We start from the raw sequence: 57671 nt of genomic DNA on the forward strand, positions 1-57671 counted from the left end.
GCACTGGTGGGCACCAGTGGTGGCCGCGGTACCCCGTCGCTCTATTTTGAAATCCGACGTCAGGGACAGGCCGTCAATCCACTCCCGTGGTTAGGAAAATAAGTTTTGCTGCAACGTCGAAAAATCTCCGTTCTGTTGAGCGCCTTACTGTTCAGCTATGCTGCACAGGCGGGCAAACTGGCCATTGTCATCGATGATGTCGGCTATCGCCCTGCCGAAGAGAACAAAGTCCTGCAGATGCCGCAGGCCATTTCAGTGGCGGTCTTGCCCAACGCACCCCATGCGCATGAGATGGCGACTAAAGCACATCAGAGTGGTCATGAAGTCCTGATCCATCTGCCGATGGCGCCGCTCAGCAAACAGCCGCTGGAAAAAGATACCTTAACGCCGGAGATGAGCAGTGAAGAGGTTACCCGCATCATGCGTAATGCGGTTAACAACGTGCCTTATGCCGTCGGTCTGAACAACCATATGGGCAGCAGGATGACCTCAAGCCTGCCCGGCATGCAGAAAGTGATGCAGGCGCTGAACCACTACAATCTCTACTTCCTGGATAGCATGACCATCGCTAACAGTCAGGCGATACTTGCCGCGCAGGGTACCCAGGTCAAGGTGTTAAAACGCCGGGTATTCCTTGATGACAGCCAGGATATTAACGCCATTCGCCAGCAGTTCAGCCGGGCGGTGAAGCTGGCGCAGCGCGACGGTTATGCGATTGCCATTGGCCATCCCCATCCGACTACCGTTCGGGTGCTGCAGCAGATGTTACCCACGCTGCCAGCCGACATTACGCTGGTTCGCCCCAGCCAGCTGCTGAACGAATCACTGCGAAGCGGCTCACCGACGCCTGCCGCTCCGGCAAAACCGGTGCCACCACGCTTCCAACCTGCCGGCCTGTGTAAAGCGAAACAGCCACTGGCACCGGTTCCGGCGACCCGAGCCTTAGCGGTAATCGCTGAAAGTGTGAATCACAGCCCACTGTTTACCACGCTAAAAAATCTCTTCTGATTTGCTATGAATGCTAAGTCTCAGGCTTAGCGTTCATTTATACGCAGAAATTACTATAATCCAGGGTCGGACAATAACGGGCTGTGCGGAAACAGTGATAGGGATGGCGATAAATAAACAAAAAATCCTGCTGCTGGATAACGGCAGAGAGTGGGGCGGCGGCACCAACAGTATGCTGGAGCTGCTGAAACGTATCGATCGTCAAAAATTTGATATCACCTGCTGCTTCTACCACAACTACAGCCGTGGTAACGACGAAACGATTGAGGCCACGCTGAATGCGCTGGCCATTCCGGTCTTTTTTATTCCGCAAATCAAACAGCCACGCTGGGCAAAACTTGTTAAAGAAGCCGTGCGGGCGCTGCTGTTTTTCAACAAAAAGCTTAAGAAGCGTGTTATCGACGAGATTGATACGCGCTGGCGAATTATGCCTAATGCCAGCAAAATTAATTCCCTGCTGCAGTTGGGTAACTTCGACACGCTCTATATGAATAACCAGCCCAGTACTAATATGGAAGGTTATCTGGCCGCGCGCAGCCTTGACGTTGCGGTGGTTCAACACTGCCGTATCGATCCGGTTCTGGAACCGCGGCTGGTCAGCATGGTGAATCAGGATTGCCAGGCTGTGATTGCCGTATCTCAGGGCGTCAATAACACCCTGCGTCGCCATGGTATCGATGCGGAACGCTGTTTTACCGTCAGTAATGCCATCGACGTTCACCAGACTCTGCCCGACCGCCTTGAAGTCCGCCAGCGTTTCAAACTCTCCCCTTCGACCTTCGTATTTGGCACTATTGGCTCTCTGATATTGCGCAAATCTAATCACCATATCCTGCAGGCGCTGGGCCGTTTTAAACGCGCCAATCCCGATGCAGACTGGCGGATGGTGATTGTCGGCGCAGGTCCGGAACTTCAGCATCTGCTGCAACTTGCGACTGCAGAGAACATCCAGCATCACGTGGTTTTTACGGGCTTTCAGAACAATGCTCTCGATTACCTCACGGCTTTTGATGCGTTTATTCTGGCCTCACGCAGTGAAGGCTTACCCCGGGTTGTGCTGGAGGCGATGCTGGTAAATACCGCCGTTGTGGGCTCCCGTGTGGTCGGCACTGCCGAATTGATCAGTCATGACGAAACCGGGCTGCTGTTTGATTATGGCAACGTGGTACAACTGACCCAGCACCTGACCGCACTATGGCAGGATGCGGATTTGCGTCAACGCCTGATCAATGCGGCAGCGAAACGCGTACGTGAACAGTACGCCATTGAAACCTATATCAGCGGCGTCGAGAATATTCTGCAAAGCGTCGCCAAAAAGAAACCTCATGCTTAATTTTTTAAATCCCCGTTACCGCCATATCAGAGCGCGCCATAACCTGCCTTATTCGCAAAAAGAGGTTCAGGGCACTTTGCCGGTCACGTCTGTCGTGATCCCCTGCACCGGCGCGGACTATATTGAAGAGGCTTTGCTAAGTGCCGATTTTGCGGCACGTTTCGCGACGGAGGCAAAAGAGGTCGTGATTGTCAGCGATCAGCCAGCGCACGCCTTTGGTAACCTGCCCGCTAAAACCCGCGTGGCGACGCTGGATGTGCCGCACCGGGAAGAGAGTTATCGCTATAAGCAGATCTATCGCAGTCGTTTGATCAAATTGCAGGCGCCCTTGCAGGCAGAAGGCGACGGTATTCTGATGATCGATTCCGACCTCAATCTGCTTAAGATGCCGCAGATCATGATGAAGCCGGACCATCTCTATTCCAGCTTCCGTCAGGGGAAAATGATTGCCAAGCTGGACGGTGCGCCGCAAGAGGCGATTCCCGCCTACTATCCGCACAGTATCCGGCCTTATCTGGTGGACCACGTGAATGGCGCTTACCTGGCTGCCACCCGTGAAGTCTGGCAGCGTATTTCGCCACTGTGGCTGACGCTGTTTAATGACACCTGGAATTTAATGAACGACAGCCAGCCGCCGACCGATCAGCTGCCGCTCGCGGTGTTGCTGGATATGCTGGATATTAAAACCGTCAATCTGGGCGAATGGGCTAACTGGCCGGTCTCCAAGAAAATCGGTGGTCAGTCAGCAGTCATCCCGCCGGAAGTGGTTGGCGCGCATGGCGGCTTTCCGCTGTCGGAATGGCAAAAATACCTTGCTGACCCGCAGCAGCCGCTGAACTTCAAAGGCCAGGACTACACGCGTAAAGTGCGCTACCTGACCGACGAAGAGAAGAAGCAAAGCTAATCCTGCGGCCGCCGTGCCAGCGGCCGTTGTTTTAATCCCAGCTTAGTATCACTTTCCCCGAGCGTCCTGAACGCATCTCATCAAAGCCCTGCTGGAAATCGTCGATACCGTAGCGATGCGTAATGACCGGCGTTAAATCGAGACCGGACTGAATCAGCGCCGCCATTTTGTACCAGGTTTCAAACATCTCACGGCCATAAATGCCTTTGATAAAAAGCCCCTTGAAGATCACCTGATTCCAGTCGATCGCCATTTCACCCGGCGGAATACCCAGCAGTGCGATCCGCCCACCGTGATTCATCACCTCCAGCAGTGAACGGAAGGCAGGAGGCGCGCCCGACATCTCCAGTCCGACATCAAATCCTTCCGTCATCCCCAGCGAGTGCATCACGTCCCGCAGATCTTCATTCGCCACATTGACCGCACGTGTGACGCCCATTTTCCGCGCCAGTGCCAGGCGATACTCATTGATGTCCGTGATCACCACATTGCGTGCGCCGACGTGGCGACAGACTGCAGCGGCCATGATGCCGATTGGACCTGCACCCGAGATCAGGACATCCTCGCCGACCAGGTCGAACGAGAGAGCGGTATGCACTGCGTTGCCGAACGGATCAAAGATTGCCGCCAGTTCATCGGAAATATTGTCGGGAATTTTAAATGCATTAAAGGCGGGGATGACCAGATACTCCGCAAAGCAGCCCTGACGGTTAACGCCCACACCCATCGTGTTACGGCATAAATGAGTGCGTCCGGCGCGGCAGTTGCGACAGTGTCCACAGGTAATGTGCCCCTCGCCCGAAACCCGATCTCCAATCGTAAAGCCTTTCACTTCCTGTCCAATCGCGACCACTTCACCTACATACTCATGCCCGACAATCATCGGCACCGGAATGGTTTTGCGCGACCAGTCATCCCAGTTGTAGATATGAACATCGGTGCCGCAGATGGCGGTTTTACGGATCTTAATCAGCAGATCGTTATGCCCTGGCTCAGGAACCGGGGCATCGGTCACCATCCAGATGCCCGCTTCCTTCTTCAGTTTGGCGAGTGCTTTCATGACGGACTCCTCAGGCGATAACGCCCAGTTGTTTGCCGATGCGGGTAAAGGCCGCCACCGCACGCTCCAGCTGTTGCTGGGTGTGCGCCGCAGAGATCTGGGTGCGAATGCGTGCCTGACCTTTTGGCACCACCGGATAGAAGAAACCGGTCACGTAGATGCCTTCCTGTTGCAGCAGGCGGGCAAACTCCTGGGCAACACTGGCTTCACGCAGCATCACCGGGATAATGGCGTGATCGGCCCCCGCCAGCGTAAAGCCTGCCGCCGTCATCTGCTCTCGAAAGTAACGGGCGTTGTCCCACAGACGCTGACGCAGTCCGTCACCTTCACTGAGCAGATCCAGCACCCGCAGCGAGGCGGCCACAATGGCCGGCGCCAGCGAGTTAGAGAACAGATAGGGACGGGAACGCTGACGCAGCCACTCCACCACTTCGGCCTTTGCTGCGGTGTAGCCACCGGACGCGCCGCCCAGCGCTTTCCCGAACGTGCCGGTAATGATGTCGACCCGGCCCATGACGTCGCAATATTCATGGGTGCCGCGTCCGGCGTTCCCGACAAAACCCACCGCATGGGAATCATCTACCATCACCAGCGCGGAGAATTCATCGGCCAGATCGCAGATGGCGGGCAGATTTGCAATCACCCCATCCATTGAGAAGACGCCATCGGTGGCGATCAGGATATGACGGGCACCTTTATCGCGTGCTTCCTGCAGACAGATCCGCAGCTCTGCCATGTCATTATTGGCATAGCGATAACGCTGCGCTTTGCACAGCCGGACGCCGTCGATAATTGAGGCATGATTCAGCGCATCCGAGATCACCGCATCCTGCGCATCAAGCAGGGTTTCGAACAGACCGCCGTTGGCGTCGAAACAGGAGGAGTAGAGAATGGCATCCTCCATCCCGAGAAACGCTGCCAGCCGCTTTTCCAGCTGCTTATGGCTGTCCTGCGTGCCGCAGATAAAGCGCACCGACGCCATGCCGAAACCATGCGAATCCATCCCCTCTTTCGCCGCCTGAATCAGCGCCGGATGGTTCGCCAGGCCTAAATAGTTATTAGCGCAGAAGTTAATCACTGCCGGATCGCTGCCAACCGCGATCTCCGTCTGCTGAGCAGAGGTGATGATCCGCTCCTGTTTAAACAGTCCTTCCTGACGTGCATCATCAAGTTGCTGACGAAGTTGTTGATAAAATTGCGCAGGCATCATTGCTCTCCTCAGATGGCAAAAATCTGGCATATCTTACTGAACAGGCCGCTTCTTCACGATAAATCGCCCAACAGAATGTCATTTTTGCAGCATAGTTCACGCCACGACGATGTACGCATAACGCGTTACAGAGTCATCTGGCTGTCTGCACCCTGATGAAATGTTATGATGTGAGGTATTCGTGTGTGAAACCTCCTGTTTCACCCCACAACGTTGAAGGTAACAACATGATTATCGTAACTGGCGGCGCAGGAATGATTGGCAGCAACATCGTCAAAGCGCTGAACGATCGCGGTCACACCGACATTCTGGTGGTGGATAATCTGAAGGATGGCACCAAGTTTGCCAATTTAGTCGACCTGGATATTGTCGATTACATGGACAAAGAAGAGTTCCTGATGAGCGTGATCGCGGGCGATGATTTAGGCCCGATCGAAGCGGTCTTCCATCAGGGTGCCTGCTCCTCCACCACTGAGTGGGATGGCAAGTACATGATGGAGAACAACTATCAGTACTCCAAAGAGCTGCTGCACTTCTGCCTTGAGCGCGAGATCCCGTTCCTTTACGCCTCTTCCGCAGCCACTTACGGTGGACGCAACGAGAATTTCATCGAAGAGCGGCAGTATGAGCAGCCGCTGAATGTCTATGGCTACTCCAAGATGCTGTTCGACCACTACGTCCGTCAGATGCTGCCGGAAGCGAACTCGCCGGTGTGCGGCTTCCGCTATTTCAACGTCTACGGCCCGCGCGAAGGCCACAAAGGCAGCATGGCCAGCGTTGCCTTCCATCTGAACACGCAGATCAGCAACGATGAAAATCCAAAACTGTTTGAAGGCAGCGATGGCTTTAAGCGTGATTTCATCCACGTTGATGATGTGGCAGAAGTGAATCTGTGGTGCTGGGAAAATGGCGTCTCCGGAATTTATAACTGTGGTACAGGCCGCGCCGAATCCTTCCAGGAAGTGGCTGATGCGGTACTGAAGTTCCACCAGAAAGGTCAGATCGAGTACATCCCGTTCCCGGAAAAACTCAAAGGACGCTATCAGGCTTATACCCAGGCCGATCTCACTAAATTGCGTGCTGCCGGTTACGACAAGCCCTTTAAAACGGTGGCGCAGGGCGTCGCTGAATATATGGTCTGGCTGAACCGCAACGCATAAAGGAAGCTGCTCCGGCGATGAAAATTCTGGTAATCGGCCCGTCGTGGGTCGGCGATATGATGATGTCGCAAAGTCTCTATCGCACACTCAAGGCCGAACATCCGGATGCAGTGATTGATGTGATGGCACCGGCATGGTGCCGTCCGTTGCTGTCACGCATGCCGGAGGTGAATCAGGCACTGGCGATGCCGCTCGGGCATGGCGCACTGGAGATTGGTGAGCGTCGCCGGCTGGGGAAAGTGCTGCGCGCCAGTCACTACGACCGTGCTTATGTGCTGCCTAACTCCTTTAAGTCGGCGCTGGTCCCCTTCTTTGCCGGAATAAAACGCCGCGTCGGCTGGCGCGGTGAAATGCGCTATGGCCTGCTGAACGATTTGCGGGTGCTGGATAAAACCGCGTTTCCACTCATGGTTGAGCGCTACATTGCGCTGGGCTACGACACACCGGTTGCCTCGGCGGCGCAGCTGCCACAGCCGCTGTTGTGGCCAAAGCTGCACGTTGAAGAGCAGGAAAAGATTGAAACCGCCGCACAGTTTCAGCTGGCGGCAACCCGTCCGATCATCGGTTTTTGTCCGGGTGCCGAATTTGGTCCGGCCAAACGCTGGCCGCACTATCACTACGCCACGCTGGCCCGTCAGTTGATTGCTGAAGGCTTCCAGATTGTGCTGTTTGGCTCCGCCAAAGATCGCCCGACCGGCGACGAGATTATCGCTGCGCTGCCAGAAGATGCACGCGGCCACTGCCGTAATCTGGCCGGTGAAACCCAGCTGGAGCAGGCAGTGATTCTGCTGGCGCAATGCCGGGCCGTGGTCAGTAACGATTCCGGCCTGATGCATATTGCTGCGGCGCTGGACCGTCCGCTGGTGGCGCTCTATGGGCCGAGCAGCCCTGACTTTACGCCGCCGCTTGCAAAACAGGCGCGTATTATTCGCCTGATTACCGGCTATCACAAAGTGCGTAAAGGCGATGCCGACCAGGGCTATCACCAGAGCCTGATCGATATTCAGCCTGAGCGCGTACATCAGACGCTGAGCGAACTGCTCGCACCACAGGAGGTGCCATGCACGTCCTGATTGTTAAAACCTCTTCAATGGGCGATGTACTGCATTCACTGCCGGCACTGACCGATGCGATGCATGCTATCCCCGGCATCCGTTTCGACTGGGTGGTGGAAGAGAACTTCGCGCAGATCCCTGGCTGGCATCCTGCGGTCGATAAGGTGTTACCGGTCGCAATCCGCCGCTGGCGCAAACACTGGTTTGGCAGTCAGCAGCGTGAAGAGCGTGTGCTGTTTAAGCGCGCGTTACAGTCGCGTGAGTACGATGTCGTCATTGATGCGCAGGGGCTAATCAAAAGTGCCGCGCTGGTTACCCGCTTATCGAAAGGGGTAAAGCACGGGCAGGACAGCCGTAGCGCGCGTGAGCCGTTTGCCAGCTGGTGGTATGACGTCCGCCATGAAGTCAGTAAGCGACAACACGCGGTTGAGCGAACGCGTGAACTGTTCGCCAAAAGCCTGGGCTATGAAAAGCCGCAAAGTCAGGGTGACTACGCGATTGCCGGACACTTTCTGCATCATCTGTCCGCTGACGCACATCATTATCTGGTCTTTCTGCATGCCACGACACGTGACAACAAGCACTGGCCGGAATCCCACTGGCGTCAGCTGATTGAGCTGGTGCAGCCCAGCGGGCTGCGGGTGAAATTGCCCTGGGGTGCAGAACATGAGCATCAACGCGCCTTGCGTCTTGCTGAAGGCTTTGAGCATGTTGAGGTGCTGCCTAAGCTGACGCTGGAAGCGATAGCCCAACAGCTGGCGGGCGCACGGGCGGTGGTCTCGGTCGATACCGGATTAAGTCACCTGACGGCGGCACTGGATCGTCCCAACCTCACGCTGTATGGCCCGACCGATCCTGGTTTGATTGGTGGTTATGGGCAGAACCAACAGGCACTGAGCGCCCCGAATCATAATCTGGCGGAGCTGACTGCTGACGCGGTGGCAGAAAAACTTCAGGCCGTTATCAGGGAAAATACGCCATGAACTATGTGCTGATCTATCTGCTGCTGGTGCCTTTGCGGACGGTAATGCGGCTGTTTTACCGTCCAACCGGACGCAGCTTAATCATTCAGACGGCAAAGATTGGTGATTTCATCAATATCACCCCGATGCTGCGCGCCCTGGGCCAGTCTGAACTGCTGATCAGCAAGGCGGTCGAGCCGCTGGTGCGTTACGATGACACGGTCAGCCGTTACTTTCTGATTGAAGATGCTAAACGCAGCTTTTTTGCCAAACTGAAGCTCGCGTTCACGCTGATGAACCGTTATGACAACGTTTATCTGGTGCAGCCCAACAGCGTGAATCTGTTTTTCGCCGCGTTGTGTAACGCACCGAACAAGCAGTTTCTGCGCACCTATGTGCGTAAGTCCTATCATGCAACTTTCTATCGCAGCGCCAGCGGCATTGTCGACCATAGCAAAACGGATTTAACGCTCGACAGTTATCTGAAGCTGATTAACCGGGACTACCGCTATACTGATTTTCCCAAACATGCGACCTCGCCGCTCTTGCAGCCGGCTGAGCCGCCCGCCGCGCTGCGTAATCCGCGCAGCGGCATTAAAATAGGTATCAGTATTTCTGCCGGTAATCGGGCCAAAACCATTCCTGCCAGCATCTGGCAGCAGCTGATGGCGGCGCTGGCTGAGTTGCCCTGTACCTTTTATGTCTTTGGCCCACCGGCTGAGCAGCCGTGGCTGGATGAGTTACTGAGCCTGACCGGTCCCAAAGAGAATATCGTCAGCCTGATTGGTGAGCTGAAACTGGAAGAGGTTCCCTGGGCCATTGCGCAGATGGATTTCTATATCGCCTCTGATTCTGGCAATGCGTATATTGCTGATGCCCAGCAGATTCCGGTGATCATGCTTTACGGGCCGTGTGAAGTCAGGGAGCAGCGTCCGGTCAATAACGTGTTGTTTATCGGACCGGATAATATTGCGGCCTCGACGTTCGTTTTTGCTACCCGTTTTAAGTTTGATCAGCCCGCTGAAAAATTATTCGGGCTGGATCATGATAAACTGACTAGAATACAAACGTTTATTACTCATAATCTGGAATAGTGAAGCGTAATGGCAATTACCCCTCTTGCTGATGCCGTTCAGCAAAGTCAGCTGCTGGTCAACACGCTTGCTGACACGGATGATAATCCGGTTCACGTTGCGTTTGGCATCAACCACGCCTACGCGCGTGGCCTGGGCATTACGCTGTTTTCACTTCTCCATCATCATCCTGATACCGCGTTCCACGCCCATGTTTTCTCCGATTCCCTGCGTGATGGAGATGTGGAAAAACTGCGCTTGCTGGCCACAGGCCACCGTCTGGCGATTACGTTGCATATTTTTAACAGTGCCTGGGTTGATCAGTTGCCTGCTGTGGGTCGCTATCCTAAAAGCATCCACTACCGCTTCCTGATCCCTGAAACTGTGGCGAGCTACAGCGATCGGGTGATCTATATTGATGCTGATACGCTTGTAGTGGGCGACTACTCTCCTCTGTTTACTCTGGACATCACGGATTACACGCTGGCGGCCTGTAACGACACACCACGTGCGCGGCAGAACCAGTGCGCAAGGCTGGGGCTGAAGCATCATCACTATTTCAACTCCGGTTTTATGCTGATCAATATTCCGCGCTGGCTCGAAAGGCAGACTACGGCGCGCATTACTGACGTGCTGGTGACGCAGGGCGCAGAGTTTGGTTTTCCCGATCAGGATGCGCTGAATATCGTGCTGGAGAATGAGATTCTGATCCTGCCGGACCGCTATAACCAGATTTACGACATCATCGCCAATAAAGTCTGGGATCATACTGCCGTTTCAGCGGACACCGTGATGATTCACTACACCGGTAAATGCAAACCCTGGCATGCCTGGGCCGGCAGCGATCTTGCCCAGCTATATTATAGCTATTACCAGCGCTCGCCCTGGGCTTCACAACCACTTGATACGCCCAGACATTATAAAGAGATGAAGCGCTTCGCCCGCATTAAGTGGCATCAGAAACAGTATGCTGAAAGCATGAGCTGGATGATGAAGTATGTCAGTCTCAAGTTTTTTAAGCAGAGCGAGCAGTAGTGCTCTCAGGTTTATCAGATTGATGCAGGCGCGGTTATTTCAGCGCCTGACTTTCCCGTCATTTATCCCGCCTGCTGTTTACCACCATCTCTTATAAAAAAGACGCTGAATGAACACCGGCATAATAATCTGTTTACCTGTAAAGCGACTTTGCGTAAAAAAAGCGCATATAGCGCATTATTATTGTCGGGCGTGGTTTTTAGTAAAGCAGGAAAGCCACACCGTCTTATAATCGTGAACTTCCTGATTCCATTCTGCTGATTTGGAAATGATTTATGACGAGGCAATGCCCTTTCGCAGTGAATTCAACGCGGGTGAAGATAGTGTGATGAGTACTTCTCCTTTGCTGAGTATCATTACGCCGATGTTCAATGCGGGCAGCATGTTTGATGAGTTCATGGAGTCTCTGCTGGCGCAGACGCTGGTCTCGCTGGAGATCATCATTGTCGACGACGGTTCCACCGACGGCTCAGATGAGCGCGCTGACCTGTATGCACAGCAGCACGCTCATATTCGTGTGATTCATCAGGAAAATGGCGGCGTGTCGCGGGCCCGTAACGCCGGTCTGGCGATAGCCCGCGGGAAATATGTCACCTTCCCGGATGCAGATGACACCATGCAGCCCGATATGTATCAGACGCTGGTGACGATGGCAGAAGCGGACAATCTGGATGCGGCACAGTGCAACGCCGAGTGGTTTTTCAAACACAGCCAGCGGGTAAAACCGCTGATTCCGCTGGACCGTTTGCGCAGCACGCCGGTGCTGAGCGGTGCCGACTGGCTCAATACCGCGCTGAAAACGCATCGTTATATGCATGTGGTCTGGCTGGGGATCTATCGTCGGGAACTGATTGAGCAGCATCAGTTGCAGTTTGAACCGGGCCTGCATCATCAGGATATTCCCTGGACCACCGAGTTTATGCTGCTGGCGAAACGCGTGCGGTATACCGACGCCGTGCTCTATCGCTACTATATGCACGACGCCTCCATCAGCAACCGCAAACGGACCGGCGAGCGCAACGTGGAATATCAGCGTCACTACCTGAAGATTGCGCGGCTGCTGGAAGAGCTAAACACCCGTTATCGTGACCGCGTGAAGATCTACCCGTCGTTTCACTATCAGGTAACGCATGAAGCGCTCAGCGTTTGCCACAGTGTGAGACGTGAGCCTGATGCCCGCGCACGCCAGGCAATCATTGCCGATCTGTTCACGACCGGTACACACCTGCGCATGTTACGTAATGCCCGGGGAATTAAGCAGTGGTATCAGTTGCTGTTGTGGCTTGCCCGGCTCTATCGCTGGCGTGATAAATAACCTTTGAGGCTGGCTTTATCCTAAAAAGGGTTTGCCCTACAATCGGTTCACTGAATTCTGAGAACTCTTGTTTATGGCCAGCCTGATTCCAGCAAACTTCTCTCCAAAAAATATATTACTGATTAAGCTGCGCCATCATGGTGACATGCTGCTCACAACGCCCGCCATCAATGCGCTTCATGAGCGTTATCCGCAGGCCAGCATCGACGTGTTGCTCTATAAGGAGACGCGTCCGATGCTGGAGGCGCATCCGGCCATCCGCCATTTGCACGTCATCGATCGCAAATGGAAGCAGGAAGGCACCTGGCGCAAGCTGGGCCATGAGCGTGCATTAATTCGCGCCGTGCGCGACGCCCAGTATGATCTGGTGATCAATCTGGCCGATCAGTGGCGCGCTGCTCAGATTACCCGTCTCTCTGCGGCACCCGTTCGCATCGGTTTTGCCTATAAAAAACGCGATAACGTGCTGTGGCGATGGTGTCACAACTGCCTGGTCCCCACACACAATCACAGCAAACTGCATACCGTTGAGCAGAATATGTCGGCGCTGGCGCCCCTCGGCATCAGTAGCGAAGGCGCTCGCGTATCAATGCACTACAGCGATGCTGACCAGCAAATTGTGCTGGCCCGACTGGCGGAACATCATGTCACTGCGCCCTATATTGTGGTGCAGCCGACCTCACGCTGGGGCTTCAAATGCTGGGAAGAGGAGAGCGTTGCGGCCACACTTGATCAGCTGGCGCAACCGGGCCGCAAAGTGGTGCTGACCGCCGGGCCGGACAAGCAGGAGCTGGCGATGATTAACCGCATTCGCGCGCGCTGTGTATCAAAGGATGTGGTTTCGCTGGCGGGTCAGTTCACGCTGCCGCAGCTGGCGGCATTGATCGATCATGCCCGTCTGTTTATTGGCGTCGACTCTGCGCCGATGCATATGGCTGCTGCGCTTGAAACGCCCTGCATTGCACTGTTTGGCCCGACCAAGTTGCAGCACTGGCGGCCCTGGGGTGACAACAATCATGTTATCTGGGCGGGCGATTATGGCCCGCTGCCCTCACCCGATTCCATCGACACCAAAACTGACCAGCGTTATCTCTCGGCCATTCCGGTAAAGGATGTGGTCGCGGCAGCGAGGAGCTACCTGAATGAGTAAGTTAAGGCTGGCGATTGTCCGGCAGAAATATCGTCCGGATGGCGGTGCTGAACGTTTTATCACACGCGCGCTGGAGGCGCTAGGCAGCGAAAAGCTCGATCTCAATATCATTACCCGCAGCTGGCAGGGCACGCCTAATCCTGACTGGCATCTGCATATCTGTAATCCGGCAAAGCTGGGTCGGGTCTCACGTGAGTGCGGTTTTGCCCGCGCAGCCCGCGCCTGCTGGGAGCGCGAAAAGTTCGATATTGTACAAAGCCATGAGCGCATCGCGGGCTGTGACATTTTCCGTGCGGGTGATGGCGTGCATCGCGTGTGGCTGGAACAGCGCGCCCGCATCGTCTCATCCTGGCAACGGCTGAGTGCTGCACTCAGTCCTTATCACCGCTATGTTCTGCAGGCGGAAGCGGAGATGTTCAACTCTCCGACGCTGAAAGCGGTGATCTGTAATTCAGAGATGGTAAAGCGCGATATCCTGCGTTGCTTTTCGCTCGACGCCGGAAAAATCCATGTCATTCATAACGCTATCGATGCCAGCCGTTTCCAGCCCGCCACGGAAGCAACCCGTCGCGCCACCCGACAGCAGCTGTCACTGCCCGATGCCGCGACCGTACTGATTTATGTCGGCTCCGGCTTTGAGCGCAAAGGACTGAAAGCGGCGATACAGGCGCTGGCTGCCAGCGATCGTTATCTGATTGTGGTGGGCCAGGATAAACAATTACAACGTTATCAGCAGCTGGCAAACCAGCTTCACTGCCTGGACCGCCTGCGCTTTGTCGGCGTACAGCAGAATGTGCAGCCGTTCTATCACGCGGCGGATGGCCTGTTGCTGCCCACGCTCTATGATCCCTTTCCGAATGTGGTGCTGGAGGCGATGGCCTGCGGCTTACCGGTAATTACCAGCACCGGTTGCGGTGGCGCGGAGTTTATTACCGCTGGTCAGGAAGGCTTCGTCTGTGATGCCCTGGATATCAATGGGTTAAATCAGGCGGTTAATGCCATACCGGCACTTTCCGTCGATTCACGAATGGGTGACGCAGCGCGACGTAAAATTGAGCCTTATGGTCCACAACGGCTGGCGCAGGCGCTGACTTCGCTTTATCAGCAGGTAGTGAGTAGCAACTGACAATGTGGGATGAGTGCATGCAGGGTTTCTGATACCATGCCGCCATCTCATTTTAATCTGTTTTAGACGCGAACCTGCTGTAACGGTAACTATGACGACCATTTACACCGCATTGCTCTACTTCATTCAGCCACTGATCTGGCTGCGCCTGTGGCTGCGCGGTCGTAAAGCGCCTGCCTATCGCAAACGCTGGGCAGAACGCTATGGCTATTGTGTCGGCAAAGTGAAGCCTGACGGCATTGTGCTGCACTCGGTCTCTGTGGGTGAAACGCTGGCCGCGATTCCGCTGGTGCGCGCACTGCGTCATCGTTACCCGACCCTGCCGATTACCGTCACCACCATGACGCCAACTGGTTCTGAGCGGGCGCAATCTGCTTTTGGCAAAGATGTGCATCACGTCTATCTGCCTTATGATCTGCCAGGTTCGATTAATCGTTTTCTGGATACGGTTAATCCACGGCTGGTGATCATCATGGAAACGGAGCTGTGGCCGAACATTATCCGCATTCTGCACCAGCGTAACATTCCGCTGGTGATCGCCAATGCCCGCCTCTCGGCCCGCTCCGCCAAAGGCTATCGCAAGCTGGGTAAATTTATGCGCCAGCTGTTGCAGAGCATCACGCTGATTGCGGCACAGAATACGGAAGATGGCGACCGCTTCCTGAGTCTGGGCCTGAAACGTTCACAGCTGGCGATTACCGGCAGCCTGAAGTTTGATATTTCCGTGACGCCAGAACTGGCCGCCAGAGCGGTAACACTGCGTCGCCAGTGGGCGCCGCGTCGCCCGGTGTGGATTGCCACCAGCACGCACGAAGGCGAAGAGGCTGTCGTGCTGGATGCCCATCGTCGCCTGCTGCAGACGTTTCCGGATCTGCTGCTGATTCTGGTTCCCCGCCATCCTGAACGCTTTAACGATGCGCGCGAACTGACGCAGGAACGCGGCTTCAGCTTTATCCTGCGCAGCAGCGGTGAGATCCCTTCGGGTTCCACGCAGGTGGTCATCGGCGACTCAATGGGTGAACTGATGCTGCTTTACGGCATCGCCGATCTGGCGTTTGTCGGCGGCAGCCTGGTTGAGCGGGGCGGACACAACCCGCTGGAACCCGCGGCCCATGCCCTTCCGGTGCTGATGGGGCCTCACATCTGGAACTTCAAAGATATCTGCAGCAAGTTGCAGGAAGGCCAGGGTCTGATCACCGTCACCGACGTGATTTCACTGGAAAAAGAGGTCACCAACCTGTTACAGGATGATGATTATCGCCGTTATTACGGACGCCATGCGGTAGACGTACTGCACCAGAACCAGGGTGCGCTTCAGCGTCTGCTACAGTTACTCGAACCGCATCTGCCACCACGGGCTCACTAATGTCAGCACGCCAGCGTCTTTCTGTGGTGATGATCGCCAAAAATGAAGCGGAGCTGCTGCCGGATTGTCTGGCCTCAGTCAGCTGGGCCGACGAAATTATTGTGCTGGATTCTGGAAGCAGTGACGACAGTGTTGAGATCGCCACGCAGGCTGGGGCGCAGGTCTATAAAAGTGATGACTGGCAGGGCTATGGCATTCAGCGCCAGCGCGCACAGGGCTATGCCACCGGCGACATGATTCTGATGATCGATGCAGATGAGCGTGTTTCACCCGAACTGCGTGCCGCCATTGAGCAGGTGCTGGTCGCCCCACCCAGCCGCACGGTTTACAGCCTGGGCCGCAGTAATCTGTTCCTCGGCCGCTTTATGCGCCACAGTGGCTGGTATCCCGACCGCGTGATGCGCCTCTATCCACGCACCTTCCGCTACAATGACAATCTGGTGCATGAATCACTGCAGAGTGACGGCGCACCGGTGGTGGCGTTGCCTGGCGATCTGGAACATCTGACCTGCCGCGATTTAATCGCCTTTCAGCGCAAACAACTAGCCTATGCCGAAGCCTGGGCCAAAGAACGTCACCAGCGCGGTAAGCGTTGTGGTCTCTTTTCTGTATTCAGCCATACGCTTGGCGCGTTTGTTAAAACGTTGCTGCTGCGTGCCGGTTTTCTCGACGGTAAGCAGGGCTGGATTCTGGCGGTGGTCAACGCGCAATATACCTTCAATAAATATTCAGCCCTCTGGGCGCTGAATCACGCTTCGGCAAAAGGGCGAGTATGACCACTAAAGCCATCTATCCCGGTACGTTTGATCCTGTAACGCTCGGTCATCTCGACATCGTGACGCGGGCAGCGCAGATGTTTGATCAGGTGATTCTGGCCATTGCTGCCAGCCCCAGTAAAAAACCGATGTTCAGCCTGGATGAGCGCGTGGCGCTGGCCGGTCAGGTGGTGGCCCATCTGCCGAACGTTGAGGTGATCGGCTTCAGCGACCTGATGGCTAATTTCGCCCGTGACCAGCAGGCGAATGTGCTGGTCCGTGGCTTGCGTGCGGTGTCAGATTTTGAATATGAAATGCAGCTGGCGCAGATGAATCGTCACCTGCTGCCAACGCTGGAGAGTGTGTTCCTGATGCCGTCTGAAGGCTTCTCGTTTATCTCCTCTTCGCTGGTCAAAGAGGTGGCGCGTCACAGCGGCGATGTTTCCGCCTTTCTGCCCGCGCCCGTGCATCAGGCACTGCTGGCTAAACTGGCTTAATGCTGGCAGTTGGGGCACCAGTAGGTGCTGCGCTGCCCGTGCCTGCCGCTGATAATCGGCGTACCGCATGCCCGGCAGGGTTCACCGGCCCGGCCATAAACCTGCAACTGCTGGGCAAAATAGCCAGGTTTGCCGTCGGTCTGTAAAAAGTCACGCAGCGTAGTACCGCCCTGTTCAATTGAACGTAACAGCACCGCTTTAATGGTGTTGACCAGCAGCTCCGCTTCAGCCTGCGACAGACTTCCTGCGGCACGATCGGGAAGGATCCCGGCGGTAAACAGTGACTCACTGGCGTAAATGTTGCCCACGCCCACCACCACTTTGTTATCCATCAGCCACTGCTTGATGAGCGTCCGTTTGCCACGTGACTTATCAAACAGGTAAGTACCGTCAAACTGGTCGCTAAGCGGCTCAGGCCCAAGATGTGCAAGCACGCTGCTGCCCGTCAGATCGCTGCTCCAGAGCCAGGCACCAAAGCGGCGCGGGTCGGTGTAACGCAGTACTTTGCCGTTGCTCATCACCAAATCAACATGGTCATGCTTCGCTGCTGGCAGCTCTTCGGAAAGCACCCGCAGGCTGCCCGACATGCCCAGGTGGATAATAATCCAGCCATGCGGCAGTTCCAGCAGCAGATATTTCGCCCGACGCTGCACGCTGAGCACCGGCTGATCGCTTAGCGCCAGGATCTCCTGCGAAACAGGCCAGCGCAGACGTGAATTACGCACCACGGCGTGAAGAATGGTTTCACCGACCAAATGCGGCTCGATACCGCGGCGGCTGGTCTCAACCTCTGGCAACTCTGGCATACCTTCTCCTCAGCGTTTTACACAAACAAAAAACCCGGCCGGAGCCGGGTTTTTAGCAGAACACTATAATTACTTAATTTTAGCTTCTTTGTAGATCACATGCTGACGTACAACCGGATCGAACTTTTTCAGTTCCAGCTTCTCTGGTTTAGTACGTTTGTTCTTCGTGGTGGTATAGAAGTGACCTGTACCAGCAGAGGAAACCAGCTTGATCTTCTCACGAATACCTTTAGCCATGATTCAGTTCCTTAGTACCTTAGTACTTCTCACCACGGGCACGCATGTCGGATAAAACCGTATCAATGCCCTTTTTATCAATAATGCGCATACCTTTAACAGATACACGCAGAGTAACGAAGCGCTTCTCGCTCTCAACCCAAAAACGGTGTGAGTGCAGGTTCGGAAGGAAACGGCGTTTCGTCGCGTTCATTGCGTGGGAACGGTTGTTACCCGTTACCGGACGCTTTCCAGTTACCTGGCAGACTCGTGACATGTCTATATCTCCAAAAATCAAATCAGCTCGAGCTTTAAAAATTAGGTTTTGGCCGCCTCGTCAGGCTTGCAGCCCGCCAGGCGAGTTCCATGGAACCCGCTAAGCTGGCCTAACCGCCAAACCCGAGATTCTCAAAGGTGGCGTAGTATACGCCGCTCAGCCCAAGTGCTCAAGTCCCGAACAGATAAAGATCCCGAATGATCGGGCAAAAAGCCGCCACCTGGCGCGAATTTTCCCTGAATCAGAGCCATCCCCGCTCAGCAAAGGAGACATATTCGCCATGGCCAATCACCAGATGATCGAGCAGACGGATGTCGAACAGCTGACAGGCTTCGCTGACTTTATGGGTCACTTCACGGTCAGCACGGCTCGGTTCCGCCATCCCCGACGGATGATTGTGCGCCAGTATCAAGGCGGCTGCGTTGAGCTTCAGCGCTTCCCGGACGATCTCGCGGGGGTGAACTTCCACACTATTAATGGAGCCAGAGAACATATTCTGTGCCCGCAGCACCCGATGCTGATTATCCAGAAACAGGGCCATAAAGATCTCCCGTTCCTGGTGGGCTAACAGACTTTGCAGATACTGGCGTGTAATCTGTGGATTTTCCATCACGCTTTCGCGCGCCAGCTTACTGGCGAAAAAGCGCTTCGCCAGTTCGGCAATCGCGTGCAGTTGCGCCAGCTTGGCATCACCGACACCTTTAATTTTGCAAATTGCCGCTTTGTCTGACGTCATGAGCTGATAAAGCGAGCCAAATCCCTCCAGCATCTGCCCGGCCAGCTCAAGGACGTTCTGCCCCGGCGAGCCGGTGCGGAGAAAGATGGCCAGCAGTTCGGTATCGCTGAGCGAATGCGCGCCCAGTTTTTGCAGTTTTTCCCGTGGTCCCTTGATTTTCATCTTTGCTCTCCCTGAGATGCGCCTAAGAGTGGCCCATCCTGAAGCGTACCGCTATCAGTGGCGCATCAATCTTCGAGGCAGCTCGCAAACGCAGTTGGTGAAAAGGCGCGTACACGCTTTTGTGATAAAGTCCGTGCATTCGCCGCCGCGGGCGGCAGAGAGCTTAGTGAGGCCAACATCATGATGGGATTAGCCGGCAAAAAAATTCTTCTTGGCGTGAGTGGCGGTATCGCTGCTTATAAAGCACCTGAGCTGGTGCGTCGCCTGCGCGACCGCGGCGCTGATGTCCGCGTAATGATGACGGAGGGGGCAAAGGCCTTTATTACTCCGCTCAGCCTGCAGGCCGTTTCAGGCTATCCGGTGTTTGACGATCTGCTTGATCCGGCAGCGGAAGCAGCGATGGGTCATATTGAACTGGCAAAATGGGCCGACCTGATTGTGCTGGCACCGGCCACTGCCGACCTGATTGCCCGTATCACTGCCGGTATGGCAAACGATCTGGTGACCACCGCCGTCTTAGCGACGGCCTCACCCGTAGCGGTAGTGCCCGCCATGAATCAGCAGATGTATCGTGCGGCGGTGACCCAGTACAACCTGCAGACGCTGCATGAGCGTGGCGTGCTGATCTGGGGGCCGGACAGCGGCAGCCAGGCCTGCGGTGATGTCGGGCCGGGCCGGATGCTTGACCCGCTGGTGATTGTTGACCATGCGGTGCAGTGGGCGGCGCCCGTCAACGATCTGCAACATCTCAACATTATGATAACCGCCGGTCCAACCCGTGAGGCCCTGGACCCGGTGCGCTACATCTCGAATCACAGCTCCGGCAAAATGGGCTTTGCGATTGCCGCCGCTGCTGCCAGGCGTGGCGCACAGGTAACGCTGGTCAGTGGTCCGGTCAGCCTGGCGGCACCAGCGGGTGTGCGGCGCATTGATGTTACCAGCGCCCTGGAGATGCAGGCCGCCGTCATGAGCGAGATAGATAAACAACATATTTTCATTGCAAGCGCAGCCGTGGCAGACTACCGGGCAGCCGATATTGCGGCCGATAAAATCAAGAAACAGGGCGGCGATGATAACGTCACGCTGAACCTGGTAAAGAATCCCGATATTGTTGCCGGGGTCGCCGCACTTCAGGAAAACCGGCCATTTGTGGTTGGATTTGCTGCTGAAACACAGAATGTGGAAGAATACGCCCGGCAAAAACAGGTGCGCAAGAATCTGGACCTGATCTGCGCTAATGATGTCGCTAAAGCCGGACAGGGATTTAATAGCGACACCAATGCTCTTCACCTTTTTTGGCAGGATGGAGAAAAACGCTTACCGCTCAGCGATAAGTCTCTCCTTGGCCAACAATTAATAGACGAGATTGTCAGCCGTTATGATGAAAAAAATAGACGTTAAAATTCTGGATGCGCGTGTCGGCAAAGAGTTTCCACTGCCGACCTACGCCACGTCAGGTTCCGCTGGGTTAGATTTACGCGCCTGTACTGATGAGGTGCTCGACATCGCACCAGGCACAACCACGCTGGTCCCGACCGGTCTGGCGATTCATATCGCCGACCCCGATCTGGCCGCTGTGATCCTGCCGCGCTCCGGCCTTGGCCATAAACACGGCATCGTGCTGGGCAACCTGGTCGGGTTGATTGACTCCGACTATCAGGGACAGCTGATGGTGTCGGTCTGGAATCGCGGCCAGGAAAGTTTCTCTCTGCAACCCGGCGATCGCATGGCACAACTGGTCTTTGTACCGGTGGTACAGGCGGAATTTAACCTGGTCGACGATTTCGACGCCAGCCTGCGCGGCGAAGGCGGCTTCGGCCACTCAGGTCGCCAGTAACCCGCATTACCGACTTTCACTTACGCCCGTTATTTTTCCTCATCGCCATGGGACGCGTTCCTGTGGCAGATGCGTAGGTGTTGCCTGTTTTTAGGTGAATTTCAGGGGTTTTTAAGGTCATGGCAGAAAAAAAAGTCGCGAAGCGGAACCGTCGCGAAGAGATTTTGCAGGCGCTGGCACAGATGCTGGAGTCAGGTGATGGCAGTCAGCGCATTACCACCGCCAAGCTGGCAGCCACGGTAGGCGTTTCCGAAGCGGCGCTGTATCGTCACTTCCCCAGTAAGACACGCATGTTCGATAGCCTGATTGAGTTTATCGAAGACAGTCTGATTACCCGCATCAATCTGATCCTCAAAGATGAAAAAGAGACCATGACGCGCCTGCGTCTGATCGTGCAACTGATTCTGGGATTTGGTGAGCGTAATCCGGGACTGACGCGCATCCTGACCGGCCATGCGCTGATGTTCGAGCAGGACCGGCTGCAGGGACGTATTAATCAGCTTTTTGAGCGGATTGAAGTGCAACTGCGACAGGTGATGCGTGAACGGAAAATGCGTGAGGGCGAAGCTTTTCAGGCTGATGAGGCGTTACTGGCAAGCCAGCTGCTGGCTTTCTGTGAAGGTTTACTGTCGCGCTATGTCCGTTCTGAGTTTCGTTTCAGTCCCACCGCAGACTTTGAGGCTCGCTGGCCGCTGATGGCCGCCCAGCTGGTGTAAAGAGTCAAAGAAGGCGGGCATCGCGCCCGCCTCTGTTAAATCCCGTACGCTTTCTGATAGGCACGAACCTGAGCCAGATGATCGGCCATCTCCGGTTTCTCTTCCAGCCAGCTAATCAGGTCGGCCAGTGTGATAATGGCGGTCACTTTGCAGCCGTAATCACGTTCCACTTCCTGAATCGCCGACATCTCTCCACGTCCACGCTCCTGACGATCAAGCGACACCAGCACGCCTGCCAGGGTAGCGTTATGCGCACCGATAATATCCATCGACTCACGAATCGCTGTACCTGCCGTGATCACATCGTCCACCAGCATCACTTTGCCCTGCAGCGGGCTGCCCACCAGCAGGCCGCCTTCACCGTGATCTTTGGCTTCTTTGCGGTTGAAGCAGTAGGGCACATCGCGGTCATGATGGTCCGCCAGCGCCACCGCCGTGGTGGTCGCAATCGGAATGCCTTTATAGGCCGGGCCGAACAGCAGATCGAAATCGACAGCGCCATCCACCAGCGCCTGCGCGTAGAAGCGTCCCAGCAGCGCTAAATCCCGTCCGCTGTTAAACAGACCAGCATTAAAGAAATAGGGGCTTTTACGCCCTGACTTTAAAGTGAACTCACCGAACTTTAGCACCTGCTTGTTCAGGGCGAATTCAATAAACTGACGCTGCCAGGCTTTCATTTCTCACTCCTCAAATAAAGAAAAGGCGACCCTGAGGTCGCCTGTTACATCAATTTTCCAGCGCTGCTTTCTGCGCCTGAATCAATTCCTCAATGCCGCCACGTGCCAGCGCCAGTAGCGTCAGCAGCTCTTCATGGCTGAACGGTTCGCCCTCAGCGGTGCCCTGCACCTCGATCATGCGACCATCTTCCATCATCACGACGTTCATGTCGGTTTCTGCTGCGGAGTCCTCAACGTACTCCAGATCGCACAGCGCTTCGCCTTTAACGATACCTACTGAAATCGCCGCGACCATGCCCTTCATTGGATTGGCTTTCAGCTTGCCGCTGGCCACCAGCTTGTTCAGCGCATCGGCCAGCGCCACGCAGGCGCCGGTGATTGACGCGGTGCGGGTGCCGCCATCGGCCTGAATGACATCACAGTCGAGCGTAATGGTAAATTCACCCAGCGCTTTAAGATCAACCGCGGCGCGCAGTGAACGGGCGATCAGACGCTGAATCTCCAGCGTACGGCCACCCTGCTTGCCTTTTGCGGCTTCACGCGCCATACGACTGTGGGTAGAACGCGGCAGCATGCCATATTCAGCCGTGACCCAGCCCTGGCCCTGGCCTTTAAGGAAACGCGGAACCCCTTCGTCTACGGAGGCAGTGCAAAGCACTTTCGTTTCGCCGAATTCCACCAGAACGGAACCCTCTGCGTGTTTGGTGTAATTGCGGGTCAATGTGACTGGACGCACCTGTTGTGCGCTACGGCCTGCTGGACGCATGGGTATTCTCCGGCTTGCTAATGATTGGCTGCGCATTATACGGACTTCCTTGCCCGCTGTCTCTTGCGCCGGTCTGACGCAGGCATCAGATGAAATTCCCGGCCAGCTGTGGCTAAATGCGCTTTCCTTTCTCTCTGATAAAAAAGACATATGGCCGCCATTCTTCATTTCCTGCTGGCGCTGGTGGTGATTTTTGCCCTTGCGCTGCTGGTCAGTCATGACCGTAAACAGATTCGCCTGCGTTTTATTGTTCAACTGATTGTGGTAGAAGCCGCGCTGGGCTGGTTCTTCCTTCACTCTGCCGGAGGGCTGGCGCTGGTTGGCTCGTTCGCGGGATTCTTTGAGACGCTGCTTGGCTTTGCCGCACAGGGTACAGAATTCGTGTTTGGCGGAATGAGCAAACAGGGGCTGGCATTTATCTTCCTTGGCGTGCTCTGCCCGATTGTCTTTATTTCAGCACTCATCGGCATATTGCAGCACTGGCGCATCCTGCCGCTGCTGATCCGGATTTTCGGGACGCTGCTGTCGAAGATTAACGGCATGGGCAAGCTGGAGTCATTTAACGCCGTCAGCACGCTGATTCTCGGTCAGTCGGAAAACTTCATCGCCTATAAAGGGATTCTGGGTGATATCCCGCCGCGCCGGCTCTACACCATGGCAGCGACCGCGATGTCTACCGTTTCGCTGTCGATTGTCGGTGCTTATATGTCGATGATTGAACCGAAGTATGTGGTTGCCGCACTGCTGCTTAACATGTTCAGTACCTTCATCATTCTGTCGATCATCAACCCGATGGAGAGCCAGAATGAGCAGCCTATCGCGCTGGAAAAACTGCATGAAGAGCAGAGTTTCTTTGAGATGCTGGGTGAGTACATCCTGGCTGGTTTCAAAGTGGCGATGATCATTCTGGCCATGCTGATTGGCTTTATTGCCCTGATTGCTGCCATCAACGCGCTGTTTGCGGCGGTGTTCGGTTACAGCTTCCAGCAGCTGCTTGGCTATCTGTTCTATCCTCTGGCCTGGCTGATCGGCATTCCCAAAGCGGATGCCCTGCAGGCGGCCAGCATCATGGCAACCAAGCTGGTCGCGAATGAGTTTGTGGCGATGATTGAGCTACAGAAAGTCGCGGCGGGCATGAGTGCGCGTGGGCTGGGTATTCTGTCGGTGTTCCTGGTTTCCTTTGCTAACTTTGCCTCTATCGGCATTGTGGCGGGCGCAATTAAAGGCCTGAACGAGAAACAGGGAAATGTGGTTTCCCGGTTTGGCTGGAAGCTGGTCTATGGCTCCACACTGGTGAGCCTGCTCTCTGCGGCTTTTGCCGGTCTGTTTATCTGAGTACTCCGCGGGCGGCCTCGCTGCCGCCCGCGTTCATCCTAGAATCCGACACAGACGGGTGCATCCACCCGCATCACCAATTCCTGACCAAAGCGTTTTTTATAGAGGGTACGTAACGCCTCAATGTCCTGATTGGTGGCAGGATCGATACCGTGGATCAGCATCAGCGCTTTACTGTTCTCACGTGCCAGTTTGCCGTTCTCGCCCAGCCATTGCCCTTTAGCGTCATAAACCGACAGTCCCGCTTTGAAGCGTGGCGTGACCTCATTGTCCACAAAGTTCATCCAGTCGAGTGAACTCACCCTGCCGCCATCTGGTTTGCTCAGTCCAAACCACAGTGTGGTTTGCATCATCATGTCGCCACCCGCACAGATGGGTTGCGGTTTCGTGGGCGGCGCGTGGCGCGTCTGGCAACCTGCCAGCAGCAGAGCCATCACAACAGGAAGAGCAATAACGCGTGACATAGATCGATCATCCTCACAAGGGGTTAGTGGTCATCATAAGTGGCTCTCGCGGAAAGCGGAAACGGTTCGTTATTTTCCGGTGAGACGCTTATGCCTGTTATGCCGTGGCTCGCCTCGCTATACTTCACCCATCTTTCCGCAAATGAGTACCGCTTATGATCCGCAGTATGACCGCTTATGCCCGCAGCGAAGCCAAAGGCGAATGGGGCAGCGCCGCCTGGGAGCTGCGTTCTGTTAACCAGCGTTATCTGGAAACCTACATCCGTCTGCCGGAACAGTTTCGTGGGCTGGAGCCGGTTATCCGCGAACGCATTCGTCAGCGTCTGACGCGCGGTAAAATTGAGTGCAACCTGCGTTATGACGCAGACCCCAGTGCACAGGGCGAGCTGATGCTCAACGAAACGCTGGCGAAACAGCTGGTGCAGGCGGCCAACTGGGTGAAAATGCAGAGCGATGAAGGCGCGATTAATCCGCTGGATATCCTGCGCTGGCCCGGTGTGATGTCTGCACAGGAGCAGGATCTGGATGCCATTAACACACAGTTGTTGAAGGCGCTGGATAGTGCGCTGGATGATTTCATTGCGGCACGTGAAAGCGAAGGCACCGCGCTGAAAGCGATGATTGAGCAGCGTCTGGAAGGGGTCTCGCAGGAAGTCAGTAAAGTGCGTGCGCAGATGCCTGAAGTCATCAAATGGCAGCGTGAACGTCTGGTCGCCAAACTGGAAGATGCTGAAGTTCAGCTGGAGAACAATCGCCTTGAGCAGGAACTGGTGATGATGGCGCAGCGTGTCGACGTCTCCGAAGAGCTGGATCGTCTGGATGCGCACGTTAAAGAGACCTACAACATCCTGAAAAAGAAAGAAGCGGTTGGCCGTCGGCTCGATTTCATGATGCAGGAGTTCAACCGTGAGTCGAACACGCTGGCATCAAAGTCGATCAATGCCGATATCACCGCATCAGCGATCGAACTGAAAGTGCTGATTGAACAGATGCGCGAGCAGATTCAGAATATTGAGTAAAATGCCCATCGCTCCGTAAATATTCATAAGCCCATGTTAAATGGGCTTTTTTAATTCTCCTGTGTTTCATTAATGTACATATTACTTCATAACTATCTACGGCTTTTCGGCGGGGAAATGGGGAACTGGTCAGCACTACTTCACTTTCTTGCTTATGGCGTTTAGTATTACATGGATCTATTTAATGCTTACGAATGTTAGTTTTATGAGCAGAACCGTAACAAGAAAAGATTCGATTTTACAGATACGGAGATAGTAAAAGATTTGAGTCTTCTATTATATAGATGAATTTTCAGTCGGAAAAATTAATATCATAAGGAAGTGATTATGTCAGTATTGAAGTTGCCTGCCACAATTTATCAGACAAAGCATAAGTTTAACGATTACAGCACTGATGATATGAAGTATGGAGATCTTAGTGAAAAGCAACTAAGAAGCGATTTGGGTTTGGATGATGTTTCTGATGTAGTTGATCCCTGGACTGGTAAAGAAGTATCTATATTCAACTCTTTCCGGGATGCCCGCCCAAAATCCACAACAGAAATGGCTGAACTTCTTTTCAATGAATTTCTTCGTGTTTCTATGCCTGCATATTATCTTGGGCAGCACCAAATATTCAACAATCTTGTAAAGCATCTCTATCACGGGAATGGAAAAATTTATTCCAGCCCTTTCCTTGATAGTGCATATAAAAATCTAATTATCAGTGGGCAATCTTCGCCACTGTCTCCATTGACTGTAATTAAGTCTTCATTAGATAAGATCATTGTTACAGGACAACAAAGCTTATCAGACCCAGATATGGAGTTAATAACACAAGCAATAAGAAACTCCATACTTCCTAAGTTCAATAGATGGGCTGATAGTTTCAATGGATTAGGCATGTCGATACATGATATTCATGCTACAAACATACAGATAAATCAGATCGATATAACTGACAGTGGTTATGTAGCAAAAATAACATTTATAGGGCAAGACCATTTCGGTCTCGATAAAACTGACATCATGAATCCTAAATTTCATTTTATCAGAGCCTTTCGTATTTGGTTTGTTCTTCAAAGATGGGATCAATTTGCTTTCAAGCCTTTTTTGTCCAATATGAAAGCAGAGTTTGAAATTAATAGCAGGAGAAATTAATGAGAATCAAAAAGGTTATCGTATTTATTGTAGCATTGGCAATGTTAGCATTATTTTATGTTAGCTTCTTTAATTCTCCAAAGGTGCTTGCAATTCACAGTTCTGATACGAGAAAAGATTTTTTAGTTAAAAACATTCCTTTCTCTGATAGTGATAAAATCAAATGGTGGGATAACAATGGAGTCAAAACCATTTCTTCCCGTGAAACTTACAATGTTTCAATCTGGAACTCTGATGGTAAGTATCAAAAGCTCGCTCCTGAGAACTCAGGTGCTTTTCCAGACCACGACACTGACTACTTACTATGCTTTGATGACATGAAAACAGATGAGAATTGTATAGACAAGTCAAACTGGATCATGGACATCACTAAAACAAAAGATGGATACACTTACTACCGACTTGATGGCGAGTCTTACTATCGAAAACCATCTGGAGAACTGGTCAAAGGTGAGCGATTTACGACAACCATTAAGTGAGCATGTTAGCCGACCAGCTTGTAGCGGTGCTCACTGGAGAGTGGTTTGGTGAGTAAAATCGAGAAACACCTTAAAAAACCACTCAAATTATTGATATAAATCACTAATTTTAAAACAATCAACTTTCAGATTCAGAATATCGAGTAATACATTTCTGGCAGGTCATTAATGCAGCGCCATTGATGGCGCTTTGTTCATTTTTCAGGCACTATAGTTTGAGATTCATCAACACCTCCGACCTTTTATTACCGTGGCTGGCTTCAACACTACGTAAAGATTGATAAATAAACATTTCCGGACTCTTCCGGAACGCATGTCAGTCACACTTCGCATTTCAGGTCTGTCTTTTTTAATTTTTTGAATTTAAAATCTTTTTTCTGTTGTGAACCTTTTTTTCGCACCTGAAACGCTGGCTCCATGAAACAGGTCAATCCTGTAGATTCCGCAGTTTCCCTTTCTTTGAAGGCACTTTTTGATAAAGTGTTGGTCGAAATCAGTACAGCTGTACCGCCTGGAGACTTATGGAAGTGCTCTTTATGCGATACATCCATCTATCTCATGAAGGTTGTTAATGAAAAACACCGGAAAATTTAGCAGTTCGCTGCTGCATCCGCGTTATTGGTTTACCTGGTTTGGTCTTGGTGTACTCTGGCTTCTGGTCCAGCTTCCCTACCCTGTTCTTATGCGTCTCGGTGCCGGTGCCGGCAAAATTTCCCGTCATTTCCTGCAACGCCGTGAGCGCATCACCCGTCGTAACATTGAGCTCTGCTTTCCTGGCATCAGTGAAGAAAAAACAGAACATATGATTGCCGGTAATTTTGCGTCGTTAGGTATGGCGCTGGCTGAAACCGGTATTGCCTGGTTCGGGTCTGACCGTGCGGTAAAACGTCTGTTTAAAGTGTCAGGTATGGATAATCTCCACGCTGCGCAGAGTGAAAAGCGCGGTGTGATGCTGATTGGCGTGCATTTCATGTCACTGGAGCTGGGCGGCCGCATCAGCGGTCTCTGTCAGCCGATGATGGCGATGTATCGCCCGCACAACAATCAGGCAATGGAATATGTGCAGACCAAAGGCCGGATGCGCTCAAACAAAGCGATGATCGACCGCCGCGATCTGCGCGGCATGGTTAATGCTCTGAAACAGGGTGAATCGGTCTGGTTTGCGCCGGACCAGGATTACGGCCCGAAAGGCAGCACCTTTGCGCCACTGTTTGCGGTAGAAAAAGCGGCCACCACCAACGGCACTTTTGTGCTGTCGCGTCTGGCGAAGCCAGCGATGGTGCCGATTATGCTGATTCGTAATGCAGATAATGAGGGCTATCATCTGATCATTGAGCCGATGCTGGAAAATTATCCTCATACGGATGAGGCTGCTGCTGCAGCGTATATGAATAAAGTGATCGAGAATCAGATTCTGCGTGCACCGGAACAATACCTCTGGCTGCATCGCCGATTCAAAACCCGTCCGCCGGGTGAACAATCACTCTACGTCTGAGTAAACAGATAAAGCAGGCACCGCGCCTGCTTTTTTATTTTTCTAATCCCGCCCGCTTAGTATCCTCTCCGGTTCATCCATGTGCTGCATGCTCTATCCTGGGTTAATACCCGCTTTAATTTTGCTGTTCAGCGCCTCTTCCACGGCCACCAGGCTGGTATCAGAAAGTTAATTAAGGAATGATGAATCCTCTTACCTCGTTAAAGCCGGATAAGCTTATGGATATCAACGATACACAGCAGTGGCAGAGGCCGCTGATTGATGACCGCCTTACGCCCTATATTGAAGTGGATGCAGAGCGCCTGGAGCAGAATCTGCAGCATATGCAGCGCAAAGCCAGTGCAGCAGGCGTCGCGTTGCGTCCGCATATCAAAACACATAAAAGTGTCTGGATTGCTCAGCGTCAGCTTGAATATGGTGCTCAGGGTGTCACGGTCTCTAAACCCAGCGAAGGTATCAGCTTTATTCAGGGGGGCGTTCGCGATCTGCTGTTAGCCTACCCGGTTGTGCAACCGCAAAGCGTAGCTGAGCTGCTGCGTCTCGCCGTGCTTCATCAGGCAAAACTTACCCTGATCGCGGACAGGCTGCAGGGTGTGGCAGCGATTGCGGATGCGTGGCAGCAACAGCCAGACTGCGCGCTGGCGGTGGCGATTAAGGTGGATGTTGGATTACACCGGATTGGTGTTAATCCTGATAGTGATGAAGCCGTGCTGATTGCTCAGGCGCTGCGGGACGGAGGCTTACGCTTTGCCGGATTAGTGTCGCATGCCGGTCACGCTTATGGTGCCGGTAATGCCGCGGCTATTGTTGATGTTGCCAGGCAGGAAACGGTATTGATGCAGCAACTTCAGGCAAAACTGCAGGCTGCGGGATTTACCGACTGCCCGCTCTCTGTGGGTTCAACGCCTACGGCCCTGGCAGCCGAGGTTGCGCCCTGCATCAGTGAAATCCGGCCTGGCAACTATGCACTGCTGGACCTTACCGCCTGTCGCCTCGGGCTAAGTCACGTCGACCAGCTGGCAATGAGCGTCATTACCCGTGTGGTAGCGGTAAACGATCATTTCGCAATTGTGGATGCCGGATCGAAAATGCTGAGTTCGGATAAAGGGCCACACGGCACCAATGCGAGCGGCTTTGGTGTTGCAGCCGACGAAACGGGCCACACGTATGAGGTGACAAAGTTATCTGAGGAGCATGGTTTTCTGCTTTATCAGGATCGCCGTCCTGAAGTCGGCACGCTGCTTCGTATCTTCCCGAATCACAGCTGCGCAGTGATGGCTCAGTCGGATGGCTTTGTTCTGCGTCGCGCCAGTGGGCATAGCGAAGAGCACGTAGTTTCTGCACGCGGCAATTTCATCTGAGTCAGCGGCAGACAGCCTCATCCGTTGTCTGCCGTTTGTACGAAACCCTCTCAACACCACACTTCTGCTGTTACAACGTATTAACGAGCCTGACCCCATGCTTTAATGCTTTTTTAGCTTATCCTCCGGAGGTTATATGCTCTCCTCGCGCACGCTGAGCCTGACGATTCCGCGTCACTGGTTAGATCTTTATGAAACCATCTGGAAGCCGGAATTTTTTCCAAAGTGGGCGTCCGGGCTGACGAATAGTGCATTAGAACCTGATGGCAATCGCTGGCGTACTAAAGGCCCTCAGGGAAACGTAAAGCTCCGGTTCTCGCCACATAATCCGTTTGGCGTAATGGATCACTGGATTGACAGTGGATCAGGAAAGGAAATCTATGTACCGATGCGCGTGATAGCCAACGAGCAGGGTGCCGAGGTGATGGTGACGGTTTACCGCCAGCCATTTACTTCAGATGAGAGATTTAAGCAGGATATTGAATGGGTTAGCAACGATCTTGAGAAGCTTAACCAGCTTCTGACAAAGTAAATCAATGACTTAGCTCGATTTTTTCTCTGTACTTATCACTGGCTGTTTATGAAAAAAAACAGAAAAACTTCCGATGATAAAGCATAAAGCGTTTATCTGATTGCATGCCCCTTCTGCACGTTTATCACCAACCCTGCTTAAGCATTGTTGCCAGGAAAATTCCTGGCAACAGTGCCTGACAGGCAGGCTGTCCCCGCTGATTTCAGGCATCTTCTTCTGCTGTGTAAACAATTTCGCTAAAACACATACATTAATCATCAACAATCGTTTATTACTCTCGTACTGGAAATTTAATATTTATCATGCATGAAGTGAAACCATTTATTTCTGCGGTAGCGTAATCAGACTTTTCTTATGGTGTTAAATTAAATAAAACAATGTATAAATCATTCCACACACAGCAATACCCATAATGATAAAGCAGGAAAAAAGTCATGGACCGCTCTGCGTATCCTTTGTTATCAGAAAAAGAATTCGTTGAGATTGCCGCAAGGATGCTGGCAGGAGAATATAAAACTACAACAGGATTTATTCGTGATCTGGCGGAATTCTTATTCGCTGCAGGGGATTCCGCCATGACACGAAACAGAGAATTTACCAGGGATATCTGTTTTTTATCCGGGCACTATTTGATTGAATCCATAATAACATGGCAAACCTGGAAAGGTATTTCAGGACTCCGGCCGGAAAAATTGCACTAATCAACGGTGTCACAGCAACCTCTCATTGCTGTTACACAACGATTTAATTCTCACAGAGTCAATGAACTCTAACGAGTATATTATGGCAATACGTGAAAGCAGTCTTAATAGTGCAAAGTGGTCTCTGCTCTCTTCAATCAAAATTATTGGCATCGGCGTACTGCAGCTTTCGTTGCTGGCGCAGATTCTGCAGGCGAATGAACTGAACCTGCTGGCGATCGCCGTGATAGCTTTACTGGCTATCGATACGCTGGCCGATCGCGGCTTCTCAAATAAGCTGATCCGCCGCTGCATGCTCTCTATCAACGACCTCTCCACAATCTACTGGGGTAATTTGTTGATGGGTGTCGCGGTGTTTGGTCTGTTATTTACGGGCAGTCACCTGCTGAACAGTCTGTTTGGTCAACCTGAACTGGCGTTAATGCTGCAGATGGTCTCAGTGGTGTTTATTATCATCCCGCAGGGTCAGCATTACCGTGCGATATTACAGCGCGAAAAACAATATACCCGTATCGCTTTTGCTGAAACCTCATCAGTATTAGCCGGTCTTGCCGTCACTTTATTTACCGTCTGGCTGACACCTTCAGTATTGTGTGCGATCTGGGGTTATCTGGCGATGGCATCTATTCGCATGCTGATTTACTGCTACTATGGTCGTTCATGGTTCCAGCCGGAATACCATTTTAGCCTGAAAGCCTTTTCTAAAATTCGTGCAAGAAACAAATAATAAAATAAGTCTGTATGGTGGGCTCTGAGCATCCGAAACGATGCGTTGGCGTGCTGTTAACCAGCACGCCTTTTCTTTTTATTAAGCCTGTTGCTTTATTTCTCTGATCGATTCCCTTCTTTATCTGCCGCATCCAGCCTTTTTACCTCACTTATAAACTGACTTACCTCCAGCCGTTGTCTGGCGTTCACGGTCGGTTAATATCCGCCCGTCCGGAACCGGAAAACAGCGGGCCGCAACGCACAAACCTTCTGCAGACTGTTTCTTCTCAGATTTAAACAGGCACTCACCGCAGGCTCTGCGCAGAAAAGTCTTTCTATACGGACGCCAGGGCTGGCTGGTATACACTGCGCTTATCACGGACGCCGATCACCTGAAAATCTCTGTCGCCGTCTTTCAGGCAAAGGCGTCGCCTTGCCGCCGTTTTACCGGAGTCTGCTATGTTACTGACCGTTCTCTACATCATTGGTATTACTGCTGAAGCCATGACCGGTGCGCTGGCGGCAGGCCGCCGCAAAATGGATCTGTTCGGTGTCATTATTATCGCGTCAGTGACTGCCATCGGCGGTGGTTCGGTGCGCGACATCCTGCTGGGTCACTACCCGCTGGGCTGGGTTAAAAATCCCGAATACATCATGATTGTGGCAGCAGCAGCGGTCATCACCACTTTCCTGGCGCCACTGATGACACATCTGCGCAAAGTGTTCCTGGTGCTTGATGCGCTGGGACTGGTGGTTTTTTCCATTATCGGCGCGCAGGTTGCGCTCGATTCCGGACATGCCATGATTATTGCCGCAATAAGCGCGGTCATTACCGGCGTCTTCGGTGGCGTACTGCGTGACATGTTCTGTAATCGCATTCCGCTGGTGTTTCAGAAGGAGCTCTACGCCGGTATCGCCTTCGCCTCGGGCTGGATCTATATCCTGCTGCTGAAAACTACGCTGGCACATGAAGCGGTGATTATCATTACCCTGCTGTTCGGCTTCTTTGCCCGTTTACTGGCGCTGCGCTTCCGCCTCGGTTTGCCGATTTTCAACTATCCCCATCCCGAGCATTAAGGAAGAAGGTATGCCCTGCTGCTGCAGGAACGCGATCAGCGCCTGCACACGAGCATCATGGAACTGCGAAACCAGACGCTTTGCCAGCGCAGCACCAACGCCCGGTAGCGCCTGCCAGCCCGTCACATCCCGCTGCATTAAGCTCTCCCACTGCTGATCGGGTAGCGACTTCAGGGCTTTCCGCGGCAGTGAAATACCTAAGGCATCCACCCAGCGACGAAACGGCTGCTGACGGGTGAGATTAAAACGGTGCCAGAGCTGACCTGCCCGTTCCGGAGAGAAGCCCGTTGCGTCAGCGATCTGTTCCGGTGTTAACGTCAGCCAGCCGAACAGATGCGTCATACTGCGGGTTTCCAGTAAGCGCAGCCAGGTGCTGCGCTCAACACCCGGAATATTCAGCACCGTTTTCTGACTGAGCCAGCGTAATTTTGCCAGTAACTGCTTCTGGCACTCCGCGCTGAAGGTGTAACAGCTTAGCGGCGTGTAATGCGACGCGTCGGGAGGCTGAGGATAGTCGCGCTCTGCCACGCGCCAGATCACCCGCTCCAGCCGGGGAATCCCCTGACCCGCCAGACTCAGCGTAATCACATCACCCGCCACAATATCGCTTTCCTGCCAGCGACGCAGGGATCCGACATTAACCCGCCTGACGGTCTTGTCATCCAGCTGCACCGGCTGCAGATTAAGGACGGCAGCTATTTTCCCGGTTCGGCCAACCGGAAAATCAACGGAGAGCACTTCAGCGCTGACTTCCGGAGGCTGATACTTCCAGGCAACAGCCCAGGTTCCCTCTCCCGGCAGCCAGTTTTTGCCCGCAGGACGAAGACTCTGATGAACCACCACACCGTCAGTAACAAAGGGCAGCGCAGCATGGAACCAGCGATCCCGCCAGGCAGCGACCTCCTCTTCATCTTTAACGCTGTGGCTCCATTTTGCCGCAACGCCCAGTCCCCAGCGACTGAGTTGCTCAAGGCGTTCCGTCATTGTTGCCGGGCCATCTGGCCAGGCCCAGATGAAAACATCGAGCGAATTCAGCAGGGGAACACGCTGTTTACTCATCATGGCCCCGGCCACCTGTGCGCGAGCATTTTTACCGCCATCAATGGCCTGTTGATGATCGGTCATCGGCAGAAATAGCTCACCCTGCAGCACAACCTCGTCGAGTCGGGTCTCGATATTCCGCGGAATCGCCGGGATCCAGGCGGCTTTAGCCAGCCACTCTTCACCGCGCAATCCATCGCCACGACTTAACAACGACACCAGTCTGCCCTGGCGATACACCAGTGAAACGGCGATACCATCGACTTTTGGCTGCACCCAGAGATCGCGTCGCCCCTGCATCCAGTAAGCCAGTGCCAGCTTGTCCCGCATCTTTTTTAAGCCAGTATGGGCGACCGGGTGCAATGACGTGCCATTACCCGGCAGTTGTGGGGCGTAAGCCGGCTGATAAAGGCTAAAGCAGTGCTGCCACTGAATCAGTCGCTGCTGAAGAGCATCATAATCCGCATCCGCCACCGGACTCTGGCCCTGACGATAGTAAGCGTCATCCCAGTGTTGCAGTTGCTGTTGCAGGCGGCGGATCTCTTCCGTGGCCCGGTTCGGTGTCCAGACCGGACAAACGGCGCTATACACAGGCCATGTAACGATCCACAAAACAGCCGCAAACAGCGGCCAGCCGAATCCTTTCATACTCTTTCCCCTGATGTTTTTCGGTATTCAATATCAATGCTTTGGCGTCAGCCAGAAACGATGTCCGGTTCAGGAAGGGGTATCGTGGCAATAAAGGATTAGTTGCAGCGGTCTGACAAACATTTGCGCGAAGAGACGCAAAAGTTGGCTGTTGCCGCTGCGCAAACGCTGCGTGGCAGCGGGAAGCTGTGTATACTGTGCAGGAAATCGACTCCGCTTTTAATCAATTCAAGAAAACCATGGCTCAAGGCACGCTCTATATTGTTTCTGCACCCAGCGGCGCAGGGAAATCCAGCCTGATTCAGGCACTGTTAAAGACCCAGCCGTTGTATGATACGCAGGTCTCTGTTTCGCACACGACGCGCGGCATGCGTCCGGGTGAAGCCCATGGCGAACATTATTTTTTCGTTGAGAAACATGAATTTGAGCGGATGATCGCGGAAGATGCTTTCCTCGAACACGCTAAAGTTTTCGACAACTATTACGGTACGTCGCGCCATGCTATTGAGCAGGTGCTGGCAACCGGCGTTGATGTGTTTCTCGACATCGACTGGCAAGGTGCGCAGCAAATCCGCGCCAGAATGCCAGGCGCACGCAGCATCTTCGTTTTACCGCCGTCGAAAGAAGAGCTCGATCGCCGTCTGCGCGGTCGTGGCCAGGACAGCGAAGAGGTCATCACGCGTCGTATGGCGCAGGCAGTAGCGGAAATGAGCCACTACGCCGAGTATGACTATTTAATTGTGAATGATGATTTCGATCTGGCGCTGTCCGATCTGAAAACCATTATTCGCGCCGAACGTCTGCGTATGGCGCGCCAGAAGGCGCGCCACGATGCTTTAATCAGCAAACTGTTGGCAGTCTGAATACAGTTTCAGTATGATGCGCAGTCATTTCTTCATCTGTGGAGTAGCACACCTATGGCACGCGTAACCGTTCAGGACGCAGTAGAAAAAGTTGGTAATCGTTTTGACCTGGTGTTGGTCGCTGCACGTCGTGCACGTCAGATGCAGGTTGGCGGCAAAGATCCGCTGGTTCCGGAAGAGAACGACAAGCCTACCGTTATCGCTCTGCGCGAAATCGAAGAAGGTCTGGTCACCAATCAGATTTTAGATGTGCGTGACCGTCAGGAACAGCAAGAGCAGGAAGCCGCTGAGTTACAGGCCGTTACCGCTATCGCTGAAGGTCGTCGTTAACAGCCACCTGCAGGTCACCCTTGTATCTGTTTGAAAGTCTCAATCAACTGATTGAAAAATACTTGCCAGAGGAGCAGATCAAGCGCCTCCAGCAAGCCTACCTTGTCGCACGTGATGCCCACGAGGGACAGACACGCTCCAGCGGTGAGCCTTATATCACCCATCCGGTTGCCGTGGCCTGTATTCTGGCGGAAATGAAGCTCGACCATGAAACCCTCATGGCCGCGCTGCTGCATGACGTGATTGAAGATACGCCTGCCACTTACCAGGACATGGAACAGCTGTTCGGTAAAAGCGTGGCGGAGCTGGTCGAAGGCGTTTCCAAGCTGGATAAGCTGAAATTCCGCGACAAGAAAGAAGCGCAGGCAGAGAACTTCCGCAAGATGATTATGGCGATGGTGCAGGATATCCGCGTCATTCTCATCAAGCTGGCTGACCGCACCCACAATATGCGCACCCTGGGGTCATTACGCCCGGACAAACGTCGCCGCATCGCGCTGGAAACGTTAGAGATTTACAGTCCGCTGGCGCATCGCCTGGGTATTCATCATCTTAAAACGGAGCTGGAAGAACTCGGTTTTGAGGCTCTCTACCCGAACCGCTATCGGGTGATTAAAGAGGTGGTGAAAGCCGCGCGCGGTAATCGTAAAGAGATGATCCAGAAGATTCTTTCTGAGATCGATGGCCGTCTGCAGGAAGCAGGCATTCCCTGCCGCGTCAGCGGTCGCGAAAAGCATCTTTACTCGATCTATCGCAAAATGACGCTTAAAGAGCAGCGTTTTCACTCGATCATGGATATCTATGCCTTTCGCGTCATCGTGAAAGATCTGGATACCTGCTATCGCGTTCTGGGCCAGATGCACAGCTTGTATAAGCCGCGTCCGGGCCGCGTAAAAGATTACATCGCCATCCCCAAAGCTAACGGCTATCAATCGCTCCATACCTCCATGATCGGTCCGCACGGCGTGCCGGTTGAAGTGCAGATTCGCACCGAGGATATGGATCAGATGGCGGAAATGGGGGTCGCTGCGCACTGGGCGTATAAACAGGCGGGCGAAAGTGGCACTACCGCACAGATTCGCGCTCAGCGCTGGCTGCAAAGCCTGCTGGAGCTGCAGCAGAGTGCGGGCAGTTCGTTTGAATTTATCGAAAGCGTGAAGTCCGATCTCTTCCCGGATGAGATCTACGTCTTTACGCCTGAAGGCCGCATTGTTGAGCTGCCAACCGGCGCGACGCCGGTGGACTTCGCCTATGCGGTTCACACCGACATCGGCCATGCCTGCGTCGGCGCACGCGTTGATCGTCAGCCTTATCCGCTGTCGCAATCCCTGACCAGCGGACAGACGATTGAGATCATCACCGCGCCAGGCGCCCGTCCCAACGCCGCCTGGCTCAACTTTGTCGTCAGCTCCAAAGCCCGCGCCAAAATTCGCCAGCTGTTGAAAAACCTCAAGCGTGAAGACTCGGTTAATCTGGGTCGCCGTCTGCTCAGCCATGCGCTGGGCGGCAGCCGTAAACTGGCGGAGATCCCGGCGGAGAACATCCGGCAGGAGCTGGACCGTATGAAGCTGACCTCGCTTGACGATCTGCTGGCGGAAATTGGTCTGGGCAATGCGATGAGCGTGGTCGTGGCGAAGAACCTGCTGCAGGCGGACAGCAAGACCATCAGCAGTAACAGCAAGCGTGGTAAGCTGCCGATCAAAGGTGCTGATGGCGTGTTGATTACGTTCGCTAAATGCTGCCGACCGATTCCCGGTGACCCGATTGTTGCTCATGTCAGCCCTGGCAAAGGACTGGTGGTGCATCATGAATCCTGTCGCAATATCCGCGGCTACCAGAAAGAGCCGGAAAAATTCATGCCGGTCGAGTGGGATAAAGTCACCGAGCAGGAGTTCGTGGCGGAAATCAAAGTCGACATGTTCAACCATCAGGGCGCACTGGCGAACCTGACGGCAGCAATCAACACGGCCGGTTCCAATATTCAGAGCCTGAATACCGAAGAGCGTGATGGCCGCGTCTACAGCGCCTTTATCCGCCTGACCGCACGCGACCGTGTCCATCTGGCGAATATCATGCGTAAAATTCGCGTGATGCCGGATGTGATCAAAGTCCACCGTAACCGTAATTAGGCATGAACGATCAACGTTTTGCCCGGATTCAGGCGATGCTGGCACTGCGCCAGCACGACCTTACGGTCTGTATGGAGCAGGTGCATAAGCCGCACAATGTGTCGGCGGTGATCCGCACGGCCGACGCAGTCGGCATCCACGAAGTGCATGCTGTCTGGCCCAGCCAGCGGATGCGCACCCAGGCTTCCGCGTCTGCCGGAAGCAACAGCTGGGTGAAAGTGGTTACCCATCCCACCATCGGCGACGCTGTAAAACAGCTTAAACAGCAGAAGATGCAGGTTCTGGCGACCCATCTTTCTGACGATGCCGTGGATTTCCGTGAGATCGATTATACCCTTCCCACCTGCATCCTGATGGGACAGGAAAAAACCGGCATTACTGAAGAAGCACTGGCGCTGGCTGACCGGAAGATCGTGATTCCCATGGTAGGCATGGTGCAGTCACTGAATGTCTCAGTCGCCTGTGCGCTGATCCTCTATGAAGCGCAGCGGCAGCGACAAAATGCCGGTCTTTACCTGCGCGATTACAGCCTGCTGGACGACGATGAGCAGCAACGCCTGCTGTTTGAAGGCGGATTCCCGGTGCTGGCGCGGGTCGCAAAGCAGAAAGGTTTACCCTATCCGCGCATCAATGCGCAGGGCGAAGTCGACGCCGATCCCAGCTGGTGGGCAACTATGCAATCGACCGGTAAAAAAAGATGAAAGGCCGTCTGCTGGATGCCATCCCGCTCAGTACCCTGACCGGCGTCGGTGCCAGCCAGGCAGCAAAACTGGCCAAAATTGACCTGCATACCATTCAGGATCTCCTGCTTCATCTCCCGCTACGCTACGAAGATCGCACCCAGCTTTATGCTATTGACGATCTGCTGCCCGGTATCTGGGCCACCGTAGAAGGCGAAGTGCTGCACACTGACATCACCTTTGGTCGCCGCCGGATGATGGTGTGCCAGATCAGCGATGGCAGTGGTGTCCTGACGATGCGCTTCTTTAATTTCAATGCCGGTATGAAGAACAACCTGTCGCCAGGCCGTCGCGTCACCGCCTATGGTGAGATTAAACGCGGTCAGCGCGGCGCGGAGATTATTCATCCCGAATACCGCATCCAGGGCGAACAGAGCAATGTGGCGCTGGAAGAGACCTTAACGCCGGTTTATCCCACCACCGAAGGCATCCGGCAGGCCACGCTGCGTAATCTTACCGACCAGGCGCTGACGCTGCTGGAGAGCTGCCCGATTGCCGAGCTGCTGCCGCAGGAGCTGAGCGGCGGTTTAATCAGCCTGCCTGATGCGCTCCGTACCCTGCATCGCCCTCCGCCCGATCTTCGTCTCAGTGAGCTGGAAAGTGGCCGTCATCCGGCGCAACGCAGACTGATTCTGGAAGAGCTGCTGGCGCACAACCTCAGCATGCTGGCGGTGCGCGCCGGTGCTCAGCGCTATTACGCGTTGCCAATGACGCCGCGACACAATCTTAGCGACAAGCTGCTTGCCGCGCTGCCCTTCTCACCGACTAATGCGCAGAAACGCGTGGTGACGGAGATAGAGAAAGATCTGGCCAACGATTTCCCGATGATGCGGCTGGTGCAGGGCGATGTCGGCTCGGGCAAGACACTGGTAGCCGCGCTCTCTGCGCTGAACGTTATCGCCCATGGTAAGCAGGTTGCGCTGATGGCGCCGACCGAACTGCTGGCTGAACAGCATGCCAGTAACTTCCGCCAGTGGTTTGCGCCGCTGGGCATTGAAGTGGGCTGGCTGGCCGGAAAACAGAAAGGCAAAGCCCGCCAGGCACAACAGGAAGCGATAGCCAGCGGTCAGGTGGCAATGGTCGTGGGCACACACGCGCTGTTTCAGGAGCAGGTGCAGTTCAACGGTCTGGCGCTGGTCATTATTGATGAACAGCACCGGTTCGGCGTCCACCAGCGACTGGCCTTGTGGGAAAAAGGCGAGGAGCAGGGTTTCCATCCGCATCAGCTGATCATGACCGCTACCCCGATCCCGCGCACCCTGGCGATGACCGCCTATGCCGATCTTGATACCTCAACCATCGATGAGCTGCCGCCGGGACGTACTCCGGTGACCACCGTGGCGATCCCAGATACCCGACGCGATGAGATTGTGGCGCGGGTTGAGCATGCCTGCCGCGAAGGGCGTCAGGCTTACTGGGTCTGCACCCTGATTGAAGAGTCCGAATTGCTGGAAGCGCAGGCGGCAGAGGCCAGCTGGGAATCCCTGAAAACGGCGCTGCCCGACTTAAATATTGGACTGGTGCATGGCCGGATGAAGCCCGCGGAAAAGCAGGCGGTGATGCAGGCCTTTAAAGCGAATGAACTACAGCTGCTGGTGGCGACGACAGTCATCGAGGTCGGCGTTGACGTGCCGAATGCCAGCCTGATGATTATCGAAAACCCGGAGCGGTTAGGGCTGGCGCAGCTGCATCAGCTACGGGGCCGTGTAGGTCGTGGTGCCGTGGCATCGCACTGTGTGCTGCTCTATAAAGCGCCACTGAGCAAAACGGCGCAGAAGCGTCTTCAGGTGCTGCGTGACAGTAATGACGGCTTCGTCATTGCTCAGTTCGATCTGGAGATTCGCGGGCCGGGTGAACTGCTGGGCACGCGTCAGACCGGCAACGCGGAGTTCAAAGTCGCCGACCTGCTACGCGATGCCGCAATGGTGCCGGAAGTTCAGCGTGTGGCGCGCCACATCCACCAGCACTATCCCGAGCAGGCCAGCGCCCTGATTGAACGCTGGCTGCCAGAGAACACCCGTTATACCAACGTCTGATTGATCTCCATCTGAGTCGGCCTTTTTTATCCTCGCCGGGCAAACGATTGCTTTTGCCCGACGGATGATTACAATCGCCACACTATTTTTTGGGAAGAACAGAAGATGTCTACCACTCCTCAGCCAGATCAGCCTTCCGCCACGAAAAGTGAACTGATTTATCGTCTTGAAGATCGTCCACCCCTGCCACAAACGCTGTTTGCCGCCGGTCAGCACCTGCTGGCAATGTTTGTCGCGGTTATTACGCCTGCGATTCTGATTTGTCAGGCGCTGGGCCTGCCTGCAGAAGATACCCGGCACGTGATCAGCATGTCGCTGTTTGCATCGGGCGTGGCATCACTGCTGCAAATAAAAACCTGGGGACCGGTGGGTTCGGGCCTGTTGTCGATTCAGGGCACCAGCTTCAACTTCGTGACGCCTCTGATTATGGGCGGGATGGCGCTGAAAAATGGCGGTGCTGACGTGCCCACTATGATGGCGGCACTGTTTGGCACGCTGATGGTGGCCTCCTGTACCGAGATGGTGCTGTCGCGCGTATTGCATCTGGCGCGCCGGATCATTACGCCGCTGGTTTCCGGTATTGTGGTGATGATTATCGGCCTGTCGCTGATTCAGGTCGGCCTGACCTCCATTGGCGGCGGTTTCAGTGCGATGAACGACCATACCTTTGGTGCACCGAAAAATCTGATGCTGGCCGGAGCCGTGCTGATGGTGATCGTGCTGCTGAACCGACAGAAGAATCCCTACCTGCGCGTCGCCTCCCTGGTGATTGCCATGGCGGTGGGCTATCTGCTGGCCTGGGCGATGGGCATGCTGCCTGCAGCAGGTATTCCTGCTGATCAGCCGTTAATCATGGTGCCAGCGCCGCTCTACTACGGACTGGGCTTCGACTGGAATCTGCTTATCCCGCTGATGCTGGTGTTTATGGTCACCTCTCTGGAGACCATCGGCGATATCACCGCCACCTCGGATGTTTCAGAGCAGCCGGTGAGCGGACCGCTCTATATGAAACGCCTGAAAGGTGGCGTGCTGGCGAATGGTCTTAACTCCTTTGTCTCCGCGCTGTTTAATACCTTCCCTAACTCCTGCTTCGGTCAGAACAATGGCGTGATTCAGTTGACCGGCGTGGCCAGCCGCTACGTGGGCTTTGTGGTCGCACTGATGCTGATTGTGCTGGGACTGTTCCCGGCGGTCAGCGGTCTGGTTCAGCTCATTCCTGAGCCGGTGCTCGGCGGCGCAACCATTGTGATGTTCGGCACCATCGCCGCCTCGGGCGTTCGCATCGTGTCACGCGAGCCGCTTAACCGTCGCGCCATCATGATCATCGCGCTGTCGCTGGCGGTGGGGCTGGGTGTTTCTCAGCAACCCTTAATCCTGCAGTTTGCGCCCGAGTGGCTGAAAACCCTGCTCTCTTCCGGCATTGCGGCAGGTGGCATTACCGCCATCGTGCTCAACCTGATTTTTCCGCAAGAGAAGTAAGTCCACAGGCAGGCTTCGGCCTGCCTGCTAATTATTCGGATTTACATCCAGGCTGTTGAGCTGTAACGGTAATTCAGGCATAACAACCTCTCACCGGATTTAACTCGGGAAGGATGCTATGAAATTTATTGGAAAGTTTTTCCTCACCTTACTTTTGCTGCTGCTTTTCATCCTCGTGGTGATCTATGTGCTGCTGCAGACACAGTGGGGTGCAGGCTGGTTTAGCCGTTGGGTGAGCGACAAAACCGAATGGCATCTCTCCCTGAGTAAAATTGAACACAATTTCTCTTCTCCCTCTCACATCATTCTGGATGACTTCAGCTTTGGTCATGATGGGCAGCCTGCGGTTCTGGTAGCGAAACGGGTCGATCTCGGTCTGGCACTGATTCAGTTCAGCGATCCGCTGCATTTCAGCAGTCTTGAACTGCGCGACGGGGAAGTGAATCTGGCCAACCTGACGCCAGGCAGTGCGCTACCCATTCAGGCCGATCGCCTGCAGCTCAATAACATGCGTATCGACAGCCCCAACAGCACGCTACCGCTGTTTGCTCATCAGGTTAATGGCGGCATTCTGCCGTGGAAACCCACAGCCCTTGATATGCTGGGCCGCGATGCCCGCTTCCAGATGAGCGCAGGCAGCATGACGCTGAATAAGGTGCCAGCTGAAAACGTCCTGATTCAGGGCAGTGTTTCCGAAGGACGAATGCGCTTTGACAATATGGGTGCCGACCTGGCGCGTGGTTCCATGACCGGCAACGGTGAGCGCGATGCCCAGGGCAACTGGAAAATTAATCAGCTGCGACTGAATGATATTCGTCTGCAGACCGCCAGCAGCCTGAAAGATTTCCTGCATAGCCTGCAGGTGGTTCCCTCGATTGCGATTACGCGCCTCGACATGACTGATGCCCGCCTGCAGGGGCCTGACTGGGCGGTGACAGATCTTGACCTGACGCTGAGAAACGTTAACTGGCAGGGCGATGACTGGCAGAGTAATGATGGTTCGCTGGCGCTGAATGCCAGCAATTTTATCAACGGTGGATTCGAGCTTAATGACCCTATCGTTACCCTGGATTTCTCTCCGCAGGGCCTGGCGCTGACGCAGTTCAGTTCTCGCTGGGCGAACGGGGTGATTCGGGCTGACGGTGACTGGTCACGCAGCAATAAACGCCTGACGCTGAAAAATCTGGCTGTTGCCGGACTGGAATATACCCTGCCGCAGGACTGGCGCGACCGCTGGCAGGCGGCACTGCCCGCGTGGCTGGATAGCGTAGCGGTGACGCGTTTCACCTCTAATCGTAACCTGATTATCGACATCAATCCGGCGTTTCCCTTCCAGCTGACCTCACTGGATGGTTCCGGCGAGAACCTGCTGCTGGCGCAGCAGCATCAGTGGGGGATCTGGTCGGGTAAGCTCAGCCTGAACGCGGCAGAGTCGACCTTTAACCGCACCGATCTGCGTCACCCGTCGATTGCGCTGAGTGCCGACCCACAACAGATTCAGGTGACCGAGCTGAGTGCGTTCAGTAACAAGGGCCTGATGGAAGGGACGGCTACCGTCGGCCAGCAGCCAGCCCGTCCGCTTACGCTGCAACTGACGGGGCGTGCAGTGCCGGTGAATGTGTTGCAGAACTGGGGATGGCCCGCATTGCCGTTAACCGGTGACAGCAATATGCAGCTGCAACTGAGCGGCGCTTTAGCCGCAGGCCAGCCAATACGCCCGACGGTTAATGGCACACTGTCGGTGACAACCGACAGTCAGCAGGTGCAGCAGACCATGCAGGCAGGCGAGGTACGTTAATAACATAAGGGCCGCAGATGCGGCCCTTATGATTAATTGATACGTGCGCCGGAACCGCCCTCTTCCAGCGGCCCATCAGGATCGGCGGGCAGGACGATGTAAACGCCCTCAAACACCGCGCCACATTCATCATCGCCAAACAGCTCCACTTCAAGCTGAACGCGTGCTTTACGTCCGCGTGCCAGACGGTCAAGGTCGCCGCTTAGTGAGCCAAGATCGGCAATCGCGCCAGGCCGTCCGCTGATCGGACGGCTGTAGCGAATGTGCGCATCTGCCAGAATAATGGTGCCGCCGAGATGGCGCTCGCGCAGCAGCAACCAGATCAATCCCCAGCCGGTCAGCGTGGCAAGCGAGAACAGGCTGCCGGCGAACAACGTGTGATGTGGATTCTGGTTGCCCGCTTCAGGCATGGTGGTGATAAATTTCTGCCCGGTAAACTGCAGGATACGCACCCCCATCTTCTCGCTGAGCGGAATATGATCATACCAGGCCTGTTGCAGCTGACCGCACCAGTCGGCGCGATGCAGGATATCATCGAGCGTAACAACCGGCTTGATCATCAAAAAATGGCGTACCGGCGTCGTCTGCGGCGCGGTAATCTCACCCTGATTGATATAACCGAGCTTAGCAAAGAAAGCGACGGCATCTTCGCGGGCGCTGCAGGTTACCCGCTTCGCGCCTTCCTGACGCGCGACCGACTCCAGGGTCATCGCCATCAGCGTACCCAGCCCTTTCCCCTGCACCGACGGATGAACGGCCATGAAGCGGATAGCGGCCTCATTGTCGGCGTTGATGTAGAGACGGCCTATGGCGACCGGATTTCCCTGCTCATCAACCACCATTTGATGATGCGCCAGGGCATCCCAGGCGTCACGTTCCGACCCCTGCGGCTGACGCAATGGTTTACGCAACATTTCCCAGCGGAACTGATAATAGATATCCAGCTCTTCCGCCGTCTGTGGCACGCGAAGGTGATACATGTAATGTTTCTCCCGCTCGGATAGGTGGCCTGTTCCCTGCCGCTCCGCTTGCGATCTCACACCTGTAACCAGAACGTCACAGGACCATCATTCACCAGCGAGACCTGCATATCCGCCGCAAAACGCCCATTCGCCGTGGTCATGCCCTGCTGGCGACAGTAATCGCTGAAGTAATCATACAGGCGTTCGGCCTCAGCAGGTTCCGCACCACCTGAAAAGGAGGGGCGCATCCCTTTTTGCGTATCTGCGGCCAGCGTAAACTGCGACACCACCAGCACGCTTCCGCCCGCCTGACGAACACTCAGGTTCATTTTGCCCTGTTCATCACTAAAGATGCGATAGCCCAGTACGCGTTCTGCGAGACGTTCCGCACGCGCATTGTCATCACCCTTTTCCACGCCCAGTAAAACCAGTAAACCGGCACCGATTTCGCCGATTACGTTCTGATCGACGCTGACGCTGGCACGCTGCACGCGTTGAATCAATGCAATCATGTTTCCTCGTGTTGTTCTTCTTTGTGCTGCTGTTTTAACTGCCGATAGTCGGCTAACGCGACGGTAATTTCAGCGCCTAACAACACAATACACCAGGTCCAGTAGACCCAGAGAAACAGAATGGGGATCACGGCCAGTACGCCGTAGATCAGCTGATAAGAGGGGAACATAGTAACATAGAGCGCAAAGCCCTTTTTACCCAGCTCAAATAGCGCACCCGCTACCAGCGCGCCAATCAGCGCATCGCGTGGCGGCACCCGCTGGGTGGGTACAATGCTGTAGAGCAACCAGAAGGCGAGCCACGACAGCAGAAGCGGGAAAATGCGCAGCATCTGGTCGACCAGGCTGGTGACGCCGGTCGCATTAATCCAGCGCAGTGACAGCAGATAGGAGCTGATCGCCAGGCTGGCACCGGCCAGAAGCGGGCCGAGCGTCAGGATCATCCAGTAGACCGCAAAGGAGTAAACCATCGGCCGCTTCTTGTTGCTGCGCCAGATGGTATTCAACGCGGTATCAACCGAATGCATCAGCAGTAAGGCCGTTACGATCAGGCCGACGGCACCAACCGCCGTCATCCGGTTGACGTTAGCCACAAACTGCTCAAGATAGCGTTGCAGCGTGTTGCCTGCAGCCGGCATCAGATTGTTAAAGACAAACTGCTTCAATTGTACGCTGATATCTGAGAAGACCGGAAACGCAGCAAACAGCGCAAACACCACCGCAATCAGTGGTACCAGCGCCAGCAATGAGACATAGGCCAGATTACCAGCCTGCGTCGTCATGCCATCCTCATCTATGCGTTTCCACAACAATTTGAGCCACAACCAGAACGCATGCAGCCCGGGACGAAATTTACGTGACATCATGAGTTACGGTTGACCTGCAAACCAGTCAGGTACCGTTTTACTGTCAGTAACCAGTACACTTTCAATGCCCAGAGCGCGCGCCGCCTCAATGTTCTCCGGGTTATCGTCGAAAAACACCGCCTGATCGGCAGTCACACCCTCCGCGTCCAGCACATGCTGATAAATCCGGGCTTCCGGTTTACGCATACCCAGCTCCTGCGAGAGATAGAGTTTGTCAGCTGCCTGCTGTACGTCGGGATACTGCGTCGGCCAGAATTCACAATGCAGCTTATTGGTGTTAGAGAGAATCACCACCCGATGACCTTCAAGCCGCAGCCGATTCATCAGCGCCAGGGTTTCAGGACGCACGTCTACGAAGACCGCCTGCCAGCCAGCAGTAAACTGTTCATAACTCAGCGCTATTGCCAGCTTTTCACACAGCGCCAGCGCGAAGTCTTCATCGCTGAGTTCTCCACGTTCGTGTTGTTCAAACGCTTCATCCATCTGGAAATGGCTTTGCAGCGAGGCCAGCGGCACACGGCTAAGGTCACTCCAGACACCCAGCACGCGGTTAAAGTCGATATCAATAATCACGTTGCCCAAATCAAAGATATACAGCATGGTGTGTCTCCTTCTGTTCCCTGGAGTATTCACTCTAGCGGCAAAAGTGCAGGCTGAACAGGCACGCGTGGAGAGAAAAGCGTAAACGCCAGAAGGTGGATAGAACGCACCCAGATATTTACTGGCCCGACTGGAGAAGCCGGAATTTCAGGCAAAAAAAAGCCCCGCATGCGGGGCTTTTTATCAGTTAAAGGCGCACTTATGCGTCTTTAGGACCACGTGAAGCACGTTTACGGTCGTTTTCAGTCAGGTGACGTTTACGGATACGCACTGACAGTGGTGTTACTTCTACCAGTTCGTCATCATCGATGAACTCGATAGCCTGTTCCAGCGTCATTTTCTGCGGTGGAACCAGGGTCGTTGCTTCATCAGTACCGGAAGCACGCATGTTGGTCAGCTTCTTACCGGTCAGACAGTTTACGGTCAGGTCGTTAGAACGGCTGTGAATACCGATGATCTGGCCTTCATAGACTTCTGCACCGTGACCCAGGAACAGCTTACCGCGATCCTGCAGACCGAACAGGGCGAACGCGACGGCTTTACCCTGACCGTTAGAGATCAGTACGCCGTTCTGACGCTGGCCCACTTCGCCTGGACGAATATCGTCGTAGTGGCTGAAGGTAGAGTAGAGCAGACCGGTACCGGACGTCATGGTCATGAATTCGTTACGGAAGCCAATCAGGCCACGGCTTGGGATCACGTAGTCGAGACGTACGCGGCCTTTGCCATCCGGATCCATGTTTTTCAGATCGCCTTTACGCTCACCCATGGCTTGCATAACGGAACCCTGATGCGTCTCTTCGATATCCAGCGTAACGTTCTCGAATGGCTCCTGTTTGCGGCCTTCGAATTCGCGGAAGATAACTTTCGGACGGGATACCGCCAGTTCGAAGCCTTCACGACGCATGTTTTCGATCAGAACTGACAGGTGAAGTTCACCACGACCTGATACGCGGAAGGCATCAGAATCTTCAGTTTCTTCAACACGCAGTGCCACGTTGTGAACCAGTTCTTTGTTCAGACGCTCAAGGATCTGACGTGAAGTCACGTACTTACCTTCTTTACCGCAGAACGGTGAGGTGTTGACGTTAAAGAACATGGTTACTGTTGGCTCATCAACGCTCAGGGCTGGCAGCGCTTCCACATTCTGCGTGTCACAAATAGTGTCGGAGATGTTCAGCTCGCCCAGACCGGTGATAGCAATGATATCGCCCGCTTCTGCCAGATCGCTATCGATACGCTCGAGACCCAGATGAGTCAGGACTTTACCGACTTTAGCGTTACGGGTTTTGCCTTCGCTATCGATGATAGTGACTTGCTGGTTAGGCTTAACTTTACCGCGCTTGATACGGCCGATGCCGATCACGCCCAGGTAGTTGTTGTAGTCCAGCTGAGAGATTTGCATCTGCAGTGGGGCATCAGCCTCTACCTGCGGAGGCGCAACGTGATCAACGATAGCCTGATACAGCGGGGTCATATCGTCAGCCATGTCGGTGTGCTCAAGACCCGCAATACCATTCAGCGCAGAGGCGAAAATGATAGGGAAATCGAGCTGCTCGTCAGTGGCATCCAGGTTTACGAACAGGTCAAATACCTGATCCACAACCCAATCCGGACGCGCACCAGGGCGGTCTACTTTGTTGATAACCACAATCGGCTTCAGACCATGCGCGAACGCTTTTTTGGTCACGAAGCGGGTTTGCGGCATAGGGCCATCCATCGCATCTACAACCAGCAGCACCGAGTCCACCATGGACATGACGCGCTCAACTTCACCACCGAAGTCGGCGTGTCCTGGGGTATCAACGATGTTGATACGGTAGTCATTCCACTTAATGGCGGTGTTTTTTGCGAGGATGGTAATCCCACGCTCTTTCTCCAAATCATTGGAGTCCATCACGCGCTCGGTTGCTTCGGTACGGGCATCAAAAGTACCGGATTGTTGCAGCAGTTTGTCAACCAGGGTGGTCTTTCCATGGTCAACGTGCGCGATGATGGCGATGTTACGCAAATTTTCGATCACAGCTTTGCCTCAGGCATTAGAAATAGCGCGGTATTGTACACGGATTAAGCGGAAGACTGAACAGGATCACACTTTTCACTGAAAGTTTATTGCATCGGCGCAAATTTGCCCTGTTCCCGGTGCAGAAAATGCACTAAGTTGGTCCTGCGCACCAAAATAGTGCTAAAAAATCACCGTTAAGCACCTAAATGGTGCATTAAGACCATCGTGGTGCAGGCGCTTTATGACAAAAAGGTGCATCACAAGGCGATTTAAGCAACATCAAAAAAGTTGGCACAGAATTCGCTTTATCTAAATCAAGCGTAAACGCCAGACAGATGTCGGTTGAAGAGCGTGCCGGGTGAAGTTGGTCAGGGAGGTGTTTTCCCGCAATGGATTCCGGAAACGACGTTTCCTCGCCATGTAGATAATGAAAGACCATTTCCAGGAGAGTTGAGTATGTCCGCTGAACACGTTCTCTCGATGATGAACGAGCATGAAGTTAAGTTTGTTGACCTGCGTTTTACCGATACCAAAGGTAAAGAACAGCACGTTACGATCCCTGCTCACCAGGTTAACGCTGACTTCTTCGAAGAAGGCAAAATGTTCGATGGTTCGTCTATTGGCGGCTGGAAAGGCATTAACGAATCAGACATGGTGCTGATGCCTGACGCCACCACGGCAGTCATGGATCCTTTCTTCGAAGATTCTACGCTGATCATCCGTTGTGACATTCTTGAGCCAGGCACCATGCAGGGCTACGATCGCGATCCACGCTCTATCGCCAAGCGCGCTGAAGATTACCTGCGCTCTTCCGGCATCGCGGACACCGTGCTGTTTGGACCAGAACCCGAATTCTTCCTGTTCGATGACATCCGTTTCGGTTCATCAACGTCCGGCTCACATGTGGCTATCGACGATATCGAAGCGGCATGGAATACCGGTAAAGAGTACGAAGGCGGTAACAAAGGTCACCGTCCAGGTCTGAAAGGCGGCTACTTCCCGGTTCCACCGGTTGACTCATCACAGGACATCCGTTCTGCCATGTGTCTGACCATGGAGCAGATGGGCCTGGTTGTTGAAGCGCATCACCACGAAGTGGCGACCGCAGGTCAGAACGAAGTGGCAACCCGCTTCAATACCATGACCAAAAAAGCGGACGAAATTCAGATCTACAAATATGTCGTTCACAACGTTGCGCACGCTTACGGCAAAACGGCGACCTTTATGCCGAAGCCAATGTTTGGCGACAACGGTTCAGGCATGCACTGCCACATGTCACTCTCTAAAGGTGGCCAGAACCTGTTTGCCGGCGATAAGTACGGCGGCCTGTCTGAAATGGCGCTGTTCTACATCGGCGGTATCATTAAGCACGCGAAAGCGATCAACGCCCTGGCGAACCCGACAACCAACTCTTACAAGCGTCTGGTCCCGGGTTATGAAGCACCGGTTATGCTGGCTTACTCTGCCCGTAACCGTTCTGCCTCAATCCGTATCCCGGTTGTAGCCAGCCCGAAAGCTCGTCGTATCGAAGCGCGCTTCCCGGATCCAGCCGCTAACCCATACCTGGCGTTCACCGCGCTGCTGATGGCTGGCCTGGATGGCATCATCAACAAAATCCATCCTGGTGACGCGATGGATAAGAACCTGTATGACCTGCCACCGGAAGAAGAAGCTGAGATTCCAAAAGTTGCAGGCTCGCTGGAAGAAGCGCTGAATGCACTGAACGAAGACCGCGAGTTCCTGACTCGTGGCGGTGTATTCACAGACGAATCGATCGATGCTTACATCGAACTGCGTAAAGCAGAGATGGATCGTGTTCGCATGACGCCACACCCGGTTGAGTTCGAGCTTTACTACAGCGTTTAACTGGTCAGACGTTTTTGTTGCCGTGGAAACTTTTAGCCCATCTTCGGATGGGCTTTTTTCTCCGCGAATTCACCGTTCATTCGCCCTCTTTTCGGCTTAAAGACTAAAATGCACCTGACTGGTGCAGAGGAACGTTGTATGGCAACTGGCTCTCTGCCCGATGCAGGGCAGATTCTCAACGCGTTAATCAACAGTATTTTGTTAGTGGATAACGATCTGGTTATTCATTACGCCAATCCGGCGGCGCAGCAATTACTGGCGCAAAGCTCACGCAAATTGTTCGGCACACCATTACCGGAATTAACCGGCTACTTTTCGCTGAATATTGAGGTGATGCGCGAGAGTCTTGAGGCTGGCCAGGGATTTACTGACAGTGAGGTCACGCTGGTGGTAGATGGTCGCGCACATATTATGTCGCTGACCGCCCAGCGGTTACCCGATGGCTTAATCCTGATGGAAATGGCGCCGATGGATAATCAGCGTCGCCTCAGTCAGGAGCAGTTACAGCACGCGCAGCAGGTCGCCGCTCGCGATCTGGTTCGCGGTCTGGCCCATGAGATTAAAAATCCGCTGGGCGGATTACGCGGCGCGGCACAACTCCTATCCCGCGCCCTGCCCGATCCGTCACTGAATGAATACACCAAAGTGATTATTGAACAGGCCGACCGGTTGCGAAATCTGGTGGATCGTCTGTTAGGTCCGCAGCAGCCAGGCATGCACATCACGCAGAGCATTCATCAGGTGGCCGAACGGGTGGTCAATCTGGTGTCGATGGAGCTGCCGGAGAATGTTTCGCTGGTACGGGATTACGACCCCAGCCTGCCGGAACTGCCGCATGACCCCGACCAGATTGAACAGGTGCTGCTTAACGTAGTTCGCAACGCACTTCAGGCGCTGGGCGACGACGGTGGCACCATTGTTATCCGCACCCGTACCGCTTTCCAGTTGACGCTGCACGGCACGCGTTATCGCCTGGTGGCACGTATTGATATTGAAGATGATGGCCCCGGCATTCCGGCCCAGCTGCAGGATACGCTGTTTTATCCGATGGTCAGCGGACGTGAAGGCGGAACCGGTTTAGGCCTCTCCATCGCCCGTAGCCTGATTGATCAACATTCAGGAAAAATAGAATTTAACAGTTGGCCGGGACACACCGAATTTTCGGTTTACCTGCCTATTCGCCAGTGAGGTTTCTATGCAACGAGGGATAGTCTGGATCGTCGATGACGATAGCTCCATCCGCTGGGTGCTTGAACGCGCGCTCACTGGAGCCGGTTTGAGCTGTGCGACCTTTGACAGCGCAAGCGAGGTGCTGGATGCCCTCTCAACCAAGACCCCGGACGTTTTACTGTCAGATATTCGCATGCCCGGTATGGATGGCCTGGCGCTGCTGAAACAGATTAAGCAGCGTCATCCGATGCTTCCGGTCATCATAATGACGGCGCATTCGGATCTGGACGCCGCTGTCAGCGCCTATCAGCAGGGTGCCTTTGATTACCTGCCTAAACCGTTTGATATTGACGAAGCGGTGGCGCTGGTCGAGCGAGCCATCAGTCACTATCAGGAACAGCAGCAGCCGCGAAATCAGCCGGTCAGCGGACCCACCACCGATATCATTGGTGAAGCGCCAGCGATGCAGGATGTGTTTCGTATCATCGGCCGGTTATCGCGCTCGTCGATCAGTGTGCTGATCAACGGTGAGTCAGGAACCGGTAAAGAGCTGGTAGCTCATGCGCTGCATCGCCATAGTCCGCGTACCAAAGCGCCTTTCATCGCGCTTAACATGGCGGCGATTCCCAAAGATTTGATTGAATCCGAACTGTTCGGTCACGAGAAAGGTGCCTTTACCGGCGCCAACCAGATCCGTCAGGGCCGTTTTGAGCAGGCGGATGGCGGCACGCTGTTTCTGGATGAGATCGGTGATATGCCGCTGGATGTGCAGACCCGTCTGCTGCGCGTGCTGGCCGATGGCCAGTTCTATCGCGTTGGTGGCTATGCGCCAGTGAAAGTGGATGTACGTATTATCGCCGCAACCCACCAGAATCTGGAATTACGCGTGCAGGAAGGCAAGTTCCGTGAGGACCTTTTCCACCGCCTGAATGTGATTCGCGTGCATCTGCCACCGCTGCGTGAGCGTCGTGAGGACATCCCGCGTCTGGCACGTTACTTCCTGCAGGTGGCGGCCCGTGAGCTGGGGGTGGAAGCGAAGATTCTGCATCCGGAAACCGAGACAGCCTTAACCCGTCTTCACTGGTCCGGTAACGTTCGTCAGCTGGAGAACACCTGTCGCTGGCTGACCGTGATGGCGGCGGGCCAGGAAGTACTGATTCAGGATCTGCCCGGAGAACTGTTTGAATCCAGTACCCCGGAAAATCCGGTGCAGTCGCTGCCTGACAGCTGGGCAACCCTGCTGGCACAGTGGGCCGACCGCGCCCTGCGTTCCGGTCATCAGAATCTGCTGTCAGAAGCCCAGCCAGAGATGGAGCGTACGCTGCTCACCACTGCGCTGCGTCATACGCAAGGCCACAAGCAGGAAGCAGCACGTCTGCTGGGCTGGGGCCGAAACACGCTGACGCGCAAGCTGAAAGAGCTGGGCATGGAGTAAGCGGTTCAGTACGGGCTGGTGTGGTCTGCCAGCCCGTTTCTTCAGATAACGCGCGAGAACTGCTGCTGACGCGCTTTCTGACGCAGATAACGATCAAAACACATGCAGATATTACGAATCAGTAACCGGCCAATCCCCGTCACCTCCAGCCCGCCAGCCGTTTGTACCAACAGCCCATCGGCGATTAACGGTTTCAGCAGCGCCAGGTCCTCAGCAAAATAGTCGCTGAAGCAAATTCCCCATTGCGCTTCTGTCGCGGCAAAATCCAGCGAGAAGTTACAAATCAGCGTTTTAATCACGTCACGACGCAGGCAATCATCGTCGGTTAAGGCGATGCCGCGCCACAGGCCATTCCCCTGCTGTTCAACACTCTTGTACCAGGTGTTGAGGTCTTTCTGGTTCTGCGCATAACTGTCGCCAATCATGCTGATGGCTGAAACGCCAAGCCCCAGCAAATCGCTGTCGCCCTGCGTCGTGTATCCCTGGAAATTACGATGCAGCTGCCCTTTCCGCTGCGCGATGGCCAGCTCATCCTGCGGCTTCGCAAAGTGATCCATCCCGATAAACTGGTAGCCCTGCTGAGTCAGCGTCGTGATGGTCTGCTGTAAGATATCCAGCTTTTGCTGAGCGGAGGGCAGTTCGTCCTGTTTAATTTTACGCTGTGCCGCGAACATCGCTGGCAGATGCGCATAGTTAAACACGCTAAGGCGATCGGGATTGAGTGCCAGTACCCGCTCCAGCGTCCAGGCAAAGCTGGCTGGCGTCTGCAGGGGCAAGCCATAGATCAGGTCGATGCTGACAGAGCTGAAGCCCTGTTCACGGGCGCGCGCCATCAGGCCGAAAATCGCCTCTTCGTCCTGCACCCGGTTAACCCGTTCCTGCACCGCTTTATTGAAATCCTGCACGCCCATGCTCAGACGATTGAATCCCAGCGATCGCAGGTGATCAATCATATCCAGCTCAATTTCACGCGGATCAATCTCGATCGACATTTCAACATCGCTGGCCACGGTGAAGTGTTGCTTCAGCAAACCCACCAGCCGTGAAATCTGCGCATTATCGAGAAAAGTTGGCGTGCCGCCGCCCCAGTGAAGCTGCGTGACCTGACGCTGACGAAACAGCGGCGCACGCTGAATAATCTCCTGCTCAAGCACATCCAGATAACGGTCCGCTTTGTGGCGCTGACGGGTCACAATCTTATTGCAGCCGCAGAAGTAGCAGAGACGATGGCAGAAGGGAATATGGATGTAGAGTGACAGCGGACGGTCAGGGTAGCGCGCCACGGCTCGCTGAAAATCGCCTTCCGCATAGTGCTCGCTAAACTCCAGCGCGGTGGGATAAGAGGTGTAACGCGGGCCGGCATAATTGTACTTTTCAATTAACGCCTGATCCCACTCAATCTGCTGCGATGGCATGCTCACTCCTTCCGATGACGTCGTCTGAGAGAAGGTCGCGAAGAAGAGGAGATGAAAGGTGAGCGGGTTGAGACCCGACGTAAACGTTGCTTCAGCCGCGACAGGCGTCGTAGTTTAAACAATAACCACAGCAGATAACATGTCGCCAGCAGCGCGAAAATTGATCCAGGCCAAAACATTGTTGTTTACCTGATAAGTACGGCATGCGGAAACCGCATGCCGATCAAATCTGCTTAGTTGCCCTTCAGCAGACGGTACATATCTTCTTCAGCCTGCTCATCTTCAGCATCATCCATCACAATGCCTAACTGCTCCATCAGTTCGTCGATACGATCCAGCGAGGCATCCAGCCAGCCCTGATCTTCAGCCGACAGCGTTTCGCCATTTTCCAGACGATCCAGCAGCGCATCCAGACGCTCGTCATTTTCCAGCTTCGCCAGCTCTTCTTCGGGCGTCAGACGCACTTTCTTCTCAGCTGCCGGTTTTGCCACGCTTTTCTTTGGCTTAACGGCTGCGGTTTTCCCCTCAGCAATCAGGGACACCGGTTTTTTACTGCCGATACGCGGATCTTTTACGCTGCTCTCCTGACGTCCGCCGTTGCTTTCGGACGCAGCCGGATTAGCACGGCTGCCAGATGCGTGTCCGCGATGCTTTTTATCACGTTTGCGATCGCGTGCTTCATGGTTGATATCGTCACGCGATTTGCGTTTGGCTTTGACGGCAGGTTTGCCGTTAGCAGCTCGTGCAGGTTGCTTCATAGTATTCGGTCCCGGCTTTTTTATTCAGTATAGAATTGCGGCGAAATCTAGCAGAAACCAGACAAAGAAAAAAGGCGACAGCTCAAGCTGTCGCCTTATTTCATACCTTCATAAGAAGGAATCATGTTTTAAGTCCTTTTCGGCTCGTAACATCCCGGTCAATCCCGCGCCTGCTCAACTCCTGAGCTTTTCCTTATCCCTGTCTGGCCGTATCCCTGACCGTTTCCATTCCACCGCTCGTTGCCTTCCTGACATCCCTGAGCGCATCATCCTGATGTGTGCTGCCATTCACTGCACAATAATGTAGACCAACTGGTAAAAGCCTCAAGTCGGTGTCAAAAATAGTTAGTTCAAAAAAAGAACAATTATTGTCAACGTTATGAATTTTAATGTTTTTTATTTTTAGTAATTAAAGTATAAAGCGAAATAACCTGCAGCCTGAATGGCAAATCTCTTACACACTTTGTTATCGAGATGTGATTGAGCACTTTCGCGCCATAACGCGTATAATCGCCGCCATTGCCTTAATGCGTTTTCTGGAGTGTTACCTTGTCTGAATTGAATTATCACGTTACCCACTTTGTCATGAGCGCGCCGGATATCCGTCATCTGCCTGCCGATACCGGAATTGAAGTGGCTTTTGCTGGCCGTTCGAACGCGGGAAAATCGAGTGCGCTGAATACGTTAACCAATCAGAAAGGTCTGGCACGTACCAGTAAAACGCCGGGACGTACGCAGCTGATTAACCTGTTCGAAGTGAAAGAAGGTAAGCGTCTGGTCGACCTGCCCGGTTACGGTTATGCCGAAGTGCCGGAAGAGATGAAGCTGAAGTGGCAGCGTGCGTTAGGAGAATACCTGCAAAAACGTCAGGCCCTGAAAGGACTGGTCGTGCTGATGGATATCCGTCATCCGCTGAAAGACCTTGATCGACAGATGATTCAATGGTCAGTAGAAAGCGGTATTCCGGTGCTGTTGCTTCTGACCAAAGCAGACAAACTGGCCTCAGGTGCCCGTAAAGCGCAGCTCAATGTCGTGCGTGAAGCCGCACTCGAATTCGTGGGTGATGTGCAGGTAGAGCTTTTCTCCTCGCTGAAGAAAATCGGCGTGGAGAAGGTTCGTCAGAAGCTGGACAGCTGGTTTAATACGCTTGAACCGGCGGTTGAGGATCAGGACGGGGAAGAGTAACTGGCAACACGGTGCCGCTGAAGCTGGCGGTACAAAAAGCCCAATAAAAAACGCCCCAGTCACAGAATGACTGGGGCGGCTAAATTCAGCCAAATCCGATTACGTGAAGTAAAAGGTCTGAAAGATAGAACATCTTACCTCTGTACCCTACGCGACGAACTTTACCTGATTTTCTGTGCGTGACAAAGGCTTTTTTGTTGCTTACTTACATCAAACAGGGCTTTTTTTACCATACACATCACAAAAATAGCGTTGCGATGTAGTTAAATAACGAAAAAAGTGTTTAGCCGATAAGCAGTTAGAAAAGCGCGTAATCTCAG

Annotated in this window: 57 protein-coding genes (1 of these 57 only partly in view); 39 read left to right on the top strand and 18 right to left on the bottom strand. The window is 54.0% G+C overall.

The features are described 5' to 3' along the window. From envC to BY447_RS10160, 4 genes are all read left to right on the top strand, one after another. Window positions 1-102 carry the end of a murein hydrolase activator EnvC gene (gene envC / locus BY447_RS10145; RefSeq protein WP_033784296.1) on the top strand. 1200 nt of this gene lie to the left of the window's left edge, so 102 of the gene's 1302 nt are visible here — the last part of the coding sequence; its start codon lies off the left edge, out of view; its stop codon occupies window positions 100-102. A gap of 3 nt (window positions 103-105) precedes the next feature. Then, window positions 106-1008 (top strand): divergent polysaccharide deacetylase family protein, encoded by a 903-nt coding sequence (locus BY447_RS10150; RefSeq protein WP_110331067.1) that lies wholly within the window; start codon window positions 106-108, stop codon window positions 1006-1008. Window positions 1009-1111: 103 nt separating this feature from the next. After that, entirely contained in the window at window positions 1112-2341 is a 1230-nt protein-coding gene (locus BY447_RS10155) for a glycosyltransferase (protein ID WP_110331068.1), read from the top strand. Beyond that, window positions 2334-3245 carry a hypothetical protein gene (locus BY447_RS10160; RefSeq protein ID WP_110331069.1) on the top strand — a complete coding sequence of 304 codons (912 nt, stop codon included), beginning with the start codon at window positions 2334-2336 and terminating at the stop codon, window positions 3243-3245. The genes BY447_RS10155 and BY447_RS10160 overlap by 8 nt, the downstream gene beginning before the upstream one ends. A 31-nt stretch (window positions 3246-3276) precedes the next feature. On the opposite strand, the gene tdh is transcribed toward BY447_RS10160, so the two are convergent. Continuing rightward, on the bottom strand, window positions 3277-4305 hold the full coding sequence (gene tdh / locus BY447_RS10165) for an L-threonine 3-dehydrogenase (RefSeq protein ID WP_013359493.1): 1029 nt from the start codon (window positions 4303-4305) through the stop codon (window positions 3277-3279). A 10-nt stretch (window positions 4306-4315) separates the two neighbouring features. Beyond that, window positions 4316-5512, bottom strand: coding sequence for a glycine C-acetyltransferase (locus BY447_RS10170; protein WP_110331070.1), 1197 nt, complete (start codon window positions 5510-5512; stop codon window positions 4316-4318). 230 nt (window positions 5513-5742) lie between these two features. On the opposite strand from BY447_RS10170, the gene rfaD reads away from it, so the two are divergent. The 11 genes from rfaD (at window position 5743) to coaD (ending at window position 17009) form a co-directional block, all read left to right on the top strand. Beyond that, on the top strand, window positions 5743-6675 hold the full coding sequence (gene rfaD, locus BY447_RS10175; protein ID WP_033734492.1) for an ADP-glyceromanno-heptose 6-epimerase: 933 nt from the start codon (window positions 5743-5745) through the stop codon (window positions 6673-6675). A 17-nt stretch (window positions 6676-6692) separates the two neighbouring features. After that, window positions 6693-7748 carry an ADP-heptose--LPS heptosyltransferase RfaF gene (gene rfaF, locus BY447_RS10180; RefSeq protein ID WP_110331071.1) on the top strand — a complete coding sequence of 352 codons (1056 nt, stop codon included), beginning with the start codon at window positions 6693-6695 and terminating at the stop codon, window positions 7746-7748. After that, complete coding sequence (gene rfaC / locus BY447_RS10185) at window positions 7736-8713, top strand: lipopolysaccharide heptosyltransferase RfaC (protein WP_033784300.1); 978 nt, start codon at window positions 7736-7738, stop codon at window positions 8711-8713. The genes rfaF and rfaC overlap by 13 nt, the downstream gene beginning before the upstream one ends. Beyond that, entirely contained in the window at window positions 8710-9786 is a 1077-nt protein-coding gene (locus BY447_RS10190; protein WP_110331072.1) for a glycosyltransferase family 9 protein, read from the top strand. Before rfaC ends, BY447_RS10190 begins: the two co-directional genes overlap by 4 nt. Before the next feature lie 9 nt (window positions 9787-9795). Further along, a complete protein-coding gene (locus tag BY447_RS10195) occupies window positions 9796-10800 on the top strand; it encodes a glycosyltransferase family 8 protein (protein WP_110331073.1) in 1005 nt (334 codons plus the stop codon). A 328-nt stretch (window positions 10801-11128) separates the two neighbouring features. Next, the gene (locus BY447_RS10200) at window positions 11129-12115 is read left to right on the top strand and encodes a glycosyltransferase (protein WP_323859486.1); all 987 of its coding nucleotides are present in this window, start codon (window positions 11129-11131) and stop codon (window positions 12113-12115) included. A 73-nt stretch (window positions 12116-12188) separates the two neighbouring features. Beyond that, window positions 12189-13265, top strand: a complete 1077-nt coding sequence (rfaQ, locus tag BY447_RS10205; protein ID WP_033784305.1) for a putative lipopolysaccharide heptosyltransferase III — start codon at window positions 12189-12191, stop codon at window positions 13263-13265. Further along, window positions 13258-14391, top strand: a complete 1134-nt coding sequence (locus BY447_RS10210) for a glycosyltransferase family 4 protein (protein ID WP_110331075.1) — start codon at window positions 13258-13260, stop codon at window positions 14389-14391. The genes rfaQ and BY447_RS10210 overlap by 8 nt, the downstream gene beginning before the upstream one ends. Before the next feature lie 91 nt (window positions 14392-14482). Further along, on the top strand, window positions 14483-15757 hold the full coding sequence (gene waaA / locus BY447_RS10215; protein ID WP_110331076.1) for a lipid IV(A) 3-deoxy-D-manno-octulosonic acid transferase: 1275 nt from the start codon (window positions 14483-14485) through the stop codon (window positions 15755-15757). Then, the gene (locus tag BY447_RS10220) at window positions 15757-16533 is read left to right on the top strand and encodes a glycosyltransferase family 2 protein (protein WP_110331077.1); all 777 of its coding nucleotides are present in this window, start codon (window positions 15757-15759) and stop codon (window positions 16531-16533) included. Before waaA ends, BY447_RS10220 begins: the two co-directional genes overlap by 1 nt. Next, window positions 16530-17009 carry a pantetheine-phosphate adenylyltransferase gene (gene coaD, locus BY447_RS10225; RefSeq protein ID WP_033784308.1) on the top strand — a complete coding sequence of 160 codons (480 nt, stop codon included), beginning with the start codon at window positions 16530-16532 and terminating at the stop codon, window positions 17007-17009. Before BY447_RS10220 ends, coaD begins: the two co-directional genes overlap by 4 nt. Here the strand turns inward: coaD and mutM are convergent. From mutM to radC, 4 genes are all read right to left on the bottom strand, one after another. Then, window positions 17006-17815 carry a bifunctional DNA-formamidopyrimidine glycosylase/DNA-(apurinic or apyrimidinic site) lyase gene (gene mutM, locus BY447_RS10230; RefSeq protein ID WP_013359507.1) on the bottom strand — a complete coding sequence of 270 codons (810 nt, stop codon included), beginning with the start codon at window positions 17813-17815 and terminating at the stop codon, window positions 17006-17008. The genes coaD and mutM overlap by 4 nt on opposite strands. Before the next feature lie 69 nt (window positions 17816-17884). Next, a complete protein-coding gene (gene rpmG, locus BY447_RS10235; protein ID WP_001051798.1) occupies window positions 17885-18052 on the bottom strand; it encodes a 50S ribosomal protein L33 in 168 nt (55 codons plus the stop codon). A 19-nt stretch (window positions 18053-18071) separates the two neighbouring features. Continuing rightward, window positions 18072-18308, bottom strand: coding sequence for a 50S ribosomal protein L28 (rpmB, locus tag BY447_RS10240; protein WP_013359508.1), 237 nt, complete (start codon window positions 18306-18308; stop codon window positions 18072-18074). A 241-nt stretch (window positions 18309-18549) separates the two neighbouring features. Next, on the bottom strand, window positions 18550-19206 hold the full coding sequence (gene radC / locus BY447_RS10245) for a RadC family protein (protein ID WP_095706496.1): 657 nt from the start codon (window positions 19204-19206) through the stop codon (window positions 18550-18552). 180 nt (window positions 19207-19386) lie between these two features. Here radC and coaBC point away from each other — a divergent pair, with 180 nt between their 5' ends. The 3 genes from coaBC (at window position 19387) to slmA (ending at window position 21759) form a co-directional block, all read left to right on the top strand. Next, window positions 19387-20607: a bifunctional phosphopantothenoylcysteine decarboxylase/phosphopantothenate--cysteine ligase CoaBC gene (gene coaBC, locus BY447_RS10250; RefSeq protein WP_110331078.1), complete on the top strand. Its 1221-nt coding sequence runs from the start codon at window positions 19387-19389 to the stop codon at window positions 20605-20607. Further along, window positions 20585-21043 (top strand): dUTP diphosphatase, encoded by a 459-nt coding sequence (gene dut / locus BY447_RS10255; protein WP_146210990.1) that lies wholly within the window; start codon window positions 20585-20587, stop codon window positions 21041-21043. The genes coaBC and dut overlap by 23 nt, the downstream gene beginning before the upstream one ends. Before the next feature lie 119 nt (window positions 21044-21162). Beyond that, window positions 21163-21759 carry a nucleoid occlusion factor SlmA gene (slmA, locus tag BY447_RS10260; RefSeq protein WP_033734520.1) on the top strand — a complete coding sequence of 199 codons (597 nt, stop codon included), beginning with the start codon at window positions 21163-21165 and terminating at the stop codon, window positions 21757-21759. Between the two features lie 35 nt (window positions 21760-21794). Here slmA and pyrE read toward each other — a convergent pair whose 3' ends face one another. Beyond that, on the bottom strand, window positions 21795-22436 hold the full coding sequence (gene pyrE, locus BY447_RS10265) for an orotate phosphoribosyltransferase (protein WP_003851333.1): 642 nt from the start codon (window positions 22434-22436) through the stop codon (window positions 21795-21797). A gap of 49 nt (window positions 22437-22485) precedes the next feature. Beyond that, window positions 22486-23202: a ribonuclease PH gene (gene rph / locus BY447_RS10270; protein ID WP_003851334.1), complete on the bottom strand. Its 717-nt coding sequence runs from the start codon at window positions 23200-23202 to the stop codon at window positions 22486-22488. Window positions 23203-23352: 150 nt separating this feature from the next. Here rph and BY447_RS10275 point away from each other — a divergent pair, with 150 nt between their 5' ends. Beyond that, complete coding sequence (locus BY447_RS10275; RefSeq protein ID WP_013359513.1) at window positions 23353-24537, top strand: NupC/NupG family nucleoside CNT transporter; 1185 nt, start codon at window positions 23353-23355, stop codon at window positions 24535-24537. 38 nt (window positions 24538-24575) lie between these two features. On the opposite strand, the gene BY447_RS10285 is transcribed toward BY447_RS10275, so the two are convergent. After that, window positions 24576-25001 (bottom strand): DUF3574 domain-containing protein, encoded by a 426-nt coding sequence (locus BY447_RS10285; RefSeq protein ID WP_110331080.1) that lies wholly within the window; start codon window positions 24999-25001, stop codon window positions 24576-24578. Between the two features lie 155 nt (window positions 25002-25156). Between BY447_RS10285 and BY447_RS10290 the strand changes: the two genes are divergently transcribed. The 3 genes from BY447_RS10290 to BY447_RS10300 all read left to right on the top strand — a co-directional run bounded on the left by BY447_RS10290 (window position 25157) and on the right by BY447_RS10300 (window position 27639). Next, complete coding sequence (locus BY447_RS10290) at window positions 25157-26020, top strand: YicC/YloC family endoribonuclease (protein WP_013359515.1); 864 nt, start codon at window positions 25157-25159, stop codon at window positions 26018-26020. 327 nt (window positions 26021-26347) lie between these two features. Next, window positions 26348-27160 (top strand): DUF3289 family protein, encoded by an 813-nt coding sequence (locus BY447_RS10295; protein ID WP_110331081.1) that lies wholly within the window; start codon window positions 26348-26350, stop codon window positions 27158-27160. After that, complete coding sequence (locus BY447_RS10300; protein WP_110331082.1) at window positions 27160-27639, top strand: DUF943 family protein; 480 nt, start codon at window positions 27160-27162, stop codon at window positions 27637-27639. Before BY447_RS10295 ends, BY447_RS10300 begins: the two co-directional genes overlap by 1 nt. A 320-nt stretch (window positions 27640-27959) precedes the next feature. Here BY447_RS10300 and BY447_RS23170 read toward each other — a convergent pair whose 3' ends face one another. Further along, entirely contained in the window at window positions 27960-28190 is a 231-nt protein-coding gene (locus BY447_RS23170) for a hypothetical protein (RefSeq protein WP_146210991.1), read from the bottom strand. A 20-nt stretch (window positions 28191-28210) separates the two neighbouring features. On the opposite strand from BY447_RS23170, the gene lpxP reads away from it, so the two are divergent. From lpxP to BY447_RS10330, 6 genes are all read left to right on the top strand, one after another. Then, entirely contained in the window at window positions 28211-29134 is a 924-nt protein-coding gene (lpxP, locus tag BY447_RS10305) for a kdo(2)-lipid IV(A) palmitoleoyltransferase (protein ID WP_110331083.1), read from the top strand. A gap of 218 nt (window positions 29135-29352) precedes the next feature. Continuing rightward, a complete protein-coding gene (locus BY447_RS10310; protein WP_110331084.1) occupies window positions 29353-30495 on the top strand; it encodes an alanine racemase in 1143 nt (380 codons plus the stop codon). Window positions 30496-30631: 136 nt separating this feature from the next. Then, a complete protein-coding gene (locus tag BY447_RS10315) occupies window positions 30632-31027 on the top strand; it encodes a hypothetical protein (protein WP_033784316.1) in 396 nt (131 codons plus the stop codon). 434 nt (window positions 31028-31461) lie between these two features. Then, complete coding sequence (locus tag BY447_RS10320; protein WP_110331085.1) at window positions 31462-31728, top strand: hypothetical protein; 267 nt, start codon at window positions 31462-31464, stop codon at window positions 31726-31728. Between the two features lie 82 nt (window positions 31729-31810). After that, on the top strand, window positions 31811-32455 hold the full coding sequence (locus BY447_RS10325) for an oligosaccharide flippase family protein (RefSeq protein ID WP_110331928.1): 645 nt from the start codon (window positions 31811-31813) through the stop codon (window positions 32453-32455). Between the two features lie 440 nt (window positions 32456-32895). Next, window positions 32896-33513: a trimeric intracellular cation channel family protein gene (locus BY447_RS10330; RefSeq protein ID WP_013359520.1), complete on the top strand. Its 618-nt coding sequence runs from the start codon at window positions 32896-32898 to the stop codon at window positions 33511-33513. Here the strand turns inward: BY447_RS10330 and ligB are convergent. After that, window positions 33451-35202, bottom strand: a complete 1752-nt coding sequence (ligB, locus tag BY447_RS10335; RefSeq protein WP_110331086.1) for an NAD-dependent DNA ligase LigB — start codon at window positions 35200-35202, stop codon at window positions 33451-33453. The genes BY447_RS10330 and ligB overlap by 63 nt on opposite strands. 239 nt (window positions 35203-35441) lie before the next feature. On the opposite strand from ligB, the gene gmk reads away from it, so the two are divergent. From gmk to BY447_RS10375, 7 genes are all read left to right on the top strand, one after another. After that, the gene (gene gmk / locus BY447_RS10340; protein WP_033734537.1) at window positions 35442-36065 is read left to right on the top strand and encodes a guanylate kinase; all 624 of its coding nucleotides are present in this window, start codon (window positions 35442-35444) and stop codon (window positions 36063-36065) included. Window positions 36066-36119: 54 nt separating this feature from the next. Continuing rightward, entirely contained in the window at window positions 36120-36395 is a 276-nt protein-coding gene (gene rpoZ / locus BY447_RS10345) for a DNA-directed RNA polymerase subunit omega (protein WP_003851346.1), read from the top strand. Between the two features lie 20 nt (window positions 36396-36415). Next, the gene (spoT, locus tag BY447_RS10350) at window positions 36416-38524 is read left to right on the top strand and encodes a bifunctional GTP diphosphokinase/guanosine-3',5'-bis pyrophosphate 3'-pyrophosphohydrolase (protein WP_013359523.1); all 2109 of its coding nucleotides are present in this window, start codon (window positions 36416-36418) and stop codon (window positions 38522-38524) included. A gap of 2 nt (window positions 38525-38526) precedes the next feature. Continuing rightward, the gene (trmH, locus tag BY447_RS10355; RefSeq protein WP_013359524.1) at window positions 38527-39225 is read left to right on the top strand and encodes a tRNA (guanosine(18)-2'-O)-methyltransferase TrmH; all 699 of its coding nucleotides are present in this window, start codon (window positions 38527-38529) and stop codon (window positions 39223-39225) included. Then, a complete protein-coding gene (recG, locus tag BY447_RS10360; protein ID WP_110331087.1) occupies window positions 39222-41300 on the top strand; it encodes an ATP-dependent DNA helicase RecG in 2079 nt (692 codons plus the stop codon). The genes trmH and recG overlap by 4 nt, the downstream gene beginning before the upstream one ends. A gap of 105 nt (window positions 41301-41405) precedes the next feature. Continuing rightward, window positions 41406-42779: a nucleobase:cation symporter-2 family protein gene (locus BY447_RS10365; RefSeq protein ID WP_107319167.1), complete on the top strand. Its 1374-nt coding sequence runs from the start codon at window positions 41406-41408 to the stop codon at window positions 42777-42779. A 118-nt stretch (window positions 42780-42897) separates the two neighbouring features. Beyond that, window positions 42898-44577, top strand: coding sequence for an AsmA family protein (locus BY447_RS10375; RefSeq protein WP_110331088.1), 1680 nt, complete (start codon window positions 42898-42900; stop codon window positions 44575-44577). 32 nt (window positions 44578-44609) lie between these two features. On the opposite strand, the gene fabY is transcribed toward BY447_RS10375, so the two are convergent. The 5 genes from fabY to typA all read right to left on the bottom strand — a co-directional run bounded on the left by fabY (window position 44610) and on the right by typA (window position 49540). Beyond that, window positions 44610-45557, bottom strand: a complete 948-nt coding sequence (gene fabY, locus BY447_RS10380; RefSeq protein WP_013359528.1) for a fatty acid biosynthesis protein FabY — start codon at window positions 45555-45557, stop codon at window positions 44610-44612. A 56-nt stretch (window positions 45558-45613) separates the two neighbouring features. After that, the gene (dtd, locus tag BY447_RS10385; protein WP_033734544.1) at window positions 45614-46051 is read right to left on the bottom strand and encodes a D-aminoacyl-tRNA deacylase; all 438 of its coding nucleotides are present in this window, start codon (window positions 46049-46051) and stop codon (window positions 45614-45616) included. After that, window positions 46048-46917 carry a virulence factor BrkB family protein gene (locus BY447_RS10390; protein WP_013359530.1) on the bottom strand — a complete coding sequence of 290 codons (870 nt, stop codon included), beginning with the start codon at window positions 46915-46917 and terminating at the stop codon, window positions 46048-46050. The genes dtd and BY447_RS10390 overlap by 4 nt, the downstream gene beginning before the upstream one ends. A 3-nt stretch (window positions 46918-46920) precedes the next feature. After that, window positions 46921-47517 (bottom strand): glucose-1-phosphatase, encoded by a 597-nt coding sequence (gene yihX, locus BY447_RS10395; protein ID WP_033784325.1) that lies wholly within the window; start codon window positions 47515-47517, stop codon window positions 46921-46923. A 199-nt stretch (window positions 47518-47716) separates the two neighbouring features. Beyond that, window positions 47717-49540, bottom strand: a complete 1824-nt coding sequence (typA, locus tag BY447_RS10400; protein WP_033734551.1) for a ribosome-dependent GTPase TypA — start codon at window positions 49538-49540, stop codon at window positions 47717-47719. 438 nt (window positions 49541-49978) lie between these two features. On the opposite strand from typA, the gene glnA reads away from it, so the two are divergent. The 3 genes from glnA (at window position 49979) to glnG (ending at window position 53993) form a co-directional block, all read left to right on the top strand. Beyond that, window positions 49979-51388, top strand: a complete 1410-nt coding sequence (gene glnA, locus BY447_RS10405; protein ID WP_013359533.1) for a glutamate--ammonia ligase — start codon at window positions 49979-49981, stop codon at window positions 51386-51388. 138 nt (window positions 51389-51526) lie between these two features. Then, window positions 51527-52576, top strand: coding sequence for a nitrogen regulation protein NR(II) (gene glnL / locus BY447_RS10410; RefSeq protein WP_013359534.1), 1050 nt, complete (start codon window positions 51527-51529; stop codon window positions 52574-52576). A gap of 7 nt (window positions 52577-52583) precedes the next feature. Next, window positions 52584-53993, top strand: a complete 1410-nt coding sequence (gene glnG, locus BY447_RS10415; RefSeq protein ID WP_010258440.1) for a nitrogen regulation protein NR(I) — start codon at window positions 52584-52586, stop codon at window positions 53991-53993. 41 nt (window positions 53994-54034) lie between these two features. On the opposite strand, the gene hemN is transcribed toward glnG, so the two are convergent. Together hemN and yihI are read right to left on the bottom strand one after the other, a co-directional pair. Further along, complete coding sequence (gene hemN, locus BY447_RS10420) at window positions 54035-55408, bottom strand: oxygen-independent coproporphyrinogen III oxidase (RefSeq protein WP_110331089.1); 1374 nt, start codon at window positions 55406-55408, stop codon at window positions 54035-54037. A gap of 233 nt (window positions 55409-55641) precedes the next feature. After that, window positions 55642-56166, bottom strand: coding sequence for a Der GTPase-activating protein YihI (gene yihI / locus BY447_RS10425; RefSeq protein WP_107319169.1), 525 nt, complete (start codon window positions 56164-56166; stop codon window positions 55642-55644). A gap of 549 nt (window positions 56167-56715) precedes the next feature. Between yihI and yihA the strand changes: the two genes are divergently transcribed. Beyond that, window positions 56716-57351, top strand: coding sequence for a ribosome biogenesis GTP-binding protein YihA/YsxC (yihA, locus tag BY447_RS10430; protein WP_110331090.1), 636 nt, complete (start codon window positions 56716-56718; stop codon window positions 57349-57351). Window positions 57352-57671: the final 320 nt, after the last annotated feature.

The organism is Pantoea sp. JKS000250 (assembly GCF_003201065.1).
In the GTDB taxonomy this organism is placed as follows: domain Bacteria; phylum Pseudomonadota; class Gammaproteobacteria; order Enterobacterales; family Enterobacteriaceae; genus Pantoea; species Pantoea vagans.

Coding starts and splice junctions, on each gene's coding strand:
- BY447_RS10295 (WP_110331081.1), top strand. CDS start 26,348: ATGTCAGTATTGAAGTTGCCTGCCACAATTTATCAGACAAAGCATAAG.
- rfaQ (WP_033784305.1), top strand. CDS start 12,189: ATGGCCAGCCTGATTCCAGCAAACTTCTCTCCAAAAAATATATTACTG.
- yihX (WP_033784325.1), bottom strand. CDS start 47,517: ATGCTGTATATCTTTGATTTGGGCAACGTGATTATTGATATCGACTTT.
- yihI (WP_107319169.1), bottom strand. CDS start 56,166: ATGAAGCAACCTGCACGAGCTGCTAACGGCAAACCTGCCGTCAAAGCC.
- coaD (WP_033784308.1), top strand. CDS start 16,530: ATGACCACTAAAGCCATCTATCCCGGTACGTTTGATCCTGTAACGCTC.
- BY447_RS10375 (WP_110331088.1), top strand. CDS start 42,898: ATGAAATTTATTGGAAAGTTTTTCCTCACCTTACTTTTGCTGCTGCTT.
- rfaF (WP_110331071.1), top strand. CDS start 6,693: ATGAAAATTCTGGTAATCGGCCCGTCGTGGGTCGGCGATATGATGATG.
- trmH (WP_013359524.1), top strand. CDS start 38,527: ATGAACGATCAACGTTTTGCCCGGATTCAGGCGATGCTGGCACTGCGC.
- BY447_RS10290 (WP_013359515.1), top strand. CDS start 25,157: ATGATCCGCAGTATGACCGCTTATGCCCGCAGCGAAGCCAAAGGCGAA.
- BY447_RS10200 (WP_323859486.1), top strand. CDS start 11,129: ATGAGTACTTCTCCTTTGCTGAGTATCATTACGCCGATGTTCAATGCG.
- BY447_RS10210 (WP_110331075.1), top strand. CDS start 13,258: ATGAGTAAGTTAAGGCTGGCGATTGTCCGGCAGAAATATCGTCCGGAT.
- BY447_RS10275 (WP_013359513.1), top strand. CDS start 23,353: ATGGCCGCCATTCTTCATTTCCTGCTGGCGCTGGTGGTGATTTTTGCC.
- coaBC (WP_110331078.1), top strand. CDS start 19,387: ATGATGGGATTAGCCGGCAAAAAAATTCTTCTTGGCGTGAGTGGCGGT.
- BY447_RS10320 (WP_110331085.1), top strand. CDS start 31,462: ATGGACCGCTCTGCGTATCCTTTGTTATCAGAAAAAGAATTCGTTGAG.
- recG (WP_110331087.1), top strand. CDS start 39,222: ATGAAAGGCCGTCTGCTGGATGCCATCCCGCTCAGTACCCTGACCGGC.
- glnA (WP_013359533.1), top strand. CDS start 49,979: ATGTCCGCTGAACACGTTCTCTCGATGATGAACGAGCATGAAGTTAAG.
- glnL (WP_013359534.1), top strand. CDS start 51,527: ATGGCAACTGGCTCTCTGCCCGATGCAGGGCAGATTCTCAACGCGTTA.
- BY447_RS10220 (WP_110331077.1), top strand. CDS start 15,757: ATGTCAGCACGCCAGCGTCTTTCTGTGGTGATGATCGCCAAAAATGAA.
- dut (WP_146210990.1), top strand. CDS start 20,585: ATGATGAAAAAAATAGACGTTAAAATTCTGGATGCGCGTGTCGGCAAA.
- tdh (WP_013359493.1), bottom strand. CDS start 4,305: ATGAAAGCACTCGCCAAACTGAAGAAGGAAGCGGGCATCTGGATGGTG.
- waaA (WP_110331076.1), top strand. CDS start 14,483: ATGACGACCATTTACACCGCATTGCTCTACTTCATTCAGCCACTGATC.
- rph (WP_003851334.1), bottom strand. CDS start 23,202: ATGCGTCCAGCAGGCCGTAGCGCACAACAGGTGCGTCCAGTCACATTG.
- rpmG (WP_001051798.1), bottom strand. CDS start 18,052: ATGGCTAAAGGTATTCGTGAGAAGATCAAGCTGGTTTCCTCTGCTGGT.
- BY447_RS10330 (WP_013359520.1), top strand. CDS start 32,896: ATGTTACTGACCGTTCTCTACATCATTGGTATTACTGCTGAAGCCATG.
- BY447_RS10190 (WP_110331072.1), top strand. CDS start 8,710: ATGAACTATGTGCTGATCTATCTGCTGCTGGTGCCTTTGCGGACGGTA.
- glnG (WP_010258440.1), top strand. CDS start 52,584: ATGCAACGAGGGATAGTCTGGATCGTCGATGACGATAGCTCCATCCGC.
- gmk (WP_033734537.1), top strand. CDS start 35,442: ATGGCTCAAGGCACGCTCTATATTGTTTCTGCACCCAGCGGCGCAGGG.
- BY447_RS10170 (WP_110331070.1), bottom strand. CDS start 5,512: ATGCCTGCGCAATTTTATCAACAACTTCGTCAGCAACTTGATGATGCA.
- pyrE (WP_003851333.1), bottom strand. CDS start 22,436: ATGAAAGCCTGGCAGCGTCAGTTTATTGAATTCGCCCTGAACAAGCAG.
- BY447_RS10155 (WP_110331068.1), top strand. CDS start 1,112: ATGGCGATAAATAAACAAAAAATCCTGCTGCTGGATAACGGCAGAGAG.
- fabY (WP_013359528.1), bottom strand. CDS start 45,557: ATGTATCACCTTCGCGTGCCACAGACGGCGGAAGAGCTGGATATCTAT.
- rfaC (WP_033784300.1), top strand. CDS start 7,736: ATGCACGTCCTGATTGTTAAAACCTCTTCAATGGGCGATGTACTGCAT.
- lpxP (WP_110331083.1), top strand. CDS start 28,211: ATGAAAAACACCGGAAAATTTAGCAGTTCGCTGCTGCATCCGCGTTAT.
- BY447_RS10310 (WP_110331084.1), top strand. CDS start 29,353: ATGGATATCAACGATACACAGCAGTGGCAGAGGCCGCTGATTGATGAC.
- BY447_RS10195 (WP_110331073.1), top strand. CDS start 9,796: ATGGCAATTACCCCTCTTGCTGATGCCGTTCAGCAAAGTCAGCTGCTG.
- BY447_RS10365 (WP_107319167.1), top strand. CDS start 41,406: ATGTCTACCACTCCTCAGCCAGATCAGCCTTCCGCCACGAAAAGTGAA.
- BY447_RS10390 (WP_013359530.1), bottom strand. CDS start 46,917: ATGATGTCACGTAAATTTCGTCCCGGGCTGCATGCGTTCTGGTTGTGG.
- BY447_RS10285 (WP_110331080.1), bottom strand. CDS start 25,001: ATGTCACGCGTTATTGCTCTTCCTGTTGTGATGGCTCTGCTGCTGGCA.
- BY447_RS23170 (WP_146210991.1), bottom strand. CDS start 28,190: ATGGATGTATCGCATAAAGAGCACTTCCATAAGTCTCCAGGCGGTACA.
- rpmB (WP_013359508.1), bottom strand. CDS start 18,308: ATGTCACGAGTCTGCCAGGTAACTGGAAAGCGTCCGGTAACGGGTAAC.
- rfaD (WP_033734492.1), top strand. CDS start 5,743: ATGATTATCGTAACTGGCGGCGCAGGAATGATTGGCAGCAACATCGTC.
- dtd (WP_033734544.1), bottom strand. CDS start 46,051: ATGATTGCATTGATTCAACGCGTGCAGCGTGCCAGCGTCAGCGTCGAT.
- BY447_RS10325 (WP_110331928.1), top strand. CDS start 31,811: ATGGCAATACGTGAAAGCAGTCTTAATAGTGCAAAGTGGTCTCTGCTC.
- BY447_RS10160 (WP_110331069.1), top strand. CDS start 2,334: ATGCTTAATTTTTTAAATCCCCGTTACCGCCATATCAGAGCGCGCCAT.
- rpoZ (WP_003851346.1), top strand. CDS start 36,120: ATGGCACGCGTAACCGTTCAGGACGCAGTAGAAAAAGTTGGTAATCGT.
- BY447_RS10300 (WP_110331082.1), top strand. CDS start 27,160: ATGAGAATCAAAAAGGTTATCGTATTTATTGTAGCATTGGCAATGTTA.
- BY447_RS10315 (WP_033784316.1), top strand. CDS start 30,632: ATGCTCTCCTCGCGCACGCTGAGCCTGACGATTCCGCGTCACTGGTTA.
- mutM (WP_013359507.1), bottom strand. CDS start 17,815: ATGCCAGAGTTGCCAGAGGTTGAGACCAGCCGCCGCGGTATCGAGCCG.
- ligB (WP_110331086.1), bottom strand. CDS start 35,202: ATGAAAGGATTCGGCTGGCCGCTGTTTGCGGCTGTTTTGTGGATCGTT.
- radC (WP_095706496.1), bottom strand. CDS start 19,206: ATGAAAATCAAGGGACCACGGGAAAAACTGCAAAAACTGGGCGCGCAT.
- slmA (WP_033734520.1), top strand. CDS start 21,163: ATGGCAGAAAAAAAAGTCGCGAAGCGGAACCGTCGCGAAGAGATTTTG.
- hemN (WP_110331089.1), bottom strand. CDS start 55,408: ATGCCATCGCAGCAGATTGAGTGGGATCAGGCGTTAATTGAAAAGTAC.